The sequence below is a fragment of the Photorhabdus bodei genome, from assembly GCF_003287735.1.
GTDB lineage: Bacteria > Pseudomonadota > Gammaproteobacteria > Enterobacterales > Enterobacteriaceae > Photorhabdus > Photorhabdus kayaii.
Map to the genome: position 1 here is coordinate 1 of NZ_NSCM01000005.1, position 57,671 is coordinate 57,671.

The window sequence follows — 57,671 nt, forward strand, 5'->3', positions numbered from 1 at the left end:
ATAAAATTCGCCATGAATTGAAACAAAGTGTGCCGTTTTTCCCCGATATGAAGAACAAACCGACACAATCCCCCACCGCGCGTTGGGTGTTTCTGGCCTTTGAAGGGATCAGCACCTTTGAATTTCAAGAACATAAAATGGTGACAGGAATGCAATCTTACCACCATGAGCTTTTGAGTTTATTAGGCGTACAATATAAAGCGGTTTATTCCTGAATTAGGTGCGGAATGAAGGGTATATATTTGTTTCTTAAGCGTTACGCTTTAATCACATAATAACAACAAATTTAATATAAATAAAAATTACTGCTAATAACCTAACATTGCTTAAACAATATTATAATAAACAATCCAATTCAATTGGGTGGATTTTCTATTTTTATCGATGGATCAAATAGCTGAAACCAGATTGAATTTATTATTAAGTGATTTATATTACACGTAGCTATTTGGATTTCACTTTGCGCTGATTTCCACACCTGCTAATTCGTTAATATTACTCTAGCTATCATTCATTACAATTACTAACGTATTATGAATCACTAATAGATTTCCTGAATAAAAGGAGATAACTATCAATATCAGTCAAGACAAAAGACTCGGTTTATATACCCGTCATCTTTCAAGTTGCCTCTTTGTTGGCTGCACTCGCTCACCCAGGTCACATAGTTATCTATGCTCCCAAGGATTCACTCCCTTGCCGTCGCGATGCATCTTGAAATCCATAGGGTATAACTTTATAACTAAGGGTGCAAAATTTATAGGCAATCGTTATCGTGCAAAAAACTGACCCTTTTCACTCTTCGTTTATAAAACGTTTATAAAACGTGAGAATAATACAGTATCCGGACCAAAGAACATTATAGGCCCACTAGCAAAAATCATTTTAATTAAAAGATGCTATAGTTAACCATCAGGTTAAATACGTAAAATTATTTTTCACTGTCTATTCCAGGCAGCGAAACCAAAGAAAATATCTACTAATAATAATGTAATTTGTATTTTTAAAACATAACACCAACAGATCCAGGACAATAGAATGAACGGCATCACAACATCAGGGAAGGGAATGGATATCTCACTACTCCAGCGTAGCATGCCTGCCTTTAACGTTATAGAGCACCCCCAAGAAGGGATATATATCCTGCTCGAAGGTGAAATGACATGGCAGGACAGCACCAATACCTACGATATCTCCCACAATGAGCTGCTTTTTGTTCGTCGTGGCAGTTATGCAGCAAAAACGCGTAGCGATACTTGCAAACTACTCTGGTTGCCTCTGAGTACGACTTTCCTCCACGGGTTTCTGCAACGCTTTGGTACTCTGCTCAGTGAAGTCGAGCGGCACAACATGTCAACACCCGAATTAATTGCATTTACCTCATCCCCTTTGTTATCTCAAAGTATAAATGGGCTGGTCGATCTATTGGCTCATGATTATCCTACAGCGCTGGGTCAACTCAGAACAGAAGAACTGCTATTGTTATTAGCATTTGGAGAACAAGGTACTTTGCTCATGTCAGTATTACGACAATTGAGCAATCGCCAAGTGGAACGTTTACAGAGTTTTATGGAAAATCACTACCTTAAGGAGTGGAAACTCAGTGAATTCGCTAAAGAATTTGGTATGGGATTAACCACCTTCAAGGAGCTATTCCGTTCGGTATACGGAATATCACCACGCGCTTGGATCAGTGAACGCCGTATTCTTTATGCACATCAACTACTACTCAATAGCGAGATGAGTATTGTTAATATCTCGATGGAAGCAGGATTTTCCAGCCAATCCTACTTCACTCAAAGCTATCGGAGACGCTTTAATTGCACGCCCAGTCGAGCCAGGTATGGCAAAGAGTAACGATTGGCTAAAATAATCTGACGTTTTTTACAAGTTAACCGTTGGCCTGACAGATAAAATAAGGCCATCCCTAATTTAATCGACAAGAGTGACTAGCAGCAAGATGAGCATAGCATGAGCCAGCAAGACCATAATCAGACTCGAACCAGCATGTTTCTCGGCCGCAAGATCTCTGTCACGCAGTCGGGAATTCCACGCCGGGATCAATTACTCGGAAAATCATCGGCTATTCAGTATCAGAATAGAGACATTATCAATAGCCAACAGTTTATTTTATTACAACGTTTGCTACCCAGACATCTGCTGGAAAGCTTGATCAAGTCCGTCTGGTTTCGTAGACGGTTAAATTGCGGGCAAGCTTTGCGGCGTGATGACCTACAACAGCTCATTAGAGCGGCGGCGGAACCGGAATGTGACTGGAATAAGGTGCTGGGTGACCGCATAAACCTAGCTGACAGACATCTTTTACAGCACTGGGTATTACAGCCGCTATTTGACTGGTGGCTCCGTTTGTTGGAGCCAGAGATAGACTTCTGGTTCACTGAATTTGATCAGTTACAGATCCAAGAACGGCAACTGCGTGCTAAAGCGCATTTTTGGCAGCAAGCCGAAAGCGTCTCGTCTCAATGCCGGGAACAATATCATAAAGAGGTTACATCTTTGCAAGCAGCGCTTAATCAACGCAAGCAACTATTAGAAAAACGGCTGTTGACAACGGAAACCCAGGCTCGCGAAGCATGGCCCAACTGGTTTACTGGGCTAGATGCGCTCCAGACTGGCGGCGACCTAACCGCTTTTATGCCGGTTCCCGAAGCACTGTCATCCTGTTGGGCGTGGTTGACTACTTTAGAGCATGACACCGAGGAAGCTACTCACTTGAAAAAATGGCTTTGTGCCCATTTTCTGTGCCTGCCACAGGACAATTTTTACTGGCAATCGACGACCTAATTATTTAGAGGAAACATGCAAATTCTACTCAATCATTTGGCCAGTCACTTAGGCCAGAAGCCTTTTGTTTCCGATAGACAAGGGCATTACCATTTGCACATTGATAACTACAACCTGTTTTTTCGCCAACAGGGAACTGAACTTGTGTTATCCAGCCCGCTGAGCTGGCGCCATAACCCAAAAGATCCGTCAGGCGCTGAATTACTGAAAACACTATTGCAACAAGTTACGTGCTGGGGACGCCATGCTCCCCACGCACTGACCTTAGATGAATCAGAGAATCTTATTCTGGAAGCACGCCTTGACCTTGATAGTTTGGATATTCAAATACTGGAACAGATGCTAACTCTGCACATCGATCTACTGGAACAAATCATGGCTTTATTGTCGGAAACCCAATCCGCCCCTCAATGGAAACAGGCAATATGGCAACCATGAAACCATTCCAAAGGCTATGCCGTTCCCTACTGTTGTCGTTGAGTATCAGCGGTGTGATGCTCCCTTCTGCTTATAGCCAAGATCTGGATTGGTTTCCTGCGCCTTATAACTATCTGGCAAAAGGAGAAAGCTTGCGGGATGTACTGGTTAATTTCGGCGCCAACTATGAAGCATCAGTGGTTGTCAGCGACAAGGTGACCGATCAAGTTAACGGCCATTTTGAGCAGGACACTCCTCAGGAATTCCTGCAACATTTATCCTCTCTCTATAATCTGGTCTGGTACTACGACGGGAGTGTGCTTTATGTATTCAAAAACAGTGAAATACAATCGCGCTTGCTTAAACTTGAACGAACCAACGCAACGGAGTTACAGCAAGCCCTAAAACGTTCCGGTATTTGGGAGCCACGCTTTGGCTGGCGTCCTGATCCAGGCAACCAACTGGTTTACGTATCAGGCCCTCCTCGTTATCTTGAACTGGTTGATCAGACTACATCCGCACTGGAACAGCAGTCATTGCTGCGTAGCGAAAAAACGGGTGCCTTGACAGTGGAAATTTTCCCGCTCAAATACGCCTCAGTGGTCGATCGCAAGATCCAGTATCGTGATACCAGTATTGAGGCGCCGGGCATAGCCACCATTCTCTCCCGCCTGCTCAGTGATACCAATGTGACCGCTGTTACTGGTGAAGCATCTTCTTCTATGGGAGAAAGCTACTCAAGCCGTGCGGTCGTACAAGCAGAACCCTCCCTAAATGCCATCATTGTACGGGATAACCCGGAAAGGATGTCCATGTACGCCCATTTGATCAACGCACTGGATAAACCCTCCGCCCGGATTGAAGTTGCCCTTTCCATCGTCGACATCGACGCAAACAACCTTTCAGAACTGGGAGTTGACTGGCAAGTCGGAATCAACACCGGGCCTCGCCATATCATTGATATCACAACTTCTGCCAGGGAAAAAAGAGAGAGCAAAGAAAAAGGTGAAAACCTCGGTTCAGCCGCATTAGGGAGCCTGGTCGATCGCCGTGGCCTGGATTACCTGCTCGCCAAAATAACCTTGCTAGAGAGTAAAGGAAGCGCTCAGGTGATTTCCCGCCCAACGCTTTTAACGCAGGAGAATACACAAGCAGTCATTGACAACAATGAAACCTACTACGTGAAAGTTAATGGCGAACGGGTTGCCGAGCTTAAAAGCCTTACCTATGGCACTATGCTACGCATGATCCCCAGAGTCATCCAAGTAGGAGATTCTCCTGAAATCAGTTTAGACCTGCATATTGAGGATGGTAACCAGAAACCTAATAGCTCAGGACAGGATGGCATCCCGACTATCAGCCGAACCGTTGTCGATACCGTTGCCAGAGTTGGACATGGGCAAAGTCTGCTGATTGGTGGCATCTACCGCGACGAAATGAGTCAAATAACACGCAAGGTGCCATTTTTAGGCGATATCCCCTACCTGGGTGTCTTGTTTCGCAATACCAGTGAGCAAGTTCGGCGATCAGTACGGCTATTCATTATTGAGCCACGTCTGATTGATAGTGGGATAGCCCATTATCTGGCTCTTGGTAACGGACAAGATCTACGCCCTGGATTACTGGCAACACAGGATATCTCTAATCAGAGCTTATCGTTGGGTAAAGTTCTAGGGAGTGCACAGTGCCAACCATTATCCTCGGCTCGTCAAATACAAGAAACGCTACGGCAAGCGGGTAAAAGCTCGTTTTTAGACTCATGCCGAATGGGTAACACTTACGGATGGCGAGTCATTGAACAGCAATGTTCACTGAAAGAAACCTGGTGTGTTCGTGTACAAAATAAGGCGAATAGATGAGTTGGAAAATTCGCTTTTACCGCGGACTGAATAAAAGTATTGAGGTCAATTTAGCTGAGGGGCGTTTAGCCATCGGCTCAGACCCCCTACAGGCAGATATCGTTCTGGTGGATGAAGATGTTGCTCCTGTGCACCTGATCTTAGAAGTCGAACCAGACTCAATTCGCCTGTTGGAATGGGCCGGGGAAGTCGCACCAAGTCAGAATGGCGAACCGCTGTCACCGGGTGCGACATTGCAAGCGCTGGCCCGTCAGGAGGCTGGCCCGTTATTGTGGGCTTTTTGTGACCAACAACATATATTCCCAAACCAACTGGCTGAACCCGCGGTCACACCACAGCGTCCTGCCAGACAAAATCATAGTCGGGTAGCTGGTGGAATGTTGATACTTTGTCTGGTACTGGCACTTGGTTTCCTGGCGCTGCTTGGACATGAAGGATGGCAAAGAAGCAACATGTCCAACGGTATGGCCGAGCAAGAACTACGCCGTTTTCTCAGTAGTGATTCAGCCTATCGCCAGGTGAGAGTACAAATGATGCCCAATCACGGGCCGCCGTTGCTCAAAGGTTATGTGGCTCTCAACCACCAACGGCTGGCCCTGCAACAGTATCTCGATACCCACTCTCTCAGTTATCGGCTGGAGTTACGTACTATGGAAGAGTTACGTCAGGGGGTAGATTTCATTTTACAAAAATTAGGCTATGCCCAGATCCAAAGTAGCGATGGTAAACAACCCGGTTGGATCCGCCTTATAGGCGAAGTCACTGATACCAGCCAGCAATGGAACGATATCGAGTCACTACTCAAACGTGATGTTCCGGGTTTGCTTGGTATAGAAAACCAGACGCGGTTCACCGGTAACCACCTCAAGCGACTGGATATGTTATTAGCTAAACATGATTTACCTGACACGCTGACCTACAAGGATAAAAATGATCGTATCGAGTTCATAGGTCAACTGGATGAACACCAAACGCATAACTTCTACCGCTTACAACAGGTATTTAAGCAAGAGTTCGGCAACCAGCCGGCACTGGTATTACTGAATAATAAGCAGCTCACCCGCAATGATGAGCTCAATTTCGACGTCCGGGCCGTTTCTCTCGGACGTGTGCCCTATGTGGTACTCAAAAACAACCTGCGTTACCCGGTTGGAGCAACCACAGAAAACGGTTTAATCATCGAGGACATCCGTCAAGATGCGATTGTTATTACCAAGGGTAAGCAACAATTTATCGTCAAACTTAACAGGAGCCCAGCTTCATGATGACATCCCTGGAAGCACGACTGTTTGGTGCTGATCCCACTTATGTCAACGAAATGCAACATCGCCTTTCTCAGGCGCTGAACGATATCAAGCAACACCTGAGACGTGGCGGTTCCGTACAAGAATACCAACAATGGCAACTGGAGGCTGATGCCATCCAAGCCGCAATCACAATACTTAACACAACAGAAGGAGACCATCATGGCCCAAATTTTCACTTCCGCAACAACAGTTAATACCCTCGACAAGGTTGCTGATCAGTTAAAGACACAAGCTAACCAAGCCAACACAGACGTCAATGATGCAATCACCGAACTCAGCAAGGGTCCCGACAACCCAGCTCTGCTAGCTGATTTACAACACAAGATTAACAAATGGTCGGTCATCTACAACATTAACTCTACTGTCACCCGGTCCATGAAAGACCTGATGCAGGGAATATTACAGAAGATCTAATCATGACACGTTCACTCAAAGGACTACTGGCAGATATTGCTCTGGTTGGAAGCGGCCATCACTGCCATGACGAAGCCAATATTATTGCCGACTGGCTGATGTCAGACGAGGAAGGGCAAGAAGCCGCAAACCTGATTCGGCTCTCTTCTTTGACGAACCAAGGCAAATATCAACAGGCTCTGGATTTTGGCCGGGACCTTCCCTGGCCTAGTTTGGAACCTTGGTTAGCGTTGTGTGAATGGCGTCTGGGACTGGCATCAGCCCTAGAACAAAGACTGACGCGAATGGCTGGCAGTGACGATCCACAATTGCTCTCCTTCGTTGATGGCATGCGGGAACAACTGGCTCATGAATAGGATTGAAGGGCCATCCCATAACACCGTGCCGCAACCAACGGTACAGCCTTCGGTCAGCTCCAGGCACCAACTCAGCTTTGAGCAAACACTGGAAACCACGCCGGATCAGCAAATGCTGAAAGAGCGCCAACAACGCTGGCTACAGGGCGAATCGCTGGAAAACGTTTTAGGCGATTTTGATCCAGCAACACAGCGCCAAGTGACATGGCAGTGGTATCAAGCTTCAACATCTGATAAACAGCCCGCCCAACGTGCTCAGTTAGAAGACAAGCTGATCGCTCCGGTACAAGAGCGGCTATGGTCACAGTTTGGCGGCCTGACATTGCCCGTCAATCCGCCACTGGATATGCCAGAACTGAGAGCGATTGTTCGTGAATTCGCCCCTACGGGTCGACAACAGGAGACGGTTTTCCTCAAGGTACTTGGCAAGATTGAGACTATTCCGGGCAATGAGTACCTGAGTGACCTTATCCGGCAAGAGTTGAAAACACTGATCCCCCGTAACGGTATGGTGGATAACCTGATACGAAACTCACACAAACCTGATTTGGAAGAATAATGGATCAGCCACAACACAGTGAAACAGGGATAGACAACCTAAATAAACTCAACCTACCTCAAATTTGGAGGAATAATGGATCTACCACAGATAAGTGAGACACTGATAACCAGCCTGGATGAACTCAACACATCTCAGGCCAGTGCCGAAAATGTTGCGCATTTTGAACTTGCTATGTCCAATCAAGATCAGGGGATTGAAAGCAATCTGATCAATGAACTGGGTCAGCTCAGACAACAATTCACTCAGGCGAAACAGGAGCTGGAAGCACAGCTAGCAGTCCCTGGCAGTGATCCTAACAGCCTGATGCAAATGCAGTGGTCTCTAATGCGGATCACCCTGCAAGAAGAGCTGATTGCCAAAACGGTAGGACGACTCAATCAAAACATTGAAACCCTAATGAAAGCCCAGTGAGGAGCTGTGAAGAAACACTATATAATCTGCGTCATGCTCGCTGTCCTGATGCTAACTGGCTGTAAAATCGAACTCTACACCGGAGTTAGCCAAAAAGAAGGCAACGAAATGTTAGCCTTGCTCAGGGAAGCGGGCATTTCCTCTGATAAGCAGCCAGACAAAGATGGCAATATCAAGCTGTTAGTCGAAGAGTCTGATATCGCCCAAGCTGTTGAGGTACTCAAGCGTAAAGGATATCCACGGGAAAGCTTTTCCTCGTTACAAGATGTCTTCCCTAAAGACGGCCTTATCTCTTCACCAATAGAGGAGCGAGCACGGCTTAATTTCGCCAAAGCACAGGAGATTGCTCGAACACTTTCTGAGATCGATGGTGTACTGGTAGCACGGGTACATGTTGTTTTACCCGAGGAGCAAGACAGACTAGGTAAAAAACTATCGCCAGCCTCTTCCTCGGTGTTTATCAAGCACGCAGCGGATGTGCAACTCGACACTTACATTCCTCAGATCAAGCAACTGGTTAATAACAGCATTGAAGGGTTGAGTTATGATCGGATCAGTGTCGTATTAGTGCCCGCAGCGGGCGTGCGTCAGGTACCGCTGGCACCACGCTACTCCACGCTGTTCTCTATCCAAGTGACTGAAGAGTCACAGGGACGTCTGCTTGGAGTGTTGGTACTATTGTTAGCCTTATTATTTGTCAGTAATCTGGCGCAATTCCTGTGGCACCGAAGCAGGATGCAATAAATGGTAACCGCATTAACGCCTTATCAATTTCGGTTTTGCCCTGCCAGCTATATTCATTCTGACCATCTATTATCGGAATGGCTTGCAGTCTTATCTTCCCTACCTGAGTGGCGAAACTCTCCCAGGCTAAATGGGCTACTGCTGACCCAATTTGATCTACATGTGGATTATGAATTACCAACTGGATTGGGAAATATCGCCCTGTTAGAGCAATCGTGCTTAGAACAACTTCTTACCTGGCTAGGAGCTTTACTTCATGGGCAAGCTATTCGCCATTGTCTGATGGCGACAGAACTTCGCCACTTACATGACTCACTAGGAAAAGAGGGACATCGCTTCTGCTTAAATTATCTCGACATCATTATCGGCAACTGGCCGACTGGCTGGCAGCGCTCATTACCACCAGAAATTAATGCAAACTATTTTCGTACCAGTGCCTTACAGTTCTGGCTAACGGCGATGGAGCCTCCTCCTATTGATTTCGCTAAGCGCCTGAGCCTACGGCTTCCCGTTTATGAAAACCTCGCGGCCTGGCCTATCAGCCAGGCAGAACGACCGTTGGCACAAGCATTGTGTCTCAAATTGGCTAAGCAAGTGAACACAGAATGTTACCATTTATTAAAATAACGACAGAGCATCTTCAACTGTCTCCTGAACTCCAGATACTGCGTAAAGCGGACTATCAGACCTGCCTCAGTGCCAAATCTCTGCTTGAGGCTGCCCGGCTTCAGGCACAAGAAATTGAACATGACGCGCAGGCAGTGTATGAGCAACAAAAAGAGTTAGGTTGGCAAGCAGGCATTGATGCTGCCCGCGCAGAACAAGCTAACCTGATTCATCAAACCCAGTTGCAATGCCAACAATATTACCGGCAGGTGGAACAACAGATGAGCAATGTAGTATTGCAGGCTGTACGTAAAATCCTAAAGAATTATGACCAAGTTTCCCTCACCTTACAGATAGTTCGTGAGGCCCTGTCATTAGTCAGTAACCAGAAACAGGTTATCCTGCGCGTTAATCCTGAACAGGCCGCCACAGTTCGCGAACAAATATCACGGGTACACAAAGATTTCCCTGAAATCGGCTACTTAGAGATCACTGCTGATGAGCGTCTCGATCAAGGGGGCTGTATTTTAGAAACAGAAGTCGGGATCATTGATGCCAGTTTGGATAGCCAATTAGAAGCACTGATGTCAGCCATCAATAACCAATGGCAAAGTTGACGATGCCATCACGCCTCAAAGAGATAACCGGTTTTCGACGGAAAGTGAAAATTTCTTCTGCCGTTATTAATATTCTCTATTTCGACAAAACATTATGATTCACTCTACCTAATATCCAAGCGTATATCTCAAAAAAAACCACTTAAGGAGTGACCATTGTCTCCCATTTCAGGTATTAATCACCAAAGAATATTTCCTACCCAACAGCTCGATACCACAGCCGTTAATCAGCCACAGGGTGAACTATCAGGCAAATCCCTGAAAGTCTCTTCACCCAGACCAGGGTTGTTAGAGCGCCTCTCAGCGGCGATTCAACGCAATCTACCGGGCCACTCCATGCTCGATCGCCACTGACCACCGATGGCAAGAAGAATCAAGAGAGCCGCTTCTCGTTCAGCATGATAAAGGACCGAATTGTCCACTTTGCGGTAAGCACCACGTTAGGGAGTGTTCGAAATTCTGCAAGTAAGCACGGCGGCGAAATCACCTTCAAGTTCGCCCAGACCAAGGGGACCTTTCTGGATCAAATCATGAAACATAGTGACACCTCCGGCGGGGTTTGTGAATCCATATCAGCTCATTGGATAAGCGCTCATGCCAAAGGGGAAAGTGTCTTCGATCAGCTCTACGTAGGCGGCCAGAAAGGTCAATTCCATATCGACTCTCTGGTTTCCATCAAACAGTTACAGATGGATGGCATGGACCCCTATGCCGAACAAAGTCAAATAACGGAATCCTGGCTTAGTGAGAACGGCGTCCAACCACGAAGCCAGCTTGATACAAACGGCGAAACTGGCAGCAAAGGCACAAAAGATCTATTAAACGCTATCCTGGATACAGGTGATAAGGGATCAGGCTACAAGAAGATCAGCTTTGAAGGGCAGATGGCTGGACACACTGTAGCCGCCTATGTCGATGACCAGAAGGGTGTTACCTTCTTCGATCCTAACTTCGGCGAGTTCAACTTCCCGGATAAAACCTCATTCTCCAACTGGTTCTCTCAAGATTTCTGGTCCAAATCCATGTACAACAAGGAAATCGGGCTGGGACAAAATTTCTACGTTTCCAACTTCGAGCCTAAAACACGATGACACACGATTATCACCAGCTTATAGAAGCGCTGTTCTCTAAACTCGGAGTGCCCGAGCCCCCTACCGACGATGGTATCTACACTTTAGAAGTCGATGGACGTTTTCAGGTATTGATTGTCTGTTATCATGACAACTGGCTACAGTTGTTCTGCGAATTAGGGCCCGAAGTCAGTCATGCCAACAATCTTTTTGGGCAACATTGGCCGGCTCATGTCCAAGGTGATTTGGATGGACAAGCCATTTTGTGGTCACAACGCCCCTTGGTCGAAGTAGACGTAACTGAACTACAAGCTTGGTTAGAACGCTTTATTGATGATATTGAGCAACGCCTGACACCTAACACAACCCAACAGCCTAAAAATCTGCCGCCTTCCTTGATGCGGGTTTGATCGCTAAATACAAACCACTTCCGGGATATAAGTTCAATGGGAGCTTCAATATTTGCTCCTCTTTAAACTGCCAAGGCGAAATAATCAAACAAAGAGTTAAACAAAATACTGTTACCGCCATGCAAAAAAACCGCAATTAAGCGGTTTTTTACTGATTAACAACTTTAACTACTCAGGATATCACCTTCATCGCTATCGTAAAGTCGCTAATAGATTTAAGCAGTCAAATTAAATCAAGATAATACGATAACATTTGCTGCGGATGGGCCTTTAGCACCACTCTCAACAGAGAATGAAACTTCCTGACCTTCTTCCAGTGTTTTGAAATTATTACTCTGAATTGCAGAATAATGGACAAAAACATCTTTACTCCCATCTTTTGGGGAAATAAAGCCAAAACCTTTATCGTTGTTAAACCATTTTACTGAGCCAGTCATTGCATTAGACATAGAATTTTCCTTTAATTTTATTAAGTTGCCATAAGGCGTTATGAGGTCTGTTTTTCAGTTTTACTTATGGATACTAATTATAAGGAATTCGCAATGAAGTGGTATCGGGGATAACGCTAAATGGTGAACTGCTTTAACTTTCTTTTCATAAATAGGTCTGTACTTCCAAACCAGTGACGCTATTAAATCACATTGATTGGTCATTAGCAAATTTTAATTTCATTTATTTTTTTCTATTGGTGTTCTCCTTTATCCTAAATTTCGACTTTATCCATATTGCATGGCTTTATCATAGCCATAACTAACTGAATTATAAAAATACAATGCTCCGTAAAAATTTCATCGCTAATTAATGGAACGGTGGTAGAAACCGGGGACCAGATGAAATGTTTTGATTTTAGTTATGGAAAAGATACCTGCAACGGTAATCCGATTGGCACTATCACTATCTCTCTCAGAAATCCTAATTTACGATTATCTTAAAAAATAGATTAAAGGTGCGGCCTTAATATACAATGCCGTATCTCTCGGTATTAACCAGATCATCCCTACACCTATAAGGCTAAAGTGAATCAAACCCATTAGAAACCCCTCACACTTACCCATTTTCCCCCATTCGGCAACGCTTTCTATACTCCCAATCACCGCCTTTCCTCCTCACCCTGAGCGACGAGGTTTCTCGGAGGCTAATTGATGAAGCAAGAAGTCAATTAACGACACCGTGCCTCATCCGACATTCATTACTAACGAGATTCTCATTATCGGGTAATCACCTGTTTGTCATTCAAGAAATGGCGAAACAAAACGTGCACACCTGTGCAAGATTTTGCACGCCGCTTATTTATTGTTCGTATAAACCTGAACACACTTTCCTCAACCCGATAAGTAGAATTAATTAAATTTCAGTTAATTATAAAATATTCTTATTTAAATCCTGTGGTTGGCATACCTATTGCTAAACTTAAAGATAAGCGCTTATATCCATATATCATATATAGGGAATTAATATGAAAAATAAACTCATTAGTATACAACAAGTTATGGCACATTTTTATGACGGTATGACCATTATGGTTGGCGGTTTCATGGGCATAGGCACACCTCCCCGCTTAATCACCACATTACTGAACTCCGGTATCAAAGATCTGACCATCATTGCTAACGATACTGGCCGTATCGACGCCGGCATAGGCCCCCTTGTGGTTAATAACAGAGTGAAAAAAGTCATTACCTCACATATTGGCACTAATCCGGAAACCGGACGCAAAATGCTTGCTGGAGAAATAGAAGTGGAACTGGTTCCTTTGGGAACGTTGATCGAACGTATTCGCTGCGGCGGAGCCGGTCTGGGCGGATTCCTAACCCCAACCGGGGTAGGTACTGTTGTAGAAGAGGGAAAACAAAAAATCACCCTCAATGGAACAGACTATTTATTGGAACTCCCGCTACGTGCCGATCTCGCGTTGATTCAAGCTCATCTTGCCGATCATCATGGCAACCTCACCTACCAACTCAGTGCCCGAAATTTTAACCCAGTAATCGCCCTAGCGGCAGATATTACACTTGCCGAGCCGAGTGAACTGGTTGAAGTCGGTGAAATCGCACCAGACTGCGTGATAACACCTGGCGCATTGATCGACTACATCGTTTATCCAGGAGAAAATTAATAATGAATGCTCAACAAGTTATTGCCCACCGTGCTGCTCTCGAACTACAAGACGGCGATGTTGTTAATCTTGGCATCGGTATTCCCACGCAAGTCCCGAACTATCTGCCTGATCACATTCATATTACTCTCCAATCAGAAAACGGCATACTGGGCCTTGGACCTATTACAGAAATAGATCCCAATCTGGTCAATGCTGGCGGAAACCCCTGTGGCATCTTGCCCGGCGCTGCCATATTTGACAGTGCCCTCTCTTTTGCCCTTATTCGAGGCGGTCACGTCAATGCCTGTATTCTGGGGGGGCTGCAAGTTGACCAGCATGCCAACCTAGCCAGTTGGATGATACCGGGGAAAATGGTCCTTGGTATGGGAGGGGCAATGGATCTTGTCACCGGTGCACGTAAAGTCATCATTGCAATGAAACATTGCACCAAAGACGGTTCAGCAAAAATCCTCAAGCAGTGTACTCTGCCACTTACCGCCATCAATAAAGTCAGCATGATTGTCACTGAATTAGGTGTCTTCTGCTTTGAACAGGGTCAGTTAATCCTGAAAGAACATGCGCCAAATGTCACATTAGAGACTCTACGAGAAAAAACTGAAGCAGAATTTAGCATCGCACATGACCTCAAAGTCATGCCTGTACCGATATAGGAGAAATGAGCATAATTAGCAGAATCATTAACTGGTTTTATCAGTACTATCCTACCGTCCCACCAACCTAGACGGTTCAGATGTGAGGCAATGGCTGCTGAAATCTGCTAATTATTATCATTACTCATATTCTTCCCGCCAACTCATCATCATTATCAATAATCACATCAAGAAATTTGAAGATATTGGAATTACTGTAATTAAAACAAATAGCCACTCAAATATTAATAAAATGAAGTAATAATCCTTCAAGAACTGTCTCTTTATTCTAGATAAAGCATAGAATAATTATAATAAATACTCATTGAATTCTCATAAATTTGTATAGGCATTTTTATAAGAAGAATCTTAGCATTCTTATTTAACGAAACAGTTAACATATAATTGTAGTCACGTCAGCCCATTTAATATAGACGCATTCATGTAATCACATAATTTTTATAGTTTTTTCAATTATCACTGTAACTCTAATTCTTGGTAATATGAAGTTATAGAAATAGGCATAAAACAGAGTTTCATGATATAGAAAACATATTATTCATAACAAACTCAATATATTTTCTATTACTAAATAACCACGTCAAATAGTAGACTACTTAATAGAACTCAATCTATTTTGAACAATTTTGTCAATCGCTAAAAATAAAAAAATATACCGTACGTCTGACAGCCACCGCAGGAGGAAATATAAGTATAAATTTCACACATTAAATACAAATAGCTTTGATATATTTCCAGCTATAAAATGTTTAATTTTTTATTTCCGCCAATTACACAAAAATAGTTAACCTCATAAGATATAAGAATATTCCATTATTCTCATTCCTTACTAGACTATGATCGGCATGAGTTGGTAGGAATCATTTTTACAATAATTCAATATGTTAATTATAAAATAATATTATTTAATTTGAGGAAAGTATATGAGTCCCAAGAATGATTTTAAAGCTTTTTCTATTAGTAATAATGCTAACGTAGTAAGCCAGGAAGGGTATGAAACAAGCTCGGCTTTAAAGACTGGATTTCCACCAGAGAATATTACCACTCATTTACTCAACAAGGTATTGCGTCAATCTTCAACAATATCGTCTACAATAGCTAATTTTATCGCGACACAATATGGCAATGATGTTCTGGACGATGGGGATATAGTCAAACTCACTACTCAGTTAAATAAAGCCTTAGAAAAAAAGATTGCGACAGAAGTTCCAAGTGCTTCACTAACTCAGAAAGGAATTGTTCAACTCACAGATAAAACAGGCAACAGCAATTCACTTGCCGTCACTCAGAAACTTGTTTCTGATGTAAATGATAATGCTAACAACAGATTAGCAAAAAACCAAAATGGCGCAGACATTCTTGATAAAAACGCGTTTGTGAAAAATCTCGGCTTAGCAGAAACCGGCAATTTAGCTAAAAATGCGGTACCGAATAGTAGAAAAATTAATGGAAAAGCGTTAACCGGGGATATCAGTCTGAACGCTGGAGATGTGGGGGCATTTAAGCTTGGATTAACAGGAAACAACACTGTTAGTAATCAAGTCCCCTGGAATGCAAACACAGGATTATATGATTTACTGAATCCTGGAATAGATTCTTCGCATGTCGCTCATTTCAATAATGGCGTTGGAAGCTGCCCAGCTTTTCAATTGAAAGTGCTGTACAAAAACCGGGGAATTGCTTATCGCTCTGCCCGTGATAATTTTGGCTTTGAGGAAGATTGGACTGATATTTATACAACAAAAAATAAACCAACGGCAGCGGATGTGGGGGCATTTAAGCTCGGATTAACAGAAAGATACACTGTTAATAATCAGGTCCCTTGGAACGCAAACACAGGGTTATATGATTTGCTGAATCCTGGAATAGATTCTTCGCATATTGCTCATTTCAATAATGGCATTGGAAGCTGCCCCGCTTTTCAGTTGAAAGTGCTGTACAAAAACCGGGGAATTGCTTATCGCTCTGCCCGTGATAATTATGGTTTTGAGGAAGATTGGACTGATATTTATACAACAAAAAATAAACCAACGGCAGCGGATGTTGGGGCATATGCAAAATCCGAGGGATCTGAATTTATCCAAGCAAAACATATTAATCCAGCGAATATAAGTGATTTTACCGCATGGATAAAATCACTGCCGCTGGGCGGTCATGCACTTAGATTTGGAGAGAATCATGGTGGCATTGGATATCCGTGGTCATGCGGCTATGTAACAAGAATGTATGACACATGGGCGGGATTTGTCGCGCATTATGACCATGCAGATATTAGCTTTATCCATGGAAATGATGGGGGAGGAAATACAAAAGTTAGCCAACTTCGGACAGACAAAAATACACACTTCGACACTAACGGCATTCTCAGAGCATCCAGCCCAGTTGTAGATATTCATCCAGACGGAGCTTACGAGTTAACCAGCGAAGCTGAGGGAGTGACGGTTAAGCGTATAGATACAGGGAAATATCGTATCAGCGGCTGCAACGGTTTTGCCAAAGATGGCGCATGGGGAATTCACGGTGGAACTATCATCCCGGCAGACAGCAACGGGTTAAATCTTATTTGGGTGCGTGAATCGGTAGACACAACCAGCGGCGATATAACCATCGAATGTTACCATCGTCAAAATAAAGACGCTCCTGAATTTGCTCAAAATAAGCGTGTCAAAAGCGTAACTGCCACAGGAGAAATCGTTTATTACCATGATGCTGAGCCATGCGATATTCCAGACGGAAGAGTAATTAATATTCGTGTACAACTACCTGAGAAATCATAATAATGTAATCAGGATCAGGCTCCCTAAAAGGGAGCCTTAATTATCAAAGCAATTGTACTCTATCAGGCTTACTTACGACGCCAGCTTGTCCCTTGCGGCCCATCTTCCAGTTCAATGCCCATCTCATTTAACTGATTACGAGCAGAATCTGCCAGCGGCCAATCTTTATTTTTACGGGCATCATTACGCTGCTTAATCAGTGCTTCAATTTTCGCAATCTCTTCATCATCAGCCTGAATACCACGGTGCAGGAATTGTTCTGGCTGTTGTTGCAACAAACCTAAAATACCCGCCAGCTTGCGTAATTCAGCCGCTAAGCCATTCGCTGCATCCATATCTTCTGATTTTAAACGGTTGATTTCACGTACTATATCAAACAGTACCGAATAAGCCTCTGGCGTATTGAAATCATCATTCATTGCGTCAATGAAACGCGCCTCAAATACTTCGCCACCGGCCGGCTGTACAGAAGCATCTGTACCTCGCAGAGCTGTATAAAATCGTTCAAGTGCGGTACGAGCTTGCTTTAAGTTATCTTCTGTATAGTTAAGTTGACTGCGGTAATGGCCTGACAACAAGAAATAACGCACTGTCTCTGCATCGTAATATTCCAATACGTCACGGATAGTAAAGAAGTTGTTCAGCGATTTGGACATCTTCTCTTTATCTACCATCACCATCCCTGAATGCATCCAGTAATTCACATACGGACCATCATGGGCACAAGTAGATTGCGCAATTTCGTTTTCATGATGCGGAAACATCAGATCAGCGCCACCACCATGAATATCAAAATGATTACCTAGCTGTTTACTGTTCATGGCAGAACATTCAATATGCCAACCCGGACGGCCCGCTCCCCACGGCGATTCCCAACTTGGTTCCCCAGGCTTGGACATTTTCCACAATACGAAATCCATCGGGTTACGCTTAACATCAGCCACTTCCACTCGCGCCCCTGCTTGTAACTGGCTGAGATCTTGGCGGGAAAGCAATCCGTAATCCTGATCACTCTCGACAGAAAACATAACATCGCCATTATCTGCGACATAAGCATGATCACGTTTTATCAACGATTCAGTCAGCGCAATAATCTCCTGGATATGCCGGGTCGCACGAGGCTCCAGATCAGGGCGTAAGATATTCAGCGCATCAAAATCTTTATACATTTCTGCCAACATACGGCCAGTCAGATCATCACAACTTTCACTGTTTTCCGCCGCCCGTTTGATGATTTTGTCATCAACATCGGTCACATTGCGGACATAAGTTAAATCGTATCCCAGATAGCGCAGATAACGAGCAACCACATCAAAAGAAACAAAGGTTCTGCCATGACCAATATGGCACAGGTCATAAATCGTGATACCACACACGTACATCCCTACTTTCCCTGGATGAATTGGTTTAAATTCTTCTTTCTGACGGCTGAGGGTATTGAAAATTTTTAGCATCGAGATTTTCCGTAAATTCACTGTACGTGTGTTAAAAATAACGAATTGATAATCCTGGATTTATGTCCTTATCTCATCAATAAATGCTCGATATGGCATAATCCAATAGGATATTGAAACCTGATATTAAGCGCTTTGCAAGGTTAGCGATCAATATAGTCTACTGAAACTAATAGGTACTGACTCATTATGGTAGATGTGATATAAAAGCCGCCTGGTCCAAATGCCCTAACCGGGTTAATCAAAACTATTATTAGGATTTCAATTATGGTGACTTTCCATACCAATTTTGGCGATATTGTAATTAATACTTTCGCTGATAAAGCTCCTGTAACTGTTGAGAATTTCTTGAACTACTGCCGCAATAGCTTCTACGATAATACTATTTTCCACCGTGTTATTAACGGTTTCATGATTCAGGGTGGTGGATTTGAACCTGGTATGAAACAAAAGCCGACTGATGCAGCTATCAAAAACGAAGCCAATAACGGTCTGAAAAATAACCGTGGTACTTTGGCAATGGCCCGTACTAACGATCCACACTCAGCAACTGCACAATTCTTCATTAACGTGGTTGATAATGATTTCCTGAACTTCCGATCTGAGCGCCCTGATGGCTGGGGTTACTGCGTCTTTGCCGAAGTGGTCGAAGGTATGGATGTTGTTGATAAAATCAAAAGCGTTTCTACCGGTCGCAGCGGTATGCACCAAGATGTACCACTCGAAGATGTTATCATCGAAAAAGTGACTATCAGCGAATAACTCACTGAATATGTGCACACTTTTTATTGCGGATTTACATCTCAGCGAACATGAACCGGCAATCACTGCCGGTTTTCTGCGTTTCTTGCGTGAGGACGCCATTCAGGCAGATAGCCTCTATATTCTCGGCGATCTGTTCGATTACTGGATCGGCGATGATAACAACAACAACCCTCTCCACCGTGAAATCGCTAGCGCATTAAAAACTGTGCAACAACAAGGTGTTACCTGTTACTTTATTCACGGCAACCGTGACTTTCTACTCGGTTCGCGCTTTGCTAAAGAGAGTGGCATTATCTTGCTCCCACAGGAAAAAGTACTGGAACTGTACGGTAAACGAGTGCTTATTCTGCACGGCGATACCTTGTGTACTGATGACGAAGGTTATCAACGATATCGTAAGCGGGTTCATACCCCGTGGGTCCAACGTCTATTTCTACTGCTACCTCTGTCTATCCGTCAAAAAATTGCCGTAAAAATGCGAGCAAACAGCCAATCGGTCAACAGCAGAAAATCCGAAGCCATTATGGATGTAAACCAGCAAGCTGTTATTGACACTTTTGAGCGGTATCAAGCTGACTGGATGATTCACGGACACACCCACCGCCCTTTTGTACATGAAGTTCCTCTGCATGATAAAACCGTTCACCGTGGTGTACTTGGCGCATGGCATCATCAGGGATCGATGTTCAAAATAACGGATAAATCAATCGATCTTATCTCTTTCCCATTCTGATTAACCGAGAACACCCGATATACAGGTGTCACAACAAAAGTATAAAGTAACGCAATCGTTTTCCTTAGCTTGTGAGCATGATATGATCCGCGGCCTTAAAGCGTTATTTTCATTCTGGTGGACGTTAAAACACAGGAGCATTTGATTTATGATTGCCCAGCCTGATTTAGCAGGAATAACTCAACACAATGCCAAAATCGCCATTGTTATGGGTTCTAAAAGCGATTGGACGACTATGCAGCACGCGGCTGATATTCTCACTTCTCTTAATGTACCTTTTCATGTTGAAATTGTTTCTGCTCATCGTACACCCGATAAACTATTCAGTTTTGCCGAGCAAGCTGAACAAAATGGTTTTGATGTCATTATCGCTGGCGCCGGTGGCGCTGCTCATTTACCCGGCATGCTGGCGGCCAAAACGCTGGTACCGGTTCTCGGCGTACCCGTACAAAGCGCTGCACTGAATGGAGTAGATAGCCTCTACTCTATCGTACAGATGCCAAAAGGGATTCCTGTCGGCACGCTTGCGATTGGAAAAGCCGGCGCGGCAAACGCAGCCCTACTGGCCGCACAGATTCTGGCGCGTCATGATAAAAATTTACTGAAACGCCTTAGCCATTGGCGTGAAACACAAACTCAGGATGTACTCGATAATCCCGATCCACGGGAGGAAGCATGAAGCCAGTTTGTATATTAGGCAATGGTCAGCTCGGCCGCATGTTACGTCAAGCTGGTGAGCCTTTAGGTATCACGGTTTATCCTGTTGGCCTCGATGCGGAACCCGAAGCGGTTCCTTATCAGAATAGCGTTATTACCGCTGAAATTGAGCGCTGGCCGGAAACAGCGCTTACCCAAGAACTTGCCCGCCATAAGGCTTTCGCTAATCGAGATATCTTTCCCCGTCTGGCCGACCGTCTGCCGCAAAAACAGTTAATGGATAGCCTTGGTCTGGCAACGGCTCCGTGGCAATTACTCTCCGAGGCCAACCAATGGCCGCAATTATTCTCTGAACTCGGTAATTTCGTTATCGTTAAGCGCCGCATGGGTGGTTATGATGGCCGCGGGCAATGGCGTATTCGTCCCGGCGATGAAACAGCATTACCCGCCGATATTTATGGTGAATGTATTGCTGAACAAGCCATTCCTTTCTCCGGCGAAGTTTCACTGGTAGGTGCCCGCAATAAAAATGGCGATTGTGTGTTCTATCCCTTAACGCACAATTTGCATCAAGATGGCATTCTCCGTGCCAGTATTGTCTCTCCTCAGGAAAATGACCATTTACAGCATTATCATTTACAACAACAGGCCGAGAGTATGTTGTCAGCTATTATGCACGAGCTGAAATATATCGGCGTGATGGCGATGGAATGTTTTATTGTCGGTGACAATTTACTGATCAACGAACTCGCACCACGCGTTCACAACAGCGGTCACTGGACTCAGAACGGCGCATCTATCAGCCAATTTGAATTACATCTTCGCGCTATTCTGGATTTGCCCATGCCTCGACCAGAAGTCACTGCACCGTCAGTTATGATCAATTTGATTGGTACAGATATCAATACACAATGGCTCAGTTTGCCCTTGGTACATTTACATTGGTATGAGAAAGAAGTCCGTCCTGCACGTAAAGTGGGTCATCTTAATCTTTCTCACTTTGATAAAAATGAATTAAAAGATACATTGCAGAAACTTGTTCCCATGCTGCCCCCTGAATATCAGAGTGGCCTTGAATGGGCACAGGAAAAATTAATTTAACTAACGCCTAACACTAACGTTGTTTATTTATCGATCTTGTTATCTTGATTTGTATCCACAATAGTCCCACAGTAAGGATACAAATTAAGAGACAAAGAGGTACATATGAATACGGCTATATTAAAAGTTCGTGTTTCTGGAAAACTGAAAAATGCGATGGCACAAGCCGCCCGGGATAATAATTTGAATATGTCTAGCTTTGTCCGTCTGGTATTAACTAGAGCAACAAAAGAACACCATGTTCCTAATGCCACAACGCAGGCAGCGATCCATGAGCTGGAAAGTGGTGGCGGTACAAGTGTAGGTACCATAGATGAATTTTGGGACAAAATAATAGATGACAAACGTCCATCAAAATAATCAAACGTTTGTCATTTAATGGCCTGGGATTAATTGTGGAAGCGGAAGTAAATAATTTACCGCCCCACATTCCAGCTTATTTATATTACTTCAAACTTCAATTATCATATTGATCTATTAGCACTCATCGATCTGGATATTGTGTCCACAATCGTTCTCGTTGTTTGATCTATTTCATAATTAAGTAATTCACCAACTTTAATATTACTAAGATTGGTAGCCCTTAACGTTTCTGGAATTAAATTCAATTCTATGGTTTTGTTTTCTTCATTTATACCATTTATTGTCAAGCTACAACCATGTAACCCAATAAAACCTTTATGGAAAAAATATCTGATATTATCGCCAGGAATATTAATAACCAATCGATAAGTTTCACCAGTTTTAATAAAATTAACGACTTCTGCCACACCTTCAATATGCCCATATAGACTATGACCGCCATTTTCTTTATTCATTTGATGTGATCTTTCAATATTAACTTCATCCCCCACATTTAAAAACTTTAATGTGGTCACATCAGCCGTAAAATCTGATATATCAAACCAGACGATATCGTTCTCAAATTGGGTGACAGTCAGGCAAGTACCATTAATCGCAACACTGGCCCCCACAGAAACATCATCAAAGAAATGGTTATTATTACTGACGGTTAATGTACTAAACCCGTCTTTTTTATCAAGAGATAATACGCTTTCTTTGCCTTGCACAATTCCAGTATACATAATCACCCTCTTTTATTCATATTTAAGTAGAAACACCCTTGTTACATTAAGAGAATTTATGGTTTATACGAATATGTCTAATAAAAACTCATTAGCTCTATTAACCATATTTTCCTACCCCATATTTACAAAATATCTTTTATATACTTGATTTAAATCAAAATTTTAATAACACATTTAAAAGCCAATAAACTACTTTACCCTATTGTTTTTAATTATATCAAGCTTTTTGTGGAATGGATGATTTTTTACTATTAAATTGATAATTATCAAACATGAGTAAAAATAGAGTCGAAAATTATTTTTCTAACTTATGGAAACACTTTACCTTGAATATTTATCATTTAATTAAAAGCATATCATAATAAAACCACCAGCCAAAGAACTATAATTTACAACATTTCATTTACAATCTCTTTTTTATTAAACACAAATCAAACCAGTTATCATTTTAAACATCTATTATGTTTTTATTCCATGAAAAATACTTTAATTTATGTTTTAAAATCAAAGAAATAATTATTTAAATTCACAAATTATTTTGATGATACAAAAACAGACCCAATTTATTATTTTTATTTCTCATGGCTATTTCTCATTAAAAACTCAGATTAATTAAGGTAAATAAATTATAGATTTAAGTTAACTAAAATATAATTACACAAATATTTTCACAAAACCATTAATTAACAATATTTTTCCCAATTCTCAACACCAAGTTGAATAAACAACCTATCGCTAATTAAATAATCAATACATTACTAACACTGAAAAATGACTAAGGTTAGAATAATCTTATTTTTCTATACTATTCAACATTCATCAACAAAACCAAATATCCCTTTGACAAAACCTCTCCATTAGATCAATGCTATTACCATTAATTAGTCTGACAACATACGAAAAGGGAAACCCTCGTGTTATTTACCTGGAAAGCCCACGATACTAAAAACCGCCTACAGTTTTTTTCCGCCTTATGGTCCTCGTTTCCATCTTCTTACGCTATTTATCAAACAACAGCTTGGTATTGGATCAACACCAGATTAAAGAAAAGCGGATTACCTGCAATACTATTATTGCTACCGGCAATCAATCAAGCTCAGGCCAGTCATTTTGTTAATTTTCAATCGATTGATACCAGCCTTTATATACAATTTGAAAATCGAGTCGATCCCCAAAAAACCATTTCACCGATTTTAGAGGCTTTCGGCGACTACAGTGTTGGCGATATGTACGTCTATAGTATTTGGCAAAATTCACTGCAAGGTGATTACCAAGGTGATAAAAGCACCTACTATTATAAATTTGTCCCCAGAGTGAGCTTGAGTAAAGTCACTGGTAATGACATCTCTTTTGGGCCGGTAAAAGATATTCTGTTCGCTCAATGGATTGCCAAAACCAAGGGGATAGATTACGACTATTTCCCCGGTATCAGTATTGACTGGCAAGCTAGCTGGATTAGCTGGCTACGTACAATTTTTTATTTTGAGAATAATGCCAAAGGAAGCTGGAATGATCAGCGAATTCATATCGATTACGGCATTCCCTTCAATAATAGCTTAGGGGATTTCCGGGTTGTCGGGACTTTTGACTATACCTTAGGTTTACATGGGCAATCTGAAACTATCGATTTCAAACCAGAATTACATTACGATTTGGGAAAGCTCCTTGGTCATCAACCCGGTCATTTATGGACTGGCATTGTCCTGAACCCAATAAAAAATAAATACAAAATAAGAGATACCCCTTATTATCGAACGGATCAATTTAGTTATGGGGTCTTTATTCGATATAGTTTTTTCTGATATCGGAATAAAATATCAGAAATTTTCTGATGGCCTTTATCCTGATGGAGTCAAGATGCCCACTCAACATGACCAGTTCGGACGTACTTATCAGTGGCTCCTACTGATACTTTTGGGTTTGATTTACTTTCTGGTCACCGCAACCACATTTACTTCGCTAGGCGTTGTATTACCTAGCATGATCAAGGAATTACACTGGAGTTGGACGGATGCCGGTTTGGGGTTCACTTTACTGGGCTTGTCATGTGGGCTGTCCAGTTACCTTCCAGCGATGTTTATTCGTCGTACAGGCGTCCGCGCTACCTTAATTATCGGTACGCTTACCTTTATCACCAGTTTTTATATCCTCTATAACACCCACAGTATCGCGGCCTATTTTACCGGTACCACCCTACTAGGGATCGGCTTTAGTCTTATGGCAACGGTTCCCGGTACTTATGTCATTAGCCGACTTTTTAAAAAGCAGTCGTTGGCTTTTGGTATCTATTTCACTATCGGGGGATTAGGGGGCGTGGTCGGTCCGTGGATCTATTTCCTGGCAACAGTATTTTGGGAAAACTGGCGTATGCACTGGGCAATTTCCGGGATATCACTCACCTTGATCAGCTTATTAACCATTTTATTTATGCGCGAAGGTAAAAAGGAAAACGCCCACGCTGAAAGAATTAGCAAAAATCAACAAGACCAGCTCCCCTCCAATATCTATCGCACCAAGGAAATATGGAATGTCCGGCAAGCACTGCACACCTGGCAATTTTATGCCATTGCAGCCGCTTATACTGCTTTTTTACTGTGTGGGATAACCGTTAATAGTTTTGCGGTCGCCCATATTACTGAAAACGGATTCAGCGAATCTGTTGCTGCTTCCTCACTCAGTATTTTGGCTTTTATCAACGCATTCTCACGATTTGCAGGAGGCGCGGTTGGTGAATGGTTCGATCCCAAAAAAATGCTTATCGGCAGTCTGTCGATAATTATCTGTGGTCTTATCGCACTCAGTGCCACCACCTCATGGACATTTTTAATCTTGTTCACGTTGTGTATTGGCATCGGTTATGGCATGACTTTTCTGGCATCCAGTATATTGCTGTTCAATTATTTTGGGCGCACGCCTTATCTGGAACTGTTCTCGGTGATGAATCTGATCTCCACTATCGCCTGTATCGCCCCTTTTCTGGTGGGCGCAATTAAGGATTATTCAGGTAGTTTTACACCGGCATTTCTCATTATCGCCATACCGGTACTAACTATTTTGATTGTCACATTCATGATGCAACCACCTTCACAAATCGTGAAGAAATGTTCTGATGACAACACATTACTTAACTGAATTTAACAATAAAATGAACCTATACCCGTCATCTTTCAAGTTGCCTCTTTGTTGGCTGCACTCGCTCACCCCGGTCACATCGTTACCTATGCTCCCGGGGATTCTCTCCCTTGCCGTCGCGATGCATCTTGAAATCCATAGGGTATATAAGATATTCCTTACCACAGACAAACAAGGAATTAATCATGGCAAAGAAAGAATTCGGTGTATTTCTACCCATAGCGAAAGGTGGATGGATTATTTCCAAAAATACACCACCACTCGATGCTTCTTATCAGCAAAACCGTGAAGCGGCTATTCTGGCTGATCAAATTGGTTTGGATTTCATTATGTCAATGAGCAAATGGCATGGCTTTGGTGGTGAAACGGAACATTGGGGCTGTTCTCTGGAATCCGTTACCATGATGGCAGGTATTGCCGAAGTGACTCATCATGCCCGGCTTATCGCAACCATGCATGCCGGGCTGCATAATCCCGCCGTGGCAGCCAAAATGATTGCGACACTGGATCAAATTAGTCATGGACGCGCCGGGCTGAATATTGTCTCTGGCTCCTTCAAAGACGAATTTGAACAAATGGGGGAATGGGATAACAATTTAGATCACGATCAACGTTACGCAATGACCGAAGAGTGGACCCAATTGATCAAACGGCTTTGGAGTGAGAAGCAGGTTAATCATCAGGGGGATTACTTTAATTTCAAGAATTGTGTTTCTGAACCTAAACCTGTTTCCGTTCCGCGCCCTTATTTGGTCTGTGCCGGTCAATCAGAATGTGGGCTACGTTTTAGTGTGCGTAACACCGATGTGTGTTTCATTGGTGGTAAAGATGAAGAAGAAACGCGACAAATTAGTCTGATGGCTAAACGTCTTGCAGCCGAATACGGTACAACTACCAAAACCTTTTGTATGTGTACGATTATTTGCGCTGAAACAGATGAAGAAGCTGAAACGCTGGCTGAATTCTATCGTGATGGCCTGGATATAGACGCAGTTAAAAACATGATGCACAGTTTTGGCGTCGATATTGGCGGAAAAAGCAATGCGATGGTTGAAAGATCCCAAAATGCTTTTATGACCCACACAGCTATCGGCAACCCGGAAACATGTTGTAAACAATTGTCAGATTTACTCCGTGAATGCGAACTGGACGGGGTTATGTTGATCTTCCCTGATTATGTTAAGGGGTTGACCACTTTCGGCGAGAAAATATTGCCACAACTTAGAGTCGAATTTATCTAAACAACGATAATAGGACAATAAGCCAGGGAATGGGTTCATCACATCTCGACGAGCGATTACCCATTCCCTGAATGTCTGCAAATATCGCCCTTCTATCCCTGAACCCGCCGGTATAATCCCGTACCCCGTAACAACCGGAGCCCTAACCAACTCCCACACAATGAAAGTAACAAGCTGCTGATTATTGGTAATAACAGCCACATCTGCCATTCTGGTTGCCACGGAAAATCAAATACCTTGGTCTGCAATAACCAAAGCGCAACTTCAGCGCCAAGTGCCGCAGTAAAACCCGCCATTAATCCAAGCAAAGCAAATTCACTCCACAGCGTACGACGCAGTAACTGTTTACTGGCTCCCAAGGTGCGGTAAACCACTAGTTCAAGTTGCCGTTGATGCATCCCTACCTGAACCTGTGCCAATAGCAATAATGCGCCACAAACCATGACCAACCCAACCATGACCTCCAATGCCTTACTGACCTGCTGCAAAATACCCTGAATTTGCTTAATCATCACGCCGGTATCAAGTAGGCTCAAGGTTGGAAACTGACGATTAAGATCCGTCAGAAGGCGACCCTCTCCCTCATAATGGAAACTGGTCAACCAGGTTTGCTGCTGATTCTCTAATGCTTGTTTCGGGAAAATAAACAAGAAATTTGGCCGCAAACTTTCCCAATCCACCAGTCGAATACTGCTAACTATGGCACTGAATTGCTGCGTATCACCACTAAATGTTAGCTTATCGCCGATTTTGATTGCCAAACGCTCAGCAAGACCCTGCTCAATGGAGACCTCATCCGCCTTTGGCGGCCAGTAACCTGCAACCAAGGTATTAAACGGGGGTAACTCCTCTTTCCATGTCAGGTTCAATTCCCGCTGCACCGTGTTGCTATCCGATTCTTTGGCCTCTGCCCACGCGATGGCTGACCGACCATTAATTTCCGTCAAGCGAGCCAATACCACTGGATAGAATGCCGTAGGTTTAACCTGATACTGAGCCAGCAAATGTTCTACTTGTGGAATTTGCTGTCCAGTCATATTAATCAGAAAATAGTTTGGACTGTCCGATGGCAATTGGTGCTGCCAACGGTCAAGCAAGTCTCCTCGGACCACCAGCAACAAAGCAAATAACATAAATGATAAAGAGAAAGCCGCCAATTGAGCTACTGTTTGAAACGGCTGCCGCAGTAGTCGATTAACCGCCAGACGAAAACTGAGTTGGCGGAGTTTCAAATGACGTAATAACCACAATCCTCCCCAACCAAACACGGCTAGTAATAGCGCAACCATCATCATGCCTGCAAGTAACGCCCATAACATGGGCTTGGTGCCAACTAACAGACTCAGCCCACTAATGACCACCAATACCGCCAACGGCAAGTAATAACGCAACGGCCAGATAGGCGCGATAATATCATCACGCAGCACCCGTGATGGTTGGGTTGCCATTAACTGCTTGTACGGACGTATTCCCACCAGTAAGGCGATAACAGATAACGCGCCTAACGCCCATATCCACGGCCAGAATCCGGCTTGCGGCAACATCTTCGGTAACATGGGCGCCAAAATCTGTACGAGCAGATATTCAAACATCAATCCCAGAAGCGTCCCCACTAACGCTGCCGCAATTAATATCGCTAGCCATTGACCAATCACCCATTTACGCAACGCCCAACGCCCGGCACCCAGTGTTTTTAGTACTGCAATTAAATCATGGCGGCTACGGCAATAGTGGGTCATTGATACCGCTACCGCGGCGACAGCGAGTAATAACGTTAGCAAAGCCGATAACAACAAGAATTGCTGTGCCCTTTCAATAGATTTTGCGAGCGCTCCACTATCTTGTTTCAAGGTATACCAGCGCTGATCAGCTTTAAGTTGGGGATCAATGAGCTGCTGATACTGATAAACCGCTTCTTTATCACCCGAAAACATATAACGATAAGTCAGACGGCTACCCGGCTGAATCGCCCCGGTAGATTGCGCATCATCAAGATTGATCAAAATCCTTGGTGCAATCTGAAAGGGATTGAAACCACTGTCCGGTTCCTGAATTAATTCTCCACTCACTTTAAGCGTGGTATCACCGACATCCAGATTATCGCCAATTTTGATTTTCAACAGTTCAAGCAAACGAGGCGCAACCAGTGCTGTTCCTTTTTCCGCTTTCAAACCCGGTGGATGGGTTTCCAGCTCACCATATAATGGATAGTCATGGTCCGCGGCTTTTACATTAGCAAGTTGAGGAATATCCCCGGCATAAGTCATTGTGGTGAAAGAGAGCTGGCGACTCAACTTTAATCCCAGACTTTTCGCCTGCTGTAACCATCCGTCATCTACGGGATAAGCCGCACGCAGGACTAAATCACCCGCCAGAAAATCCCGACTCTGATAATGAACACTTTGATCAATCCGATCACTGATCCTTCCCAGCGCCAGCACACAAGCCACCGCCAACGTAAGCGATAACCAGACAATCAATAAAGAAGGGGTGCGCCATTCGCGCCAAAACCAACGCCAAATCATCTTTCTTCCCTCAATTTGCCATCAACTAACCGCAAACAACGTTGACAACGAGCCGCAAGCTGGCTGTCATGAGTCACCAGAATTAATGTCGTGGCGTAATCACGATTGAGAGAAAACAGTAAATCAGCAATCCGATCACCGGTTTGCCGATCCAAATTACCTGTCGGCTCATCAGCAAACAGAATTTTAGGTTGGCTGCTGAATGCCCGCGCCAATGCCACCCTCTGTTGCTCACCACCAGAAAGTTGTGCCGGCATATGTTTCAAACGTTTTCCCAATCCCAATTGTTCGAGCAATTCAACCGCTTGTTTCCTGCTATTCTGTTCAGATTCACCACGCAATAAAGCAGGAAGCTGGACATTTTCCAATGCGTTTAACGTCGGAATTAACATAAATGATTGAAAGACAAAACCGACATTTTCAGCTCGCAGTTGCGCCCGCTGCTCCTCATTCATCTGGCTTAAATTATGCCCTAGCAGCCGAACCTCACCGTCACTGCCATCATCCAACCCGGCAATAATGCCAAGCAATGTGGATTTACCCGAACCCGATTCCCCCACTAAAGCGATAGTCTGTGCCGACTCGACAACCAACTCGACTCCCTGCAATATAGTGATCTTATTTTCTCCCTGACCAACGTGCTTACTAAGATGCTGAACTTCAAGAATACTCCCCGTTACCATTTACTTTTCCTTTTATTAGTGATGCTATTTAGCGCCAGAGCGACCGCGACTGATACCCTTCTGATTCTCGGTGATAGCCTTAGCGCCGGTTACCATCTGCCTATTGAGCAGTCATGGCCTGCTTTGATGGAAAAAAAGTGGCGGAAATCCGGTAATAAAATCACGGTCATCAATGGCAGTATCAGCGGTAATACCGCCGCTCAAGGTCTTGAGCGGCTGCCTGAATTACTTAAACAACATAAACCCCGTTGGGTCCTGATAGAACTGGGCGCCAACGATGGACTACGCGGTTTTCCCCCACAACAAACAGAGCAAGATCTGCAACAGATCATTACGTTAGTGAAACAAGCCAATATTCAGCCTCTATTGATGCAGATCCGTCTGCCGCCAAACTATGGGCGCCGTTATACCGAATCTTTTGCCAAGATTTACCCCAAACTGGCAGAACACAATCAAATCCCCCTGCTTCCGTTTTATATGGAACAAGTCGCTATTAAACCGGAGTGGGTGCAACAAGATGGATTACATCCTAATCTGGCAGCCCAACCCTTTATCGCCGATTGGATGTCTGACACACTATCAGCACATCTTAATTATTCTTAAGTAGTAAACTATTAGTTTCAACAAATTGATGTCTATAAGCAGGTAAAGTTATGCAAAAGTCCGTTCTTATCACCGGCTGTTCCAGTGGAATTGGTCTGGTGGCGGCCAAAACACTACATCAGCGGGGCTATAGAGTATTAGCAGCCTGCCGGAAACCCGCAGATTTACAACATATGCGCGAGTTAGGACTGGAACCTATCCAATTGGATCTTGATGACAAAATGAGTGTGGAGCGCGCCGCCGCCGAGGTCATCAGGCTCACCAATGGCCGTCTTTACGGGCTGTTTAATAACGGCGGCTTTGGTATTTATGGCCCATTAAATACAATCAGTCGTGAACAACTGGAACAGCAATTCTCTACTAATCTATTTGGTACTCATCAACTTACCTGCTTATTACTTCCAGCAATGCAACTTCATGGTGAAGGCCGTATTATCCAAACCAGTTCAGTGATGGGATTGATTTCAACCCCAGGCCGCGGTGCTTACTCCGCCAGTAAATATGCCTTGGAAGCATGGTCAGACGCATTAAGAATGGAATTATCCGGAACAGGAATTAAAGCTTGTCTGATTGTCCCTGGCCCGATAAAAACACGTTTCGCAGAAAACGTGAATCAAACGCAAAGCGATAAACCTGTCAGAAACCCCAGGATCGCCCGCCATTTTACCCTAACCCCCGAAGCCGTTGTGCGCAAACTGATTCATGCTCTGGAAAGTCCAAACCCCAAATTACGTTATCCAGTAACTTGGATAACCCACGCAGTTACTATTATGCGCCGGATTTTACCAGGAAGAGTAATGGATAAAATACTGAGTAAGCAGAGTGGTACAACTTGAAAGTTAAGAAAATAACCTTAATCTATTTAATCATACCCTGCGACAACCAAATTTAAGAGACTAATTATATGTTACCAACTTCTACTGGAATTAATGTTAACGAAAGCAATCTACATCAAACCGTTGAACAGTCTATGACTGTACCTGTTTTATTTTATTTTTGGTCTGAACGTAGTTCTCATTGTCAAGAATTAGGCATAATATTGGATAAACTGGCAGCAGAATATGCAAATCAATTCATATTGGCAAAAGTGGATTGCGATAAAGAGCAAATGGTCGCGGCACAGTTTGGCTTACGCGCCATTCCTACGGTTTATATTATGCAACAAGGCCAACCGGTAGATGGTTTTCAAGGGCCACAACCTGAAACAGTTATTAGAGAGATGCTTGCCCGCGTATTACCCAAGCCGGAAGAGTTGAAAGTCGCTCAGGCAGAGGAACTTATCGCCGAAGGAAAACATCAGGAAGCACTACCGTTATTGAAAGAAGCCTGGCAATTAGCGCCCAAAAACAGTGCAATTGCACTTATGTTGACCAAAGTGCAAATTATGCTCAATAATATAGAAGAAGCCCAGGAAATTCTGAGTCTTATTCCATTACAGGATCAAGACACTCATTATCACAGTTTACTGGCTCAAATTGAGTTACAAAAGCAAGCGGCGGATACACCAGAGATCCAACAATTGCAGCAAGAATTCGCCATTCAACCGGAAAATGCAGAGCTGGCTGTTAAGCTCGCGCTGAAACTGCACGAAGTCAACCGTAATGAAGAAGCTCTGGAATTATTACTCAGCTTCCTGAAAAAGGACCTTTCTGCTGCCAACGGTGCGGTACGGAAAACAATGATGGATATTATGTCTGCAATGGGGACCGGTAATACCTTAGCTTCGAAATACCGTCGCCAGGTTTACTCGCTGCTTTACTGATTTATTTAATTGTAAGGAATTGCTATGGATTTATTCGCTTTTGGTGCCGTACCCATTCTGATATTTATTGCGGTGGTTATCGTCTTTACTTGCGTAAAAACAGTGCCACAAGGCTATCAATGGACGGTAGAACGTTTCGGCCGTTATACCCGAACTTTATTACCAGGTTTGCATATTATCGTCCCTTTTATCGATCGCATTGGCCGTAAAATTAACATGATGGAACAAGTGTTGGATATTCCTTCACAGGAAGTGATTTCCCGCGATAACGCCAATGTTACTATTGATGCAGTCTGCTTTATTCAGGTTGTCGATCCTGTTCGGGCTGCTTATGAAGTCAGCAACCTTGAACTATCCATTATCAATCTGACGATGACCAACTTCCGTACCGTTTTGGGTTCAATGGAATTGGATGAAATGCTGTCGCAGCGTGATTCTATCAACAGTCGTCTATTACATATTGTTGATGAAGCCACTAACCCGTGGGGAGTGAAAATTACCCGTATTGAAATCCGTGATGTGCGTCCACCAAAAGAGTTGATCTCTGCCATGAACGCCCAGATGAAAGCAGAACGTACAAAACGTGCTGATATTCTGGAAGCAGAAGGTATCCGTCAAGCGGCTATTTTGAAAGCAGAAGGAGAAAAACAGTCTCAAATTCTAAAAGCAGAAGGGGAACGTCAATCGGCATTTCTCCAGGCAGAAGCACGTGAACGTGCCGCCGAAGCGGAAGCTCGCGCAACTAAAATGGTGTCCGATGCGATTTCTGACGGTAATATGCAGGCAATTAACTACTTTGTTGCCCAGAAATATACGGATGCACTGACCAGTATTGGCGCTTCCAGTAACAGCAAAGTCATTATGATGCCTCTGGAAGCGAGCAATCTAATGGGTGCGATTGGCGGTATTACTGAACTGATTGGCGAAAGCAAAAAAGGTAAATAACCATGATTGCACAGATTGCGGCGCAAACCCCTTGGCTCTGGTTCTCTTTTGGCGGCTTACTGTTAATTGCAGAGCTTCTGGGAACTGGCGGCTATCTGTTATGGACGGGTATAGCCGCTATCGTTGTTGCGTTTGTCACCTGGCTGTTACCAGGAATAGATTGGGAATGGCAAGGCATTTTGTTTGCCACTCTGACGCTGCTTTCTGCAATGCTATGGCGCTATTGGTTACGTCGCCGCCCATCAAAAGGCGGCGATACCCTGAACCAGAAAGACCACCAGCTCATCGGTATCCGAGCCAAACTGACTACAGATACTGAAAATGGTTACAGCCGGGTCAAACTGGCGGATGGAAGCTGGCGAGTTCACTGTGATAGTGAACTACCAGCCCATACCGAAGTAGAAGTGATCGCTGTTGATGGCATTACCCTGAAAGTAAAACCGGTCAGTTCTCAGTGATGAGAGCAACAACCCGATAAATGATCTATGATGGGGCATGCAGCCCCGTCATCTCCAGGGCACTCTTCCGCCAAAGATAACAATTTACTTCTTATTTTCCGCAACTCTTCAATCGCCTTTTCTATTTCAGCCACTTTATGCAATGTTGCTGCTTTTACATCAGCACTGTGTCGATTGGGATTGCGGAATAACACTAAAAATTCACGGCATTCATCAAGCGTAAAACCTACCTGTTTTGCCTGACGCAACAGCGTGAGTTCATCAATATGTTTCTGCTGATAATAACGGTAGCCGTTATCCCCCCTTTCCGGCGGTGTAATCAGATCTTTTTCTTCATAAAACCGGATCGCTTTGCTGGTAAGACCGGTTTTTTGGGCAATCTCACTAATGTTCATTTTTTCCCCTTGACCTTACCCTTGAGGGAAGGTTTAACCTTCGCAATAAGTCAGAAATTCACTTGAACTGTGTAGATATCATCAATTATCACACAGGTGTGGAGAATAATTACATCACTATGTGTTAGGAGTTTTTTTATGTCACACACAACCATTTTAACCTTGCAGGGACTCTCCTGTATGCACTGTGTTAACAGTGTGAAAAAGGCACTGGCAAATCATGCAGATGTGGAACAAGCGGATATTACGATCGATTATGCCAAAATCATCGGTAAAGCCTCTGCTGAATCATTAATCGAAACAATTCAAGCAGCCGGTTACGATGCGATAATCGCCAGTCAACCCGATGTTGAACTGGCTCTCTCTGGCCTGAGTTGCATGCATTGTGCCGGTACGACTCGTAAAGCGTTGGAAGCCGTAGATGGCGTTATCGCCGCAGAGGTGAATATTGAAACAGCTAAAGTTTACGGTAAAACCGATGTCGCTACCCTGATTGCCGCTGTTGAGCAGGCAGGTTATCAAGCAAAACTCGCTTCTGGTCAAAACTCCCCAAAATCTGAGCCGCTGACATTACCTGCTTCAAACAGACCGGAACCTTTGGCAGCGGCAACCTCCTCCCTTCCGGTCGAAAAAACTGACATATCCGTTGTGAGTGATAGCGATGAGAGCATCCAGTTGCTGTTGGATGGCATGACTTGCGCTAGCTGTGTGAATAAAGTTCAGAAAGCATTACAAAGCGTTGATGGCGTGGAAAATGCCAGAGTGAATCTTGCTGAACGCAGCGCTTTAATTACCGGTAGTGCCTCACCAGAAGCACTGATTAAAGCAGTAGAAAAAGCCGGGTATGGCGCGGAACTGATTCAGGATGAAGCTGAGCGGCGTGAACGACAGCAACAAGTTTCTGACGCTAATATGCGCCGTTTTCGTTGGCAGTCAGCATTAGCCTTAGTCGTCGGTATTCCCGTGATGGTATGGGGCATGATGGGCGATAATATGATGCTCACACCTGAAAACCATCATATCTGGCTGACTATCGGCGTTATCACGCTTGCCGTGATGATTTTTGCCGGTGGTCACTTCTATCGCAATGCGTGGCAAAGCCTGAAAAACGGCAGTGCGACAATGGACACCTTAGTGGCATTGGGAACTGGCGCAGCCTGGCTTTACTCCATCAGTGTCAACCTATGGCCAGATAGTTTTCCACCACAAGCCCGTCATCTCTATTATGAAGCCAGCGCGATGATTATCGGTCTGATAAACCTGGGGCATGCTCTGGAACAACGTGCCCGTCAGCGTTCTTCAAAAGCACTGGAGCGTCTGCTGGATCTGACACCACCGACTGCCCGTGTGGTGACAGGAGATGGCGAAAAAGAGATGCGATTGGCTGACGTCAAACCCGGCATGACGTTACGTCTGACAACCGGTGATCGTGTTCCCGTTGATGGTGAAATCATTCAAGGTGAGGTTTGGATAGATGAGGCAATGCTCACCGGTGAGCCGATTCCACAGCAAAAAACCAAAGGCGATAACATTCATGCCGGTACGACGGTGCAAGACGGTACAGTACTGTTTACTGCCGCCGCGGTTGGCAGTCAGACAACATTAGCACGAATTATTAAACTGGTCCGTCAGGCACAAAGCAGTAAGCCAGAAATTGGTCAGTTAGCAGATAAAATTTCCTCCGTGTTTGTTCCCGTTGTGGTCGCCATTGCCCTGATTGCCGGTGCTATTTGGTATTTCGTGGGTCCAGCGCCACAGATTATGTATTCATTGGTCATTATTACCACGGTGTTGATTATTGCCTGCCCCTGTGCCCTTGGGCTGGCGACCCCGATGTCAATTATCTCTGGTGTCGGCCGGGCGGCAGAATTTGGAGTGCTAGTGCGAGATGCGGATGCGCTGCAACAAGCGATCGCCTTGGATACCCTTGTTTTCGATAAAACCGGTACGCTGACGGAAGGCATGCCTCAAGTGACTGATATTCATACTTTTAATGGGTACAGTGAACAAGAGGTATTGTGTTGGGCTGGCGCGCTGGAACAAGGTTCTAGCCATCCATTAGCCAAAGCCATTCTTGCTAAAGCCGAAGGGCTGGAATTACCGCAAGTTGAACAATTCCGTACTCTGGCTGGACTCGGTATCAGTGGTGAAGTGAATGGCACAATCTTGTTGCTAGGTAATCAAGCCTGGCTAGAACAAAATCAAGTTGATACGCAAGAATTAAAATCGCTGATTGCTCAACGGGCAGAACAAGGCATCACACCGGTTATTCTGGCCGCAGGAGGTCAAGCGGCGGCTGTGTTATCAATTCGCGATCCACTGCGTGAAGATACCATTACTGCATTGCAGCGATTACATCACCAAGGCTACCGTTTAGTAATGCTGACCGGTGATAATCCGACGACTGCTAATGCGATTGCAAAAGAAGCGGGTATTGATCAAGTGATTGCGGGGGTATTGCCTGATGGCAAAGCTGAGGCGATTCAGAAATTGCAAGCAGCCGGTCGCAAGGTTGCTATGGTGGGGGATGGTATTAACGATGCCCCTGCCCTAGCGCAAGCTGATGTGGGGATTGCAATGGGAGGTGGCAGCGATATCGCCATTGAAACCGCGGCGATAACACTGATGCGTCATAGTCTGCATGGTGTGGCTGATGCGGTTGAACTGTCCAAAGGAACGCTGCGCAATATGAAACAGAACCTATTGGGGGCATTTATCTACAACACATTAGGGATTCCAATTGCCGCTGGTGTGCTCTATCCCTTTACCGGAACCCTGTTAGATCCGGTAGTCGCAGGTGCGGCAATGGCGCTCTCTTCAATTACGGTGGTGAGTAATGCTAACCGCTTATTGAGGTTTAAGCCTAAATTATGAATCATTAGATGGTTATGTAATAATACCCCTATTACACGAATGGATTACTTAACCATGAGCACACCCGACACCGTCGTCACGATATCTCTGACCGTGTTTGGAGTTTACTTGAGCCGAATGTAAGGGAGCCTAGGGACGTGTCGCATTTATCAATGCGTATTCTGGATTTTACGGACAGGCTCACCTTGGCGGGATTTATCCCCCCTCCCCCGATTATGGCAATTGGAAAAATATGCATCGCTGTTTTTGTCGGTGGCATGACAAAGACGTATGGGAAGGACTGCTTGAAGAACTTATCTCTGAACCAGATTTCGAATGGCTGATGATTGATGCGAGTCACATTAACATTCATCCCCATGCCTCAGGAGCGGAATATACGCTTTCGTTTGGTACCTGCACCTGTACGCCGACACCGAGGGGCCTACCCTCATCTCTTATGCAACATGGCTGCTCTGGGGACTTACCGTCCCTAGTGCGCGCCTTCGTGGCACACAGTCATCAGTAAATCTCACCAATTCTGCCCGACCACGAATGTGGGCGTGTTTGATGAACTCAAACCACTCATCTATAACATGGTGCAGGTAAATGTTGGCAAGTATCGGCGATACAATGACTCCTGTAGACATCCACAGGAGTTAATGACTTCGTACTTAGCCAGAATTCTGCTTAAGCCATCACTGGAAAATCGTCTTCTGAGTAGAAAACTTTCAGCGATGGTTTTTTTAATTTAAGGCAGTAAGCAATCACACCACCTAAAACGGTCAACAAAAATCCTGTTATACTTCGGTGGCGCACATGCTCTATTTGAGAAAGGGTTTTTAATTGCCCATTAATCGTTTCGATGATAAAATGCCTTGATAACATGTTCTTATCCCACTCTGCCAGCATACGCGCTTTCATGTTACGGCGTTTCTTTGTGATGAAAGTGACACCCGTTTTGGCTAAATCGTCTGCCAGTTCCTGGCTGAGATAACCTTTATCTCCATAGAGAGAACCCGTTAATTCTTTTGTTAATTCGCGAACCGGTTCCCGATCATCCACATTACCCGCAGTCACTTTCAGCGCCAGAATTTCACCCAGACGGTTAACCATCAAGTGTAACTTGAAACCGTAAAACCATATATGGACGCCCCGATTATGCAAGCACTAAATTGATACGGTTTGCGACCATATATCCGGAGTCATAAAGGGCTTATTTGCTTGCGCCATGATGTCATCCTCCCCTTGTTTCCTTATCATCCGTCATCGGTATGTAACTACCTCGGTTTTACTCAGGTTATCGCAGGGCCGATAGCCGTTTTTTCATCAGTGTTTGCAAACTCGGTTAAAGCGTCTATTTCGATTCACTCAATTCAATTAATTGATAGCAAAAGCCTTCTTCATATTATAATCAACCTTATCCGTCAGAACACGCCAGATAATTCGGGTCAGCTTGTTGGCTAAAGCAACCACGGCTTTCATGGCCCCACATCGGGTAATCAGGGCTCTTAGCCACTCGCCTAAAGGGTCATCCCGTTTTTGTACGCCGCGCATCATGGCGCGGGCACCATGAATAATTAACGTTCGGAGATGACGATTACCCTGTTTGCTCAGGGAAGAGAGACGATTTTTCCCGCCCGAACTGTGTTGCCGAAGGGGACTAAACCACACTAGGCAGACAGTTGTCGGCCATTGACAAATTGAGATGCGCTGACGTCACTCACGAAAGCAGCCGTAATAAGGGGACCGACACCGGAAATAATGAGCAGATGGTCATAACCCGATTGCTGGCGAGACAGTGCAGCAATTGCTTTATCCATATCATGGATACGCAGGTTCAGGGCACGTAAATCTTCCCACGAGGTATAAAGTAAACGTCGCAGGACAGAAGACAAGGCATTGTTTTCATCTTCCAAAACATCAGGTAAATGGTGTTGAAGTGACTGAATGCCAACGGGAATAATCACGCCCTGCTCAGCGAGGACGCCCAGAGTTGATTGGCAAGCGCGGTGCGTTGCTCCACCATGAGCGGTTCTCCTGAAATTCAGTGCATCGGAAAAAAAGATGGCACTGTTTACCACTGAAAAAGGGGACGTCCATCACATCATCCCATCGAGATTTTTCCTCGTTTTGCGATCCCCTCAAAAACCTGATGACGGGGAATGCGGATGTTATGACAAATGCGCAAACTTGTGGAATCAATAAAAGCAATGCCAGTCGGTTTCCCTTTTAATTGAGTCAGATAACTGCACAGTGGCGCCAAAACGGAAAATGCGACACTAATAAAACATAAAACAGGTATAACTGAGCAAGGTGAGAAAATCATTGTGGTGATATTTCCAAATAAAAATGTTTAAAATCACGGTAATGTGACAGATGAAAGAGGATCAGGGTTTCCACTAATCTCAGAAACTTTTTATCTGAGACCTTCTTGCGTAGCAATCTCATTAATACCTTGTGCAGTACCATGTTGAAGTATTTACGAATATCAATCTCAACAATCGCCCCATTTGGGTTTTGGTAGCTCTCTTGATTTGCTGTCTACGCTTTACTGACTGTGTTTTTCCAGTCTATTTTCTACTTCCTCAAGAGCTCGTGGTCGTGTTACCTGCGTCAGCAATTGCGGAGTAACATTCCAGCAGCTGCCGTTTTCAGTATGAATCGTGACTAATTTTTTGTTCAGACGCACCAAGACACGTCAGTCACAATTTCACGTTCACGGTTCTGAAAACTCACGACATCACCCGGACAAAAATCCTCCATACTCTGCTCTGTTCGTTGCCGTTTAGGGGACATTGAGCAACTAATGGTTCATTAAATCACATGGGGATAAATCATCCCCATGTTTTTACAGATAATCAAAATCAATAATCAGGGTTTTTCTTATCCAACTAGATTTGACAGGTAAAACTTCGTGCCATGATTTTTCAAATAATTCCATACAACTCATGGAGTTATAAACCGGTGAAAAAACCTGATAGGGCGATTTATCACTATTCAGTACGCGCAACTCTCCGCCACACCTTTCATCCCATCCCTGAGCAATATAAAATATCATTGCTAAATCTCGTTTGTCCGACGCATCGGTGTGCGGTGGCAGACCACGATAATTTTCAGGAAATATGTAAACCTGCGGCAGGAAAAATTGTTTACTTGGACGAACCGGACGCCCAAAAAGTCTTCCTATGACCTGAAGAAAAGGCTGGGAGTAGACGAAACGGATAAAGTCCTCATCGGGATAGTGTGCAAAACGATAACCTGAGGCATGTTTACCGAAATGCTCATCGCTGATTGCGGCGATTACAGCTTGTAACCTCAAAAGAAATTCATGGTTAAGAATATTCTCAGAGAATAGGTGACGGAACGGGCTGTGGCGTACTTCAATCCGCTCAAATACTGCTTCATTAAAAGGAGTAAACATGCTCTTACCTATTTCCATTGGCATGAAAGGAAGCGATCGCCAGCACGATAGTCTATAAGTGCTGTTCTCTTACCGGGAGGGATTAATACAAAACTATGTTCCCAGTGCGTGAGGGGAGAAGCGTAGTGTGTGTCCAGAATATTTCCGGGGCTCAGTTCGCTGGCGAAATAAAGATGCAGGGCATTGGCATCATGTAACCCACCTTCAGGCAAATGCACTAGCTGGCTAAAAGAGGAAGAGGCAGTAATGCCTAATTCATACTTAACCAATGACTCGGAAGAACCGGTGGCAACTATCTGCTGGAAACTGAGATCGCTTTGAAAAATGAGCTTTCCAAGGTGCTCATCGATAATACTTCCGGCTTTGGTACTATTCATGTCATAATGAGACAGTTCGTCATAAGATGATTTTTTTTCTTTCCTGAAAGCCTCAAACCACGGGCTGTATAGCGGCTGGACAAAAACGCTGAGCGTTGATGGGACAATTTTTTCTACTGATGGATGACGACGGCAAAAGTCCCAAACGGCCTCAATCATATGCTCTTCCGGCCCAATCTGACCGATGGTTTCTGTGACAATGACTTTAATATTCTCAGCCAGGGTTGTCTGGAATGAGGAGTTTTTATGCAAGGTAATATTATCCTGCTCCTGGCAAAAAGCAGAGGCTAAGGCAAATGGATAATCAAAGTACTCTATCCCATGTACCTGGTTGTGGGTTTTTCTGGAGCTTAATAAAGAAAGGATTCCACAACCACAACCTATATCAACCACACTATCTTCAGGTGAAACGGTTTCCGAGATAGCCTTCTGATATTTTTCCAGTCTGATTTTGTCTTTCAGCATGTGCGAATGATGAATTACTGACATATCCGGAACGTATCTTTCAGTCATGATTTACCCCTTCAAAGCTAAATCGGCCAGAACAAATGATTGCTCCTGGAAATAATGATTAAATTTATTATCAGTGAATAAAGATAAGGTCACTTCAGGTGTGGGGCGCGGCAGGTCAACAAAAGTGTAAAAGATAGCCTGCACGGTGGTTGAAAACGAGGGAAGAATGGAATATCCCATCGAGATAAGTTTATTGATCAATTCCTCATTTTCAGAGGTATAGGCCATATCAGTATACTGGGACAGCAACTGATGATTCACATCGCGCATGACAACTTGCGACATACACAGCATATGGGAAATCATATAAATCATCATCGTATTATGCTGACCAAAACGCTGTAGAGCCTGACGAAATGCGTTCAGTTCAGGTGTCAAAATAGCAATATCATTGATGATACAGCCAATCAGGCTTTCTTTACTTTTTGCTTCAAGGCCGCAAAACTGAAAAAGGCAGAAACAGTAGGCTTCAGCAAAAAGATAGCGGATAGCTTGTTCCTCAGTGGATACTCCCAGAGTATTCCTGAATAACACGTTGTCTGCCACGCAATGGCAAGACTCATGAAAAAGCGGGTTTCTGGTCATCCCCGTAGTCAAAAAAGCGAGATCAACGTTAAAATTTAGCCCTCTCTCAACCGTTTTTTCCAGAAAGGAAACGTTATCGCAAAAGGGAACGCTTTTTTGGGCTAAGATATCGGTAAGACTCATTAATGAGAATGATCTATATTGCAGCCAAAGAGCATCAGGTTTGCAGTTGAATCGATAACCCAGCTCAATAGTTTTGTTACGGATATTTCTAAACACGCTGTTTTCGGTGTACAGTACTGAGTCAAATAAATTCTCGTGGAGAATGTTTTTCTGATTGTTTGAATTTTTATTTATTTCAACCAATTGTTTAACAGTAATCATATCTGGCTATACTCCACAGTCATTGTTTTGAAGTTGGCATTCATCTGGATAATATAATTTTGAATTTCTGCCTGTAATTTTTTATCTTGCATCAGAATGCCCGTCATTTCCTGAATGTAAATAATGGCTTGCTCAATACTATTGCGTACTGAATCAATTTCAACACATTTTGACTCTACTGCCCGCAAGTAATGTATGCGCGTTTGCAAAACGTTAAGGTAGACATAGGCAGCCTGAAAAATATTAGGAATTGACCACTCTTTATCTCTGGAGCCTACATAAAAACGTTCATCGTAATAAACGCCGTTCGGGTAATATCCTCCCGTTTCCAGCATCACAGAGGCAGACAGCTGATGATGTAATGCCTCATGATAAAGATTCTCGAAAATAATATAATGACGGTGTTCAGGTGCCAGAATGATTGACGGCGTAACAGCAACAAAAAAAGCATCACTCAGAAAAGTGCAATGGGGTAGCTCATGGAAGGCCGCCCCGCTGAAACCACATTCACGTGCATTTAACCAGACTATGGTAGACGTAAAGTCAAAAATGATATCCAGCTGTCCCGTAAAATAAGGTGCCATTTGCAAAATGCTTTCTTGGATAAGATCAAGCCGACGACGGTCAATTTCGACTATATGTAAAGGGTTAATAGGTACATAGCTGGCAAGGATGGCTGAATGGCTTGAATCATAAAAACGAATGCTTTTCTCTTTCCATTCTAGGGTATATACAGGAAGCGATTCAGATGCCGTCCCACACCAGACATCTTTGAGATTAGCGGGAACTTTCCCATCCTCAGTCAGCCTTTTACAGAGATAAGGTGGAAAACTATCACTAGGCAGCGAAGGGCTGCGGCGGCTATAGCATGTCGCAAGTAAGTCTTTTGTAACGAGCCCGTATAAATACATAGTAGAACCTTTTATGCCATTATTGAAGCTTGTAAATAGGCTAAAAAATCACGATTCAGTCGCTTCGCCTCAGGTTTGATATACGGAATAAAAAGCGTTGAAGAAAACGTAATATCTGGTAGTAAAGTTTCGAGATTCTCCATGGTAACTTCTTTAATAATGGCTTGGTCGCGACCATACTCAGCCGAGCTAACCATTCTCACAATATGCTCTTTTGGATAGTGTTTTAAAAGTTTGGCTTTGAGATAATGAATAGCGTTTTGCTGGGTAGGATCTTTAATAAAAGTACGCGTAGTGCCCACCGAACAGATATGGTATAGAAAATAATTAAGGCTTGGCTCAATGTTGTAATCAAGCAGGATCAATAGATTTGCATCAACGATTGAAGTACCGTGTTCAAGAGGATCCAATTCAGTATCATCTAGCATGGTATCAAAAGAGGATAGCCCAAGTGAAATGGTCAGCTCTGTATCTACAGAATGTGCTCTCTCTTTTAATAACTTAATTAACGTAACGCCAAATCTTGGATGTCCGGGTAAACAGAATGCAATATCATCGTATACTGCAACCTCGTCAAATATACGGGTCACTATAACAGTATAATTTGACATATCCTGATTACCATTGACATACAGGTTGGTAATATCTTCGGAATGAAGGTTATGCTCTTTAAAATATGCGACCAGTTCTTTTTGAGGGAAAAATAATAGTGTTTTTTTGCTGGCAAAAAAATTGTCAATAGCATCCAGTGTGAGATGTTTTATCCCTTTGATACCCGTTCCAACCACACGTATTCTTTTCATTAGCTAACCTTTTAAAGAAAGGATCAGCTGAATATTCAGCTAATCCTAGGGTTATTATTAGCGAGTTTGCGATGCATCGAACTGAGCAATCAGTTTCTCAACATCCTCAGAAAAAGGCGCGAACATACGCGGGCCACACTCCATTGGTTGGACATTATCAAACTCACTAATCAGTTGTGCAACATCCTCAGAGAATGGAGCAAACATGCGCGGGCCACACTCCATTGGTTGGGCGTTATCAAATTCACTAATTAGTTGTACAACATCCTCAGAGAATGGAGCGAACATGCGCGGGCCGCATTCTATAGGTTGACTATTATCAAACTCATTAATCAATTTTTGTACGTCCTCAGAAAAAGGCGCGAACATACGTGATCCACATTGTAGGTTTTCAGCTTTCATTCATATTTACCTTATTTCCATAAATTAACAATATCGAACGATATTGCCCCGAGAAAGTACTGAGTACTTTCAATTTTGAATAATGATAATTTGACCGATGATGCCAGTTATTCGCATTAATGGCAGGCTGCGATCGCCAACTATCATATTCCGAATAAATAGTTGTTGGTGATAATCCTGGCTACCAGAAACTCTCGGCCAGCAAATAGTTATATCTAGGTTTTCTTTAACATTAACAGTGAAAGTGAAGTTTTCCCATTTTGTGCTCAGATTACACAGCGTGTAGTCGCCATTAATGCGGATTGAAAATCCTTGTTTATTATCGGATGATGTTGATCTTGCGCATACAGTAACTTTATATTCTCCCGCAACGAGCGAGCTAATATAAAACCTGGACTCAGGATTCACTTCATTCATCACGAGCTTATTTTCATAAACCAGTGAAGAGAAAACGGCATGCCGGGCGGGGTAATGACGATAAATATGTTGGTTTCTGGTATTTATGACCAAATTATGACCGTCAGGATAATGACTCGAAGTTTCAGTTGCGTTCTGCCACTTTGTATCATGGCGATTCAGTAAATTACGCAGCTGCACCCCCGAATGGGTACTGGTACTGAAAGCCCGAATAAATTTGCTAATTGCCGCATTGTCAGAACGATATGTCTTCTTTTCTATTTTTTGCTCAGACGAGTATTGCTGAGTTAGAAAATGTATGTCGGCTTTGAGCGCTGAATTAGCACCACTGGTGGATAACACTTTATCGAGCCAGTACATAACTGAATCGTCAGGCTGGCTGTAATTCGCGTTGTGCAATGCTACGAGCAAATGGCTTCCCGCGCAGCTATCTTCATATAAATCAGCCAGGTTGACTGACACGTTGCTATCAGTAATGGCTGAGGCCAGCGCATCGCTAACCCAGTCCATTCCTTTCAGACTATGATGAACATAATCGACGAACAATGTTTTGTCCGGTATTACTGTCCCTGTTTTTTGATAAAACAGCGCCGGTAAATCAATTAAAGTCGCTTCAGTGCTGTGGCCTACCACTTCCCGAATCAAAGCTTCTATAAAGCTAGGGCAGCGCGGCGTATGCGTTGTAAATTGCCAGATCACCGCGTCTTTTGACTTGACGTAATACTCCTTGGCCGCTAACTCATTTCCTAGGCCGCTCTCTGCTTTCGCCATCAATTCGAGCGTTAAGGGGCTGGTTTCGTTATCCAGTTCCAAGGCTACAATGCAACTGGCACGAGCTCGCACAAAATCGCTTTTCTGAAGATATTCATTGGCGGAGTGAGCATGCTCTAGCCAATGAGTGATGGACTTGTCATTCAGCCATCCGGGAATAGCAAACTCATTTTGCCAACCGGAATAGTTGAATTCAGGTAAAACAAAAAATAATTTAACTTCGGTTAAACGACAAAGATTAATAAGTGATTCCAGCAGAAATCTAATATAGACAGAGAGTTGCTCAGTAATGACAGCCTGAATTTCCTGCACATTGAGGCCAATCAAGGACTGTGTTACCAGTTCGGAAGGGTTACCCCACCATGCATTCCACCAGTTATTTCCAGCATGGATAACCAACATATCCGGATGTAATTCCAGTGCTTCCTGAGCTGTTTGCAACAAAGCTGAGGCATTGATACCGGTGCAGGCGAGATCGATAATTTCATAATCTCCCGCTGGTTTTAGTTTTTCCTGAAGCAGGCCGGCTGGAGTAACTACAGGATCGTAAACAAAGCCCCGAGCAACTGATTCGCCAAGATAAACAATGGTTTTTGTGTGTGGTCGGACGCGATGTAGTGTTTCGGTTTCTGACCACGAAGCATTATTTCCTCCGAAGCGCATGGCAAGCTCTTTATTACGCTGATAATACTTCAGCTGACCATTTTCAAATACCGGAGTCCATATGCCAATTTGCTGAGGTATTTTGTTGAGTGGTTTCATTACTTTGCCCTTACAAAAATCAAAGGGCAATGAAACTTCGCGACGACTGATCGCTTGATAATAGATATTTTCCAGTTTTTTTAACTGGGAATTTGCTGACATCATCTGTTCAGCTAGCGCATTACAGATCGCTTTATTATTTATTTGAATAGTCATCTTTAACGCTCTCAAAAGAATGTATAGACAGTGGTGCGTGCTTCATCATCACTTTCCGATAATTTAGGCTTTTCAATCCCATAAAGCGGAGCAGGGATATCACGGCGGTAAATCAGATAGTCTTCAAGCACCAAGGCATCCATCTCCGAGTGAATAAAAGTGCTCAGCGCTTCTTCGATAGTGTTCACGATAGGTTCACCGCGTAAATTAAACGACGTATTGAGTAAAACAGGGCAACCTGTCAGTTTATGAAATGCGGTGAGAATACTTACAAAAGGATGATCTGTTTCTTGAATACTGACGGTTTGAATACGAGCTGTACCATCAACGTGAGTAATAGCTGGTAGTGAAGCGCCACTTTTAACCGGACAAACCTCAGTCATAAAAGGGGAATCAAAATCACAATCGAAATAGTCGTGTTTATATTCATTAAGCACTACGGGGGCAAAAGGCCTGAATTTTTCTCTTTGTTTGATCACGAGATTAACGCGATCCTGGGTATGCGGATTCCGGGGATCGGCAATAATACTTCTGGCTCCCAACGCTCGCGATCCAAATTCCGATGCTCCCCGGAAAAAACCAAGGATTTTTCCTTCCACCAGATCGGCGGCGATCTGCTGATTACATTCAGCACTAGGTAATTTTTGATACCTTATCCCCAGTCCCGTTAACGTAGAGCCAATTTCGCTATCTGTGACCCTTGGACCCCAGAAGCAGCTGTCGATACCTTTAGACGTGAGTTTCAATCCTTGCAGATCACTAAGCTCCTGTGCTGCAAGGAATGCGGCACCGATTGCCCCTCCCGAGTCACCCGCAGCGGGCGGTACAAAAACATTCTGATAAATACCACTGCGTCTGATTGCCGCGTTGGCCACGCAGTTGAGGGCGACACCACCAGCTAGACACAAATTATTAGCAGGAGAAAGGAGGCGCAAATGAGCTATTTGCTTGAGCACAATTTCTTCTAGAATCTGCTGCGCACTGCTTGCCAGATCATAATGAGTCTGAGTAAGCACACTCTCGGGCAAACGTTCAGGCATACCCAATAATAATGAAAGCTTGTCCGAGTACATTTTCACGCCAGCATAGAAGTCGAAGCAGGTGAGATCGAGCTTTATGTCTCCTGTTTCATCAATCGTGATGATCTGCCGGAGTTGTTCAACAAAGGTGGGTTTACCGAATGACGCAAGCCCCATTACTTTGTATTCGTCATTATTGACGCTAAATCCTAAAAACCCCGTTATCGTGGCGTAAAAAAGACCAATTGAATGAGGGAAATTAGTCATTCCTAACCGCTGTAACTTGCTTTCACTGGCGTCCCACCAAGATGTAGTTTCCCATTCACCCACACCGTCATTAATTAATATCGCACAGCGGTCAAACCTCGAAAGATATCTGGCTGCGGCGGCATGGCTCATGTGATGAGGATAGCTTTTGATAATTTTATCTTCGCCAAAAATTGAACGAATGTGACCAACAGCACTTTCGCCGTTGAGATTAAGCCGGGGTAATATTTCTGGCGCATGTAATGCGCTCCAAAGCTGGCGTGCACGCTTCAATTTTTCGTTTTCATAAAAGCTGACGCAGTCAACATCTGCATAAGTTTTACCTGCTTGGCGTAAGCAAAACTCAAGCGAATAATAGGGAAAGCGAGGGTCGTGTTTTAATCTGGAGAAACGCTCTTCTTCAACGGCAGCAATAATTTTTCCATTTTCAACAATGCAACAGGCAGAATCATGGTTAAGTGCTGATATACCAACGATGAGCATAGCGTACCCTTTTTCGTTTTATAATTGTATTGAGAATATTCCAGTTAATTTATTTAACATTTCAATAGTTATCTAATCAGAAGTAGGTTGTCAAGTCCATTTCAAAGATTTGAGAATATGATCTTTTTCGCGTCTACTTATATTTATTTATCAATTAGTTGTAGTAGATAAATAACTTTTCATAATTATGATACACCCTCTCTTTTTATTCTCTATTAGTCCTGTAGGAGAATGAATTCAAAAATATTTTCACTTTTTCGAGCAACTGCCACATATACTGGCAACAATGATTTTGTGTCACCGTTTCATGCAGGGATTGCCACAGGCGCTCAATTTTATTCAGCCAGGAGGAATCAACAGCTAAAAACAATAGGTTAAATTTAGGATGACGGGTCAGCCAATCACTAAGCATCCGGCTTTTGTGAATACTATAATTATCCAAAATTAATGTGAGGGTTTCAGCATGACAATATTGGCGATCAAGTTCTTTCAATACATTGATAAATAATCGAGAACCCTTATTTAATCCTCTAACATAAGTGATTTTCCCTGTTTGAATATTCAGGCAACCTGCAAGGTAATGTTTTTGGTTTTTGCCTAGTGTCACGATACGTTTCTACTATCCTTTTAAATACCAGTCAGAATCGATTTTGGGATTTAGCTTGATATCGACTTCGTCTTCATAAAAAACGGGATGTTTTTCCGAGCACATTGACAACGCCTCGGTAATTTTCGCCATTTTTTCAGGGTATTCGGGATCGAGTAATTTAAGCGTCGGCTCTGCCCTTCGCCAAACGATACCTGTTTTATGTAAGTAACGATAGAAGATGCTGATGGATAATTTTATATTTAATAGTTCATTGATTTTAATTACAAAAAATTCAAGACTCCAACGAGAACGCAAGCAACCCAATTGTTGGGGAGAATATTGCAATAAAAAAGATATCAAAGGATAAAATAGGATTAAATTCCAGACAGCGGGTCTGCCCGCAGGCAAGCTTTTCAAACCTTCCAGACCATGTAAAGTAAACCAATTTATCCAGCGATTGACGGAAGAACGCCCTGCACAAGGGGGCGACCTGTAAGACAGACCCGCCTCGATGTAGCATCAATATGGCCATGAGTCTGCGAGCATAGTTTTTATCTCGGATGCGCTGGATAATTTTTTTCATCTGGCGTCGTTCATTGCGAGGTATCAGTGCTATGATAGGCATAACTCAGTCCGTTTAGTGACTTGGGGATTTTTTGCAATTGATCAGATCGCAAAAATCGGACTGAGTTCCCTCCAAGTGATCTACTATTTTGAAATAATGAAATGGACACCTCCCTAAAACGGCTTCAGTGAGCCATGCTGAATACATCAGCAAAAATATGAAGAGGCGTCCAATGGAACAAGTTATCGGCATTGATCTGGCAAAGCGAGTGTTTCAATTACATATTGCATCTCCGCTCGGAAAAATGATTAAAAATACCGTGGTAACGCGCGATAAACTGATGACATTCATTGCTCAACAACCCCCTTCCAAAATAGTGATGGAGGCTTGTGGCAGCGCAAATTACTGGAGCCGACAATTTAAACGCTTTGGTCATGAGGTGAAGCAAATCAGCCCCCAATATGTCGCCCCATTCAGAATGGGCAGCAAGAATGATAAAAATGATGCCGTGGCTATTGTGGAAGCAGACAGTCGTCCAGGGATTCGTTATGTGCCGGAAAAAACACAGAAACAACAGGATATTCAGTGTTTGCATCGTGTTCGTCAGCGGCTAATGAAAAACAGAACGGCGCTGATTAATCAAATACGGGGATTAGGCTTAGAATATGGCATTGCCATACCCGAAAGCGTTCACAAGGTTGAGCAATGTTTGCCTGAGCATCTGGAAAACGCGGAAAATGACCTGACCCCGCTGAGCCGTGAATTATTTCAGGAACTCTTGCTTGAACTCAAAGAACAGCAGCAGCGTCTGAAAATACTGGATAAACGCCTCAACCCTTTGAATGCACGAGAAGAAGATATTCGCCGTCTACTGACGCTACCGGGTATTGGTCCACTGGGGGCATCCGCTTTAATGATAGCGCTGGGAGAGAGTACGGATTTCAAAAATGGCCGCCATTTTGCCAGTTATCTGGGGCTAGTTCCAAGAGAACACAGCAGTGGTGGCAAAGTCAGGTTATTGGGTATCACGAAACGCGGGGATGGCTATTTACGAGGAATACTGATTCATGGTGCCCGTTCAGTTGTTTATCGGGTGCAAAAAATCCCTGACGAACAATGTAATGGATTACAACGCTGGTTAAAAGGCGTGATAGCCCGCAGCGGACTCAATAAAGCGGCAGTTGCCCTGGCAAATAAAAATGCCCGAATAGCCTGGGCTCTGGTCAGCCAACAATCGAGTTATGAACCACGATGAGCTACCCATGATGTAAATGATATAGAAGTCCATAAATTGATGTACTGACAGGTAGAACCGACTCTCTGTGAACCTGGTAAATAACTCAGTCTATCGAGACTGTTGAAATAATGAGGGCAGAGAGTGCGGATTTTCATCAGGGCTCATTGAAGCCGAATATATGTTTGCGACTACGTTGTCAGAAAAATTTACTCACCCACTTGAATTGAGTCGGTGTCCATATAAGTTATTTATATACCGGTAATCATTGAAGATGCTTGATTTTCCCCAAAATAAGGATCATGGTATCAGTCATGAAAATATTCATTACCAATGAACAGAAAGCCGAACTCGAACACCTCCATCACACCTGCCGTGATAAGAGGGAGTGTGATCGTATCAAAACGGTTCTGCTGGCCGTTAAAGGCGGAGTTCAGTCACGATCACTCAGGCTCTACGTCTTCATGAAACGACGGTTAATTGTCATATCAGCGATTACCTTAATCATCGCAAACTGAAGCCTGAAAATGGCGGTTCTCAGAGTTATCTCAACGAAACACAGGCTCAGGAACTTATCGCTTATCTGACGTCGGAGCTTCTGCCCACCACACAGGCGGTTATCCGTCTTGTTAAAGAATGGCTGAATATCGGTTACACCGTTCCCTGCATGAATAAATGGCTGCACTACAATGGATTCAGCTACAAAAAACCGACCGGCGTTCCGCACAAGTCCAACATGGAACAGCACTGGGCTTCATAGAAACTTACGGGAAACTGAAACAGGAAGCCGGAGATAATGAGCCCATCTTATTCATTGATGGCGTCCATCCCACACAGGGGACAAAACTCGCTTATAGCTGGATGCGCAAAGGCCAGAAAACCGCTATGAAAACAACGGGCAGCAGTACGCGAATATGACTGTATCAACAGTTATCACATTGCAGAGTTCTCCATTGCCATTCGTGAAACCTATCCAGTCAGTCAGACGGTTCATATTATCTTTGATGGAGCCGATTACCATTGGAGTGATCTGGTAAAAGACTGGGTTTATGTGATGAATATTGACCTTCATTACTTACCTCCATACAGCCCGAATCTGAACCAGATAGAAAGGCTCTGGAAGGTGATGAATGAACAGGTCAGAAATAATCATTACTTCGCCTCGGCAGCCTTGTTCAGGCAGACCATACATCACTTTTTTACTGAAATATCACCGGAGCTTGCCGGGAACCTGTCGTGCCATATTAATAACAACTTCCAAGTTTTGAATCCTGCATCTTCAAGTTAAGCGGGTATATTAATCGCCATGAATATAAATTATGGTTTCTCTTGTTTTATTCGTGTAATCATGCATTGTTAATGTAACATAAATTGCCAGGTGCTAAAAATGCTTTATAAAGGAAATGATATCTATTGTAATTATAACTATTTTTGGCTAAGTGAAGCAAAAGCGATGGAGGGAGTGAGCTATCGAAGTACATTTACGGAATTAAGAGATGTCGTGCACATACAGCTTAGAGAAATGCTTGATGATATTGTAAGGCAGCCGGTTAATGAAAATGAAGTGCTCATTAGAAAATGCTATGAAAAATTTCAGGACATTGATACTTGGCGCATTGATGCGGTTTCATTCTTTAAAACTCATATGGATAATCTCACGCTAGGAAATAGTCGTGAGAGGACAATCCCTTTTATTTTGGGGCGCTGGACGGCTTACGGTGTCGAGGCTTTATTTCGAGTAAGAGTCGTCCCTTGGGAGGAGAACACACGCGTTACCTGCTTACGGCTAGAAAGTGCAGATTTCATGATGCCGGGCGAGGAGTATTACACTTCAAACGAGCCATTCTATACTGAAGTACGTCATTCGTGGTTTAGAGTGGTTGAGCAGATATTGTCTGTACTGGATGATCCTCAGCCTTTGCTTATGGCGCGTGAAATTTTTCAGCTAGAGCGAGAACTCGTTAGCCATCAGTTTTCCGTAGAAGAAAAACGCAACCCGCGTCTGACCTGTAATACTGTATTGCCAACGGTTTTTAAGTCACTAACTCACTTTGACCTGGTATCTTTATGCTCAGGTCTTAAAGCGCCTGAACCTGAAAAGCTAGTGCTTGAATCCCTTCCCTATGCACAGGCCGTCGGAGCGGTTCTAGTAACAAAGCCTGTTGAAGTGCTGGAAGCCTACTTTAAAGTTCGCTTTTGCCTCAAATATCGGGACTTCTTTTCCAAACTGGACACCGAAGGCATTGCCCATTTTCTACAAAACATCACCGGGGCAGAGCGTAAGCGCCCATCCGAAATCAGCGCTCCATATGCACATCTGATTTCGTTGTTTGATGATTATCTTTCTCAGTTATACACCGAGCGTTACACCGCGCCACAAACGCTAGATCTGGTTCAGAAAATGGTTCGGGAAATCATGGTGACATTTTCGCTTAGTATCCAACAGTCCACATGGATGTCAGATATTTTTAAAGCGCGTGCACTACGCAAGATAGCCGCAATCAGAATTAAAATTGGTACTCCACCGCCTCTAACTTCTTATGGCTGTTTCACTGAACTGGACAATCTATTTGATATAGTATTGGCTATCAAAGAAGCAAAATTTAAACATCTCACAGATTGCTTAAATGGCTCATTTAACTCGCATTTATGGGACATGTACGGGCACGAAGTCAACGCCTGTTATAACCACCGAAAAAATGAAATTATTCTCCCTGCCGCAGTGTTACAACCTCCTTTGCTGTGGCCTCAGCAGAGTGCGAATGAGAATTACGGCGGTATTGGTATCATTATTGCGCATGAAATCAGTCACGCCCTTGATGACGAAGGCTGCTACTTTGACGAGCATGGCAATCTGAATATGCTGTGGACGCAAGAAGATGAGCAAATATTCAATCAAACAGCCGCGCGAATCGCTAATTTTTTCAGCAAGATAGAAGTTCTGCCGGGACACTTTATTGATGGGGTGCTCACTCGCGGGGAATGTTTGGCGGATTTATCCGGCTGCGATATTGCTTGGCGGACGCTTTGCAGGCTGGCTGGGGGGGAAACGTTGGCGTTACAAGAGCAATTTCAGAATAGCGTGTTGTTGCTCTGGCGTGAATACGCCTCGGAAGAAATCATGCACAGACTATTAAGCCGTGGTCCGCATGCGCCAGCGCGTTTTCGTGCGCTGGGCTGCCTTCATTATCTTGCCGGAAAAGGCTCTAACATAGAGGTATCCAAAGAAGATATCCAAGGTATTGAGTTATTTTAAGCTGTTTTGACACACCGCTTCGCTGGCGGTGTGCCCCTCAACGATTACCTCTATTCCGTTCCCGCCGTCACTGATTTGTGAGTCATTCGTTTTCCCGCGATCAATAACATCACAATCAGCATAAAACCTGTGCCGCTGAAGGCATAAAGTGCGTACACAACTCCAATATATTGTGAACAATACCCTGCACCTATAGATACCACGGCAGTGATCAACATTTGTAACCGATAACTTTTCGCCATTGCCGCCGGGACATGATTTTCATCGAACTTCTTCAGCACCGTATATACCGCCAGCGAAAATACGACGTTTGAGAATACATGGGCGATAAACACTAATAGTAGTGCCAGATAAGTTGAGGAAGAGAAAGGTACTAACCCGTAGCAAGTGATGAAGGCGAACAGGCAGCCTATCAACAAAGCATTGCTATTACTATTCTTTTCAAAACGTTCAGGATTAAGCAATAAAGGCCCGACAAGCTGCCCTAGACTACGCGAAAAAAGCAGTGCCAACGCCGTGGTCTGTGCCTCATGACCGGTAAGTGAAAGCGGTACTAAGCTTGGCAGCAACGCCATAGCTGGCGCTCCTGCAAATGCCAGTAGTGGCAAAAGTAATATTCCCCGCCGCTGAGTGCTTGTGAGAACCCGCCACTCAATGGATGCATCGGCTTGGGTAATGTAATGAAAAGTTCTAGTAAAACGCGCTCTTGACCACCCTAATATCATTAATGACAGAGCAAAACTCGCCAGATCGATGACCAGCAGATGTATAACAGTGACATGGCCGAGCAGTAGGAGTCCCAGCCCCACACCGAAGATGACGTTACACGCAAAAATAATGGTTTCGAGCGTTGTGGCGATCGGCAACTCTTTTTCAGTCAGTCCAGTTTTAAAGATCTTACTCATGGCCGGAAATGTCATGCCAATAGTAAAAGCGGATACGGTCTGGGCGATGAGAAACAGAGGGATCGAGCCACTTACCACGGCAAGAAACGGAGCCGCGAGTCCTGCCATGCCAAGGCATTCACCTACGATCAGAATAGAAAAAGGGTTGCCGGTTCGGCAATAATGCTCACCTACTTTGCTCCCGATAAGTCCTGGTACAGTGGAAAGTACATAAGCCAAAGCGAGCGAGGTAGTGGGAGCTGATAACCTGACTAATTCGCTAAAAACGACAATATAGGTAATGCCATTCCCGATGGAAGAAACAACAAAGGAGAGGCCAAGAAGTAATAACCACGGTTTACCAGCCAAGGCTTTGAAGAGTGCTAGAATCATTTTAATGTCCGTAATAAGCTGAAAAAATATCTAGTTTCCAACTGCGTCGCAAAGCACAGCCATGTATCACACTTTTCTGGCAGTGGGAAAAATGACAAGTAACGGGCTTATGTGCGGGACATTACATCACAAACGATCCTATAAAATGGAAAAAGTAAAAGCATGTAATGTAATTACTACAGATTTGTACCTTTGTCAATTCGAGAACTAACGTTTGCTGCTTGGGAATAGTTTATGAACCTAACGTCTCCCATGTCTAATGCTATCTAACTCAACGCTCTGATTCATTATAAATGAGTCAAAGCAATAAGATATTATTACTTTTAGGAGCTGTTAACGTTTTATGAGGGGAATTTGAACAGCATAGTGATCTGGTATCATTGTTTTCCACCATGCCAAGGACAATGTTATCAAAGCCCCTAATGGAATAAGCTAGCTGTATTGATGCAACAAAGTGGATATATTTACCACAAAAAAACACTACCTGACTTTCGAAGAGGTCCTTTACCGCATGCGAGCCGAGTGCCCCTAGCGTGACTTACTGGATGAATTTGGAAAATGGAATACCATCTTTAAGCGCTTTAACGAATGGTCAAAGAAAGGTATTTTTGATTTATTATTCAATTTTTTATCTAAAAACACGGATGAAAAATGGTCATTTATTGATGGCAGTATTGTCCGCGCTTATCAACATAGCTCAGGCACAGCTTCACTGGAAGAGGAAGCTACCGGTAAGAGCCGAGGCGGACGTTCTACAAAAATTCATTTAACCTTAGACAGTTACGACTTGCCCGTACATTTTGAGCTGTCAGGTGGTCAAACGCATGACATTGTACATGCAGAAAATTTGGTCACACATTCACCTGCATCAGACTTTGTGATTGCTGATAAATGAAACTCCCAAGACTGTCGTGATCAGGTGTCACGCCATAACTGACAAAAATACACCTTAAATCTAAACGCACCATGTGTTCAAGTGCTCTAAGCGAGCAGTATCCTTTCATGATCCCATAAAGCAGGATCCCCATCATTGAACGGTGCCCATGATGCTGCTTCGCATCCGCAAAACTGCGCTCTATCGTCTCCTTTCGCCGCTTGTAGGTCTTTTGACCCCACTCCGTTAACCGGTTTTCCCTGACCTGCTCCTTACTCTCCTCCCAGACATGACGGGTTATCTTTTTACCTCCTTTGGCCTGCGTACAGGACGCGCGTTTCGGGCAATACTGGCAGATAGTCGCCGCAGCCTGATAATGCCGGTATCCCTCCCGACTGGTCGTTTGATAAATCAACTTTTCGCCCTGAGGACACACATAGCAGTCCTCCTGCTTGTCATAGGTAAAATGTTTCTTCTGGAAGACGTTCGGCCCCTTATTCGGACGGCGGTAACCGATTATCGGCATGACACCTGACTGTTCCGTTAAGTCACAAACCAGGGCCGTAAAATAGCCCGCATCCAGCCCAACCGCGAGGGGAGACAGGGAGAATCGCCTGAGCTGACGCACCAGGCACCCAATAAAAGGCTGGCTGTCGTGGACATTGCCAGGAGTGGCGTAGGTATCGGTGATGATGCCGACTTTCCCATCCACACTACAGTGGTCAAGATAAAAGAACCCCCGGGGTTTGTTGGTCCGGTGCATAAATCCACTGTCCGGATCAGTGGTACTCACTTTCGTCTTTCTCTGCCGCTCCTTCATGGCTGGCTTTAGGCTTTTTTTCCTGATGCGGCCCGGTCTCCATTGACGGCCTTTTCCAATTCCTCAAGATAGGCACTGGGAGGCACAGAACGCAGCTCGTTCTTTGATTTATGCGGATTAGCACTGGCTTTCAGGTGGGTGCTATCAGTATAGAGTACTCGTCCCCCCACCCACCCTCTGGCGATGGCCTGTTCAACAATATTATCAAAAATCTGCTGGAAGACCTCGCTGTGATTGAAACGACGACGGCGGTTTTGGCTCAGGGTCGAAGCATCAGGCACTTTCTCTATTAAGCCGAGGCAGAGGAACCAGAGGTAAGCCACATT

The 57,671-nt window shown here is 43.9% G+C and carries 53 protein-coding genes and 8 pseudogenes (1 of these 61 running past the window's edge); 39 read left to right on the forward strand and 22 right to left on the reverse strand.

The window, feature by feature from the left end:
* The 17 genes and pseudogenes from CKY02_RS05355 to CKY02_RS05430 form a co-directional block, all read left to right on the forward strand.
* Positions 1–215, forward strand: a pseudogene (locus tag CKY02_RS05355) (IS1634 family transposase); the annotation flags it as partial.
* A gap of 823 nt (positions 216–1,038) precedes the next feature.
* On the forward strand, positions 1,039–1,857 hold the full coding sequence (locus tag CKY02_RS05360) for a helix-turn-helix transcriptional regulator (RefSeq protein WP_112879028.1): 819 nt from the start codon (positions 1,039–1,041) through the stop codon (positions 1,855–1,857).
* Positions 1,858–1,971: 114 nt separating this feature from the next.
* The gene (locus CKY02_RS05365; RefSeq protein WP_112879027.1) at positions 1,972–2,805 is read left to right on the forward strand and encodes a T3SS regulon anti-activator ExsD domain-containing protein; all 834 of its coding nucleotides are present in this window, start codon (positions 1,972–1,974) and stop codon (positions 2,803–2,805) included.
* Between the two features lie 15 nt (positions 2,806–2,820).
* On the forward strand, positions 2,821–3,243 hold the full coding sequence (locus tag CKY02_RS05370; protein WP_112894502.1) for a YscB family type III secretion system chaperone: 423 nt from the start codon (positions 2,821–2,823) through the stop codon (positions 3,241–3,243).
* A complete protein-coding gene (gene sctC, locus CKY02_RS05375) occupies positions 3,231–5,081 on the forward strand; it encodes a type III secretion system outer membrane ring subunit SctC (protein ID WP_275658204.1) in 1,851 nt (616 codons plus the stop codon). Before CKY02_RS05370 ends, sctC begins: the two co-directional genes overlap by 13 nt.
* Positions 5,078–6,346, forward strand: a complete 1,269-nt coding sequence (gene sctD, locus CKY02_RS05380; RefSeq protein ID WP_112894503.1) for a type III secretion system inner membrane ring subunit SctD — start codon at positions 5,078–5,080, stop codon at positions 6,344–6,346. Before sctC ends, sctD begins: the two co-directional genes overlap by 4 nt.
* The gene (locus CKY02_RS05385) at positions 6,343–6,582 is read left to right on the forward strand and encodes an EscE/YscE/SsaE family type III secretion system needle protein co-chaperone (RefSeq protein WP_112894504.1); all 240 of its coding nucleotides are present in this window, start codon (positions 6,343–6,345) and stop codon (positions 6,580–6,582) included. Before sctD ends, CKY02_RS05385 begins: the two co-directional genes overlap by 4 nt.
* A complete protein-coding gene (sctF, locus tag CKY02_RS05390; protein WP_112894505.1) occupies positions 6,548–6,802 on the forward strand; it encodes a type III secretion system needle filament subunit SctF in 255 nt (84 codons plus the stop codon). The genes CKY02_RS05385 and sctF overlap by 35 nt, the downstream gene beginning before the upstream one ends.
* Before the next feature lie 2 nt (positions 6,803–6,804).
* The gene (locus tag CKY02_RS05395) at positions 6,805–7,158 is read left to right on the forward strand and encodes a YscG family type III secretion system chaperone (RefSeq protein ID WP_112894506.1); all 354 of its coding nucleotides are present in this window, start codon (positions 6,805–6,807) and stop codon (positions 7,156–7,158) included.
* Entirely contained in the window at positions 7,151–7,717 is a 567-nt protein-coding gene (locus CKY02_RS05400; protein ID WP_112894507.1) for a YopR family T3SS polymerization control protein, read from the forward strand. The genes CKY02_RS05395 and CKY02_RS05400 overlap by 8 nt, the downstream gene beginning before the upstream one ends.
* 75 nt (positions 7,718–7,792) lie before the next feature.
* Positions 7,793–8,131 carry a type III secretion system inner rod subunit SctI gene (sctI, locus tag CKY02_RS05405; RefSeq protein WP_112894508.1) on the forward strand — a complete coding sequence of 113 codons (339 nt, stop codon included), beginning with the start codon at positions 7,793–7,795 and terminating at the stop codon, positions 8,129–8,131.
* 6 nt (positions 8,132–8,137) lie between these two features.
* Positions 8,138–8,875: a type III secretion system inner membrane ring lipoprotein SctJ gene (sctJ, locus tag CKY02_RS05410; RefSeq protein WP_275658147.1), complete on the forward strand. Its 738-nt coding sequence runs from the start codon at positions 8,138–8,140 to the stop codon at positions 8,873–8,875.
* Positions 8,876–9,502, forward strand: a complete 627-nt coding sequence (locus CKY02_RS05415; RefSeq protein ID WP_112894509.1) for a Yop proteins translocation protein K — start codon at positions 8,876–8,878, stop codon at positions 9,500–9,502.
* Positions 9,481–10,098 carry an HrpE/YscL family type III secretion apparatus protein gene (locus CKY02_RS05420; protein WP_112894510.1) on the forward strand — a complete coding sequence of 206 codons (618 nt, stop codon included), beginning with the start codon at positions 9,481–9,483 and terminating at the stop codon, positions 10,096–10,098. Before CKY02_RS05415 ends, CKY02_RS05420 begins: the two co-directional genes overlap by 22 nt.
* 156 nt (positions 10,099–10,254) lie before the next feature.
* Positions 10,255–10,452 carry a hypothetical protein gene (locus CKY02_RS25560; protein ID WP_240002006.1) on the forward strand — a complete coding sequence of 66 codons (198 nt, stop codon included), beginning with the start codon at positions 10,255–10,257 and terminating at the stop codon, positions 10,450–10,452.
* A 44-nt stretch (positions 10,453–10,496) separates the two neighbouring features.
* Positions 10,497–11,189, forward strand: coding sequence for a YopT-type cysteine protease domain-containing protein (locus CKY02_RS05425; RefSeq protein ID WP_240002007.1), 693 nt, complete (start codon positions 10,497–10,499; stop codon positions 11,187–11,189).
* Positions 11,186–11,578: a CesT family type III secretion system chaperone gene (locus CKY02_RS05430; RefSeq protein ID WP_112894511.1), complete on the forward strand. Its 393-nt coding sequence runs from the start codon at positions 11,186–11,188 to the stop codon at positions 11,576–11,578. The genes CKY02_RS05425 and CKY02_RS05430 overlap by 4 nt, the downstream gene beginning before the upstream one ends.
* A 233-nt stretch (positions 11,579–11,811) precedes the next feature.
* On the opposite strand, the gene cspE is transcribed toward CKY02_RS05430, so the two are convergent.
* Positions 11,812–12,027, reverse strand: coding sequence for a transcription antiterminator/RNA stability regulator CspE (cspE, locus tag CKY02_RS05435; RefSeq protein WP_112879015.1), 216 nt, complete (start codon positions 12,025–12,027; stop codon positions 11,812–11,814).
* Between the two features lie 1,007 nt (positions 12,028–13,034).
* Between cspE and atoD the strand changes: the two genes are divergently transcribed.
* From atoD to CKY02_RS05450, 3 genes are all read left to right on the forward strand, one after another.
* The gene (atoD, locus tag CKY02_RS05440; protein WP_112894512.1) at positions 13,035–13,694 is read left to right on the forward strand and encodes an acetate CoA-transferase subunit alpha; all 660 of its coding nucleotides are present in this window, start codon (positions 13,035–13,037) and stop codon (positions 13,692–13,694) included.
* A gap of 2 nt (positions 13,695–13,696) precedes the next feature.
* Positions 13,697–14,347 (forward strand): CoA transferase subunit B, encoded by a 651-nt coding sequence (locus CKY02_RS05445; protein WP_112894513.1) that lies wholly within the window; start codon positions 13,697–13,699, stop codon positions 14,345–14,347.
* A 923-nt stretch (positions 14,348–15,270) separates the two neighbouring features.
* A complete protein-coding gene (locus CKY02_RS05450) occupies positions 15,271–17,124 on the forward strand; it encodes a phage tail protein (RefSeq protein ID WP_112894514.1) in 1,854 nt (617 codons plus the stop codon).
* A 68-nt stretch (positions 17,125–17,192) separates the two neighbouring features.
* Here the strand turns inward: CKY02_RS05450 and cysS are convergent, their stop codons facing one another.
* A complete protein-coding gene (cysS, locus tag CKY02_RS05455; protein WP_112894515.1) occupies positions 17,193–18,578 on the reverse strand; it encodes a cysteine--tRNA ligase in 1,386 nt (461 codons plus the stop codon).
* A 267-nt stretch (positions 18,579–18,845) separates the two neighbouring features.
* On the opposite strand from cysS, the gene ppiB reads away from it, so the two are divergent.
* The 5 genes from ppiB to CKY02_RS05480 all read left to right on the forward strand — a co-directional run bounded on the left by ppiB (position 18,846) and on the right by CKY02_RS05480 (position 22,194).
* Positions 18,846–19,340, forward strand: a complete 495-nt coding sequence (gene ppiB / locus CKY02_RS05460) for a peptidylprolyl isomerase B (protein WP_112877985.1) — start codon at positions 18,846–18,848, stop codon at positions 19,338–19,340.
* Between the two features lie 10 nt (positions 19,341–19,350).
* Entirely contained in the window at positions 19,351–20,076 is a 726-nt protein-coding gene (lpxH, locus tag CKY02_RS05465) for a UDP-2,3-diacylglucosamine diphosphatase (RefSeq protein ID WP_112894516.1), read from the forward strand.
* Positions 20,077–20,224: 148 nt separating this feature from the next.
* Entirely contained in the window at positions 20,225–20,755 is a 531-nt protein-coding gene (purE, locus tag CKY02_RS05470; RefSeq protein WP_112894517.1) for a 5-(carboxyamino)imidazole ribonucleotide mutase, read from the forward strand.
* A complete protein-coding gene (gene purK, locus CKY02_RS05475; RefSeq protein WP_112894518.1) occupies positions 20,752–21,834 on the forward strand; it encodes a 5-(carboxyamino)imidazole ribonucleotide synthase in 1,083 nt (360 codons plus the stop codon). Before purE ends, purK begins: the two co-directional genes overlap by 4 nt.
* Before the next feature lie 105 nt (positions 21,835–21,939).
* Complete coding sequence (locus CKY02_RS05480; RefSeq protein ID WP_112894519.1) at positions 21,940–22,194, forward strand: type II toxin-antitoxin system RelB/DinJ family antitoxin; 255 nt, start codon at positions 21,940–21,942, stop codon at positions 22,192–22,194.
* Between the two features lie 104 nt (positions 22,195–22,298).
* Here CKY02_RS05480 and CKY02_RS05485 read toward each other — a convergent pair whose 3' ends face one another.
* The gene (locus tag CKY02_RS05485) at positions 22,299–22,919 is read right to left on the reverse strand and encodes a riboflavin synthase subunit alpha (protein WP_112894520.1); all 621 of its coding nucleotides are present in this window, start codon (positions 22,917–22,919) and stop codon (positions 22,299–22,301) included.
* A 917-nt stretch (positions 22,920–23,836) separates the two neighbouring features.
* Here CKY02_RS05485 and CKY02_RS05490 point away from each other — a divergent pair.
* Both CKY02_RS05490 and CKY02_RS05495 read left to right on the forward strand, forming a co-directional pair.
* Complete coding sequence (locus tag CKY02_RS05490; RefSeq protein ID WP_193493062.1) at positions 23,837–24,724, forward strand: outer membrane protein OmpK; 888 nt, start codon at positions 23,837–23,839, stop codon at positions 24,722–24,724.
* Between the two features lie 55 nt (positions 24,725–24,779).
* Entirely contained in the window at positions 24,780–26,054 is a 1,275-nt protein-coding gene (locus CKY02_RS05495) for an MFS transporter (RefSeq protein ID WP_112894633.1), read from the forward strand.
* Here the strand turns inward: CKY02_RS05495 and CKY02_RS24360 are convergent.
* The gene (locus CKY02_RS24360) at positions 26,043–26,219 is read right to left on the reverse strand and encodes a hypothetical protein (RefSeq protein WP_162120697.1); all 177 of its coding nucleotides are present in this window, start codon (positions 26,217–26,219) and stop codon (positions 26,043–26,045) included. The genes CKY02_RS05495 and CKY02_RS24360 overlap by 12 nt on opposite strands.
* 20 nt (positions 26,220–26,239) lie before the next feature.
* Here CKY02_RS24360 and CKY02_RS05500 point away from each other — a divergent pair, with 20 nt between their 5' ends.
* The gene (locus CKY02_RS05500; protein WP_112894521.1) at positions 26,240–27,295 is read left to right on the forward strand and encodes an LLM class flavin-dependent oxidoreductase; all 1,056 of its coding nucleotides are present in this window, start codon (positions 26,240–26,242) and stop codon (positions 27,293–27,295) included.
* A 92-nt stretch (positions 27,296–27,387) separates the two neighbouring features.
* Here the strand turns inward: CKY02_RS05500 and ybbP are convergent, their stop codons facing one another.
* Together ybbP and ybbA are read right to left on the reverse strand one after the other, a co-directional pair.
* Positions 27,388–29,820: a putative ABC transporter permease subunit YbbP gene (gene ybbP / locus CKY02_RS05505; RefSeq protein WP_112894522.1), complete on the reverse strand. Its 2,433-nt coding sequence runs from the start codon at positions 29,818–29,820 to the stop codon at positions 27,388–27,390.
* Positions 29,817–30,503, reverse strand: a complete 687-nt coding sequence (ybbA, locus tag CKY02_RS05510) for a putative ABC transporter ATP-binding protein YbbA (RefSeq protein WP_112894523.1) — start codon at positions 30,501–30,503, stop codon at positions 29,817–29,819. Before ybbA ends, ybbP begins: the two co-directional genes overlap by 4 nt.
* On the opposite strand from ybbA, the gene tesA reads away from it, so the two are divergent.
* From tesA to CKY02_RS05535, 5 genes are all read left to right on the forward strand, one after another.
* Entirely contained in the window at positions 30,474–31,106 is a 633-nt protein-coding gene (gene tesA, locus CKY02_RS05515; RefSeq protein WP_193493074.1) for a multifunctional acyl-CoA thioesterase I/protease I/lysophospholipase L1, read from the forward strand. The genes ybbA and tesA overlap by 30 nt on opposite strands.
* A gap of 50 nt (positions 31,107–31,156) precedes the next feature.
* Positions 31,157–31,942, forward strand: coding sequence for an SDR family oxidoreductase (locus CKY02_RS05520; RefSeq protein ID WP_112894524.1), 786 nt, complete (start codon positions 31,157–31,159; stop codon positions 31,940–31,942).
* A gap of 68 nt (positions 31,943–32,010) precedes the next feature.
* On the forward strand, positions 32,011–32,868 hold the full coding sequence (locus CKY02_RS05525) for a co-chaperone YbbN (RefSeq protein ID WP_112894525.1): 858 nt from the start codon (positions 32,011–32,013) through the stop codon (positions 32,866–32,868).
* Between the two features lie 24 nt (positions 32,869–32,892).
* Positions 32,893–33,813, forward strand: coding sequence for an SPFH domain-containing protein (locus tag CKY02_RS05530; protein ID WP_112894526.1), 921 nt, complete (start codon positions 32,893–32,895; stop codon positions 33,811–33,813).
* A 2-nt stretch (positions 33,814–33,815) separates the two neighbouring features.
* A complete protein-coding gene (locus CKY02_RS05535) occupies positions 33,816–34,271 on the forward strand; it encodes an NfeD family protein (protein ID WP_112877972.1) in 456 nt (151 codons plus the stop codon).
* Here the strand turns inward: CKY02_RS05535 and cueR are convergent.
* A complete protein-coding gene (cueR, locus tag CKY02_RS05540) occupies positions 34,265–34,666 on the reverse strand; it encodes a Cu(I)-responsive transcriptional regulator (protein WP_112894527.1) in 402 nt (133 codons plus the stop codon). The two genes, CKY02_RS05535 and cueR, sit on opposite strands and share 7 nt — an antisense overlap.
* 138 nt (positions 34,667–34,804) lie before the next feature.
* Here cueR and copA point away from each other — a divergent pair, with 138 nt between their 5' ends.
* Positions 34,805–37,540 carry a copper-exporting P-type ATPase CopA gene (gene copA / locus CKY02_RS05545; protein WP_112894528.1) on the forward strand — a complete coding sequence of 912 codons (2,736 nt, stop codon included), beginning with the start codon at positions 34,805–34,807 and terminating at the stop codon, positions 37,538–37,540.
* A gap of 54 nt (positions 37,541–37,594) precedes the next feature.
* Positions 37,595–37,910 (forward strand): annotated as a pseudogene (locus tag CKY02_RS25565) (transposase); the annotation flags it as partial.
* Positions 37,911–38,206: 296 nt separating this feature from the next.
* On the opposite strand, the pseudogene CKY02_RS05560 reads toward CKY02_RS25565, so the two are convergent.
* The 13 genes and pseudogenes from CKY02_RS05560 to CKY02_RS05620 all read right to left on the reverse strand — a co-directional run.
* A pseudogene (locus tag CKY02_RS05560) lies at positions 38,207–38,659 on the reverse strand (IS982 family transposase); the annotation flags it as partial.
* A 237-nt stretch (positions 38,660–38,896) separates the two neighbouring features.
* On the reverse strand, positions 38,897–39,190 hold the full coding sequence (locus CKY02_RS05565) for a transposase (RefSeq protein WP_162120693.1): 294 nt from the start codon (positions 39,188–39,190) through the stop codon (positions 38,897–38,899).
* Positions 39,190–39,600 carry a hypothetical protein gene (locus tag CKY02_RS05570; RefSeq protein ID WP_112894531.1) on the reverse strand — a complete coding sequence of 137 codons (411 nt, stop codon included), beginning with the start codon at positions 39,598–39,600 and terminating at the stop codon, positions 39,190–39,192. Before CKY02_RS05570 ends, CKY02_RS05565 begins: the two co-directional genes overlap by 1 nt.
* Positions 39,601–39,626: 26 nt before the next feature.
* Positions 39,627–39,913 (reverse strand): annotated as a pseudogene (locus CKY02_RS05575) (transposase); the annotation flags it as partial.
* A 454-nt stretch (positions 39,914–40,367) separates the two neighbouring features.
* Entirely contained in the window at positions 40,368–40,940 is a 573-nt protein-coding gene (locus CKY02_RS05580) for a 2OG-Fe(II) oxygenase (RefSeq protein ID WP_162120692.1), read from the reverse strand.
* Between the two features lie 8 nt (positions 40,941–40,948).
* Positions 40,949–41,830: an SAM-dependent methyltransferase gene (locus CKY02_RS05585; RefSeq protein ID WP_112894533.1), complete on the reverse strand. Its 882-nt coding sequence runs from the start codon at positions 41,828–41,830 to the stop codon at positions 40,949–40,951.
* A 3-nt stretch (positions 41,831–41,833) separates the two neighbouring features.
* A complete protein-coding gene (locus CKY02_RS05590) occupies positions 41,834–42,721 on the reverse strand; it encodes a hypothetical protein (RefSeq protein ID WP_146747390.1) in 888 nt (295 codons plus the stop codon).
* 14 nt (positions 42,722–42,735) lie between these two features.
* On the reverse strand, positions 42,736–43,650 hold the full coding sequence (locus tag CKY02_RS05595; protein ID WP_112894535.1) for a hypothetical protein: 915 nt from the start codon (positions 43,648–43,650) through the stop codon (positions 42,736–42,738).
* An 11-nt stretch (positions 43,651–43,661) separates the two neighbouring features.
* Positions 43,662–44,453, reverse strand: a complete 792-nt coding sequence (locus CKY02_RS05600) for an SAM-dependent methyltransferase (RefSeq protein ID WP_112894536.1) — start codon at positions 44,451–44,453, stop codon at positions 43,662–43,664.
* 57 nt (positions 44,454–44,510) lie between these two features.
* Positions 44,511–44,855 carry a hypothetical protein gene (locus CKY02_RS05605; RefSeq protein WP_112894537.1) on the reverse strand — a complete coding sequence of 115 codons (345 nt, stop codon included), beginning with the start codon at positions 44,853–44,855 and terminating at the stop codon, positions 44,511–44,513.
* Positions 44,856–44,924: 69 nt separating this feature from the next.
* Positions 44,925–46,961 (reverse strand): hypothetical protein, encoded by a 2,037-nt coding sequence (locus tag CKY02_RS05610; RefSeq protein WP_112894538.1) that lies wholly within the window; start codon positions 46,959–46,961, stop codon positions 44,925–44,927.
* Between the two features lie 11 nt (positions 46,962–46,972).
* A complete protein-coding gene (locus CKY02_RS05615) occupies positions 46,973–48,730 on the reverse strand; it encodes a carbamoyltransferase family protein (RefSeq protein ID WP_112894539.1) in 1,758 nt (585 codons plus the stop codon).
* Between the two features lie 205 nt (positions 48,731–48,935).
* A pseudogene (locus CKY02_RS05620) lies at positions 48,936–49,944 on the reverse strand (IS630 family transposase).
* 172 nt (positions 49,945–50,116) lie between these two features.
* Between CKY02_RS05620 and CKY02_RS05625 the strand changes: the two are divergent.
* From CKY02_RS05625 to CKY02_RS05635, 3 genes and pseudogenes are all read left to right on the forward strand, one after another.
* Entirely contained in the window at positions 50,117–51,139 is a 1,023-nt protein-coding gene (locus CKY02_RS05625) for an IS110 family RNA-guided transposase (protein WP_112894540.1), read from the forward strand.
* Positions 51,140–51,432: 293 nt separating this feature from the next.
* Positions 51,433–52,406, forward strand: a pseudogene (locus tag CKY02_RS05630) (IS630 family transposase).
* 99 nt (positions 52,407–52,505) lie between these two features.
* Positions 52,506–54,374 carry a M13 family metallopeptidase gene (locus CKY02_RS05635; protein WP_112894541.1) on the forward strand — a complete coding sequence of 623 codons (1,869 nt, stop codon included), beginning with the start codon at positions 52,506–52,508 and terminating at the stop codon, positions 54,372–54,374.
* 50 nt (positions 54,375–54,424) lie between these two features.
* On the opposite strand, the gene CKY02_RS05640 is transcribed toward CKY02_RS05635, so the two are convergent.
* On the reverse strand, positions 54,425–55,651 hold the full coding sequence (locus CKY02_RS05640) for an MFS transporter (RefSeq protein ID WP_112894542.1): 1,227 nt from the start codon (positions 55,649–55,651) through the stop codon (positions 54,425–54,427).
* A 392-nt stretch (positions 55,652–56,043) separates the two neighbouring features.
* Between CKY02_RS05640 and CKY02_RS25150 the strand changes: the two are divergent.
* Positions 56,044–56,543: pseudogene (locus tag CKY02_RS25150) on the forward strand (IS5 family transposase); the annotation flags it as partial.
* On the opposite strand, the pseudogene CKY02_RS05650 reads toward CKY02_RS25150, so the two are convergent.
* Positions 56,503–57,671, reverse strand: a pseudogene (locus tag CKY02_RS05650) (IS1182 family transposase); it runs 255 nt beyond the window's last position. The pseudogenes CKY02_RS25150 and CKY02_RS05650 overlap by 41 nt on opposite strands.

What these genes read in the sequence shown, in the direction of transcription:
- cysS (WP_112894515.1), bottom strand. Translation starts at nt 18,578, where the DNA reads ATGCTAAAAATTTTCAATACCCTCAGCCGTCAGAAAGAAGAATTTAAA.
- CKY02_RS05525 (WP_112894525.1), top strand. Translation starts at nt 32,011, where the DNA reads ATGTTACCAACTTCTACTGGAATTAATGTTAACGAAAGCAATCTACAT.
- sctI (WP_112894508.1), top strand. Translation starts at nt 7,793, where the DNA reads ATGGATCTACCACAGATAAGTGAGACACTGATAACCAGCCTGGATGAA.
- CKY02_RS05530 (WP_112894526.1), top strand. Translation starts at nt 32,893, where the DNA reads ATGGATTTATTCGCTTTTGGTGCCGTACCCATTCTGATATTTATTGCG.
- CKY02_RS05495 (WP_112894633.1), top strand. Translation starts at nt 24,780, where the DNA reads ATGCCCACTCAACATGACCAGTTCGGACGTACTTATCAGTGGCTCCTA.
- CKY02_RS05485 (WP_112894520.1), bottom strand. Translation starts at nt 22,919, where the DNA reads ATGTATACTGGAATTGTGCAAGGCAAAGAAAGCGTATTATCTCTTGAT.
- sctD (WP_112894503.1), top strand. Translation starts at nt 5,078, where the DNA reads ATGAGTTGGAAAATTCGCTTTTACCGCGGACTGAATAAAAGTATTGAG.
- CKY02_RS05425 (WP_240002007.1), top strand. Translation starts at nt 10,497, where the DNA reads ATGATAAAGGACCGAATTGTCCACTTTGCGGTAAGCACCACGTTAGGG.
- CKY02_RS05520 (WP_112894524.1), top strand. Translation starts at nt 31,157, where the DNA reads ATGCAAAAGTCCGTTCTTATCACCGGCTGTTCCAGTGGAATTGGTCTG.
- CKY02_RS05400 (WP_112894507.1), top strand. Translation starts at nt 7,151, where the DNA reads ATGAATAGGATTGAAGGGCCATCCCATAACACCGTGCCGCAACCAACG.
- CKY02_RS05595 (WP_112894535.1), bottom strand. Translation starts at nt 43,650, where the DNA reads ATGTATTTATACGGGCTCGTTACAAAAGACTTACTTGCGACATGCTAT.
- cueR (WP_112894527.1), bottom strand. Translation starts at nt 34,666, where the DNA reads ATGAACATTAGTGAGATTGCCCAAAAAACCGGTCTTACCAGCAAAGCG.
- lpxH (WP_112894516.1), top strand. Translation starts at nt 19,351, where the DNA reads ATGTGCACACTTTTTATTGCGGATTTACATCTCAGCGAACATGAACCG.
- CKY02_RS05415 (WP_112894509.1), top strand. Translation starts at nt 8,876, where the DNA reads ATGGTAACCGCATTAACGCCTTATCAATTTCGGTTTTGCCCTGCCAGC.
- sctC (WP_275658204.1), top strand. Translation starts at nt 3,231, where the DNA reads ATGGCAACCATGAAACCATTCCAAAGGCTATGCCGTTCCCTACTGTTG.
- CKY02_RS05615 (WP_112894539.1), bottom strand. Translation starts at nt 48,730, where the DNA reads ATGCTCATCGTTGGTATATCAGCACTTAACCATGATTCTGCCTGTTGC.
- CKY02_RS05445 (WP_112894513.1), top strand. Translation starts at nt 13,697, where the DNA reads ATGAATGCTCAACAAGTTATTGCCCACCGTGCTGCTCTCGAACTACAA.
- ybbP (WP_112894522.1), bottom strand. Translation starts at nt 29,820, where the DNA reads ATGATTTGGCGTTGGTTTTGGCGCGAATGGCGCACCCCTTCTTTATTG.
- CKY02_RS05580 (WP_162120692.1), bottom strand. Translation starts at nt 40,940, where the DNA reads ATGTTTACTCCTTTTAATGAAGCAGTATTTGAGCGGATTGAAGTACGC.
- CKY02_RS05600 (WP_112894536.1), bottom strand. Translation starts at nt 44,453, where the DNA reads ATGAAAAGAATACGTGTGGTTGGAACGGGTATCAAAGGGATAAAACAT.
- atoD (WP_112894512.1), top strand. Translation starts at nt 13,035, where the DNA reads ATGAAAAATAAACTCATTAGTATACAACAAGTTATGGCACATTTTTAT.
- CKY02_RS05480 (WP_112894519.1), top strand. Translation starts at nt 21,940, where the DNA reads ATGAATACGGCTATATTAAAAGTTCGTGTTTCTGGAAAACTGAAAAAT.
- CKY02_RS05450 (WP_112894514.1), top strand. Translation starts at nt 15,271, where the DNA reads ATGAGTCCCAAGAATGATTTTAAAGCTTTTTCTATTAGTAATAATGCT.
- CKY02_RS05360 (WP_112879028.1), top strand. Translation starts at nt 1,039, where the DNA reads ATGAACGGCATCACAACATCAGGGAAGGGAATGGATATCTCACTACTC.
- CKY02_RS05420 (WP_112894510.1), top strand. Translation starts at nt 9,481, where the DNA reads ATGTTACCATTTATTAAAATAACGACAGAGCATCTTCAACTGTCTCCT.
- CKY02_RS05610 (WP_112894538.1), bottom strand. Translation starts at nt 46,961, where the DNA reads ATGACTATTCAAATAAATAATAAAGCGATCTGTAATGCGCTAGCTGAA.
- CKY02_RS05500 (WP_112894521.1), top strand. Translation starts at nt 26,240, where the DNA reads ATGGCAAAGAAAGAATTCGGTGTATTTCTACCCATAGCGAAAGGTGGA.
- CKY02_RS05605 (WP_112894537.1), bottom strand. Translation starts at nt 44,855, where the DNA reads ATGAAAGCTGAAAACCTACAATGTGGATCACGTATGTTCGCGCCTTTT.
- ybbA (WP_112894523.1), bottom strand. Translation starts at nt 30,503, where the DNA reads ATGGTAACGGGGAGTATTCTTGAAGTTCAGCATCTTAGTAAGCACGTT.
- copA (WP_112894528.1), top strand. Translation starts at nt 34,805, where the DNA reads ATGTCACACACAACCATTTTAACCTTGCAGGGACTCTCCTGTATGCAC.
- CKY02_RS05640 (WP_112894542.1), bottom strand. Translation starts at nt 55,651, where the DNA reads ATGATTCTAGCACTCTTCAAAGCCTTGGCTGGTAAACCGTGGTTATTA.
- CKY02_RS05635 (WP_112894541.1), top strand. Translation starts at nt 52,506, where the DNA reads ATGCTTTATAAAGGAAATGATATCTATTGTAATTATAACTATTTTTGG.
- CKY02_RS05385 (WP_112894504.1), top strand. Translation starts at nt 6,343, where the DNA reads ATGATGACATCCCTGGAAGCACGACTGTTTGGTGCTGATCCCACTTAT.
- cspE (WP_112879015.1), bottom strand. Translation starts at nt 12,027, where the DNA reads ATGTCTAATGCAATGACTGGCTCAGTAAAATGGTTTAACAACGATAAA.
- sctF (WP_112894505.1), top strand. Translation starts at nt 6,548, where the DNA reads ATGGCCCAAATTTTCACTTCCGCAACAACAGTTAATACCCTCGACAAG.
- ppiB (WP_112877985.1), top strand. Translation starts at nt 18,846, where the DNA reads ATGGTGACTTTCCATACCAATTTTGGCGATATTGTAATTAATACTTTC.
- CKY02_RS05535 (WP_112877972.1), top strand. Translation starts at nt 33,816, where the DNA reads ATGATTGCACAGATTGCGGCGCAAACCCCTTGGCTCTGGTTCTCTTTT.
- purE (WP_112894517.1), top strand. Translation starts at nt 20,225, where the DNA reads ATGATTGCCCAGCCTGATTTAGCAGGAATAACTCAACACAATGCCAAA.
- CKY02_RS05625 (WP_112894540.1), top strand. Translation starts at nt 50,117, where the DNA reads ATGGAACAAGTTATCGGCATTGATCTGGCAAAGCGAGTGTTTCAATTA.
- purK (WP_112894518.1), top strand. Translation starts at nt 20,752, where the DNA reads ATGAAGCCAGTTTGTATATTAGGCAATGGTCAGCTCGGCCGCATGTTA.
- CKY02_RS05430 (WP_112894511.1), top strand. Translation starts at nt 11,186, where the DNA reads ATGACACACGATTATCACCAGCTTATAGAAGCGCTGTTCTCTAAACTC.
- CKY02_RS05585 (WP_112894533.1), bottom strand. Translation starts at nt 41,830, where the DNA reads ATGACTGAAAGATACGTTCCGGATATGTCAGTAATTCATCATTCGCAC.
- CKY02_RS05365 (WP_112879027.1), top strand. Translation starts at nt 1,972, where the DNA reads ATGAGCCAGCAAGACCATAATCAGACTCGAACCAGCATGTTTCTCGGC.
- CKY02_RS05370 (WP_112894502.1), top strand. Translation starts at nt 2,821, where the DNA reads ATGCAAATTCTACTCAATCATTTGGCCAGTCACTTAGGCCAGAAGCCT.
- CKY02_RS05395 (WP_112894506.1), top strand. Translation starts at nt 6,805, where the DNA reads ATGACACGTTCACTCAAAGGACTACTGGCAGATATTGCTCTGGTTGGA.